51 protein-coding genes (1 of these 51 running past the window's edge) are annotated in these 56,555 nt (G+C 66.1%); 30 read left to right on the top strand and 21 right to left on the bottom strand.

What is annotated here, in order from left to right:
- The coding region (locus ACFQNJ_RS08520) for an FAD-dependent monooxygenase (RefSeq protein ID WP_382256053.1) at window positions 1–1,315 on the bottom strand (1,315 nt) is incomplete at its 3' end.
- Window positions 1,316–1,444: 129 nt separating this feature from the next.
- Between ACFQNJ_RS08520 and ACFQNJ_RS08525 the strand changes: the two genes are divergently transcribed.
- Window positions 1,445–1,915, top strand: a complete 471-nt coding sequence (locus ACFQNJ_RS08525; protein WP_382256056.1) for a MarR family winged helix-turn-helix transcriptional regulator — start codon at window positions 1,445–1,447, stop codon at window positions 1,913–1,915.
- 16 nt (window positions 1,916–1,931) lie between these two features.
- Here the strand turns inward: ACFQNJ_RS08525 and ACFQNJ_RS08530 are convergent, their stop codons facing one another.
- From ACFQNJ_RS08530 to ACFQNJ_RS08555, 6 genes are all read right to left on the bottom strand, one after another.
- Complete coding sequence (locus ACFQNJ_RS08530; protein WP_382256059.1) at window positions 1,932–2,351, bottom strand: DUF2894 domain-containing protein; 420 nt, start codon at window positions 2,349–2,351, stop codon at window positions 1,932–1,934.
- Window positions 2,348–3,070, bottom strand: a complete 723-nt coding sequence (locus ACFQNJ_RS08535) for an OmpA family protein (RefSeq protein WP_382256061.1) — start codon at window positions 3,068–3,070, stop codon at window positions 2,348–2,350. Before ACFQNJ_RS08535 ends, ACFQNJ_RS08530 begins: the two co-directional genes overlap by 4 nt.
- Window positions 3,070–5,343: a DUF802 domain-containing protein gene (locus ACFQNJ_RS08540; RefSeq protein ID WP_382256063.1), complete on the bottom strand. Its 2,274-nt coding sequence runs from the start codon at window positions 5,341–5,343 to the stop codon at window positions 3,070–3,072. The genes ACFQNJ_RS08535 and ACFQNJ_RS08540 overlap by 1 nt, the downstream gene beginning before the upstream one ends.
- Window positions 5,333–6,037: a DUF3348 family protein gene (locus ACFQNJ_RS08545; RefSeq protein ID WP_382256066.1), complete on the bottom strand. Its 705-nt coding sequence runs from the start codon at window positions 6,035–6,037 to the stop codon at window positions 5,333–5,335. Before ACFQNJ_RS08545 ends, ACFQNJ_RS08540 begins: the two co-directional genes overlap by 11 nt.
- A gap of 181 nt (window positions 6,038–6,218) precedes the next feature.
- A complete protein-coding gene (locus ACFQNJ_RS08550; protein WP_382256068.1) occupies window positions 6,219–7,532 on the bottom strand; it encodes a glycerate kinase type-2 family protein in 1,314 nt (437 codons plus the stop codon).
- The gene (locus tag ACFQNJ_RS08555; protein WP_382256070.1) at window positions 7,529–8,011 is read right to left on the bottom strand and encodes an Lrp/AsnC ligand binding domain-containing protein; all 483 of its coding nucleotides are present in this window, start codon (window positions 8,009–8,011) and stop codon (window positions 7,529–7,531) included. Before ACFQNJ_RS08555 ends, ACFQNJ_RS08550 begins: the two co-directional genes overlap by 4 nt.
- A gap of 153 nt (window positions 8,012–8,164) precedes the next feature.
- Between ACFQNJ_RS08555 and putA the strand changes: the two genes are divergently transcribed.
- A complete protein-coding gene (putA, locus tag ACFQNJ_RS08560; protein ID WP_382256073.1) occupies window positions 8,165–11,890 on the top strand; it encodes a trifunctional transcriptional regulator/proline dehydrogenase/L-glutamate gamma-semialdehyde dehydrogenase in 3,726 nt (1,241 codons plus the stop codon).
- 57 nt (window positions 11,891–11,947) lie between these two features.
- Window positions 11,948–13,408, top strand: a complete 1,461-nt coding sequence (locus ACFQNJ_RS08565) for an 8-oxoguanine deaminase (RefSeq protein WP_382256076.1) — start codon at window positions 11,948–11,950, stop codon at window positions 13,406–13,408.
- Window positions 13,409–13,419: 11 nt separating this feature from the next.
- On the opposite strand, the gene ACFQNJ_RS08570 is transcribed toward ACFQNJ_RS08565, so the two are convergent.
- Both ACFQNJ_RS08570 and ACFQNJ_RS08575 read right to left on the bottom strand, forming a co-directional pair.
- The gene (locus tag ACFQNJ_RS08570) at window positions 13,420–14,172 is read right to left on the bottom strand and encodes an SDR family NAD(P)-dependent oxidoreductase (protein WP_382256078.1); all 753 of its coding nucleotides are present in this window, start codon (window positions 14,170–14,172) and stop codon (window positions 13,420–13,422) included.
- A gap of 97 nt (window positions 14,173–14,269) precedes the next feature.
- Window positions 14,270–14,983, bottom strand: coding sequence for an alpha/beta hydrolase (locus tag ACFQNJ_RS08575; protein WP_382256080.1), 714 nt, complete (start codon window positions 14,981–14,983; stop codon window positions 14,270–14,272).
- Window positions 14,984–15,146: 163 nt separating this feature from the next.
- On the opposite strand from ACFQNJ_RS08575, the gene ACFQNJ_RS08580 reads away from it, so the two are divergent.
- Window positions 15,147–16,835, top strand: coding sequence for an AMP-binding protein (locus tag ACFQNJ_RS08580; protein WP_382256082.1), 1,689 nt, complete (start codon window positions 15,147–15,149; stop codon window positions 16,833–16,835).
- Between the two features lie 6 nt (window positions 16,836–16,841).
- Here ACFQNJ_RS08580 and fghA read toward each other — a convergent pair whose 3' ends face one another.
- From fghA to xdhC, 4 genes are all read right to left on the bottom strand, one after another.
- Window positions 16,842–17,708, bottom strand: a complete 867-nt coding sequence (fghA, locus tag ACFQNJ_RS08585) for an S-formylglutathione hydrolase (protein WP_374643472.1) — start codon at window positions 17,706–17,708, stop codon at window positions 16,842–16,844.
- A gap of 2 nt (window positions 17,709–17,710) precedes the next feature.
- The gene (locus ACFQNJ_RS08590) at window positions 17,711–18,817 is read right to left on the bottom strand and encodes an S-(hydroxymethyl)glutathione dehydrogenase/class III alcohol dehydrogenase (protein ID WP_382256085.1); all 1,107 of its coding nucleotides are present in this window, start codon (window positions 18,815–18,817) and stop codon (window positions 17,711–17,713) included.
- A 48-nt stretch (window positions 18,818–18,865) separates the two neighbouring features.
- The gene (locus tag ACFQNJ_RS08595; protein ID WP_382256087.1) at window positions 18,866–20,062 is read right to left on the bottom strand and encodes a urate hydroxylase PuuD; all 1,197 of its coding nucleotides are present in this window, start codon (window positions 20,060–20,062) and stop codon (window positions 18,866–18,868) included.
- Window positions 20,063–20,233: 171 nt separating this feature from the next.
- Complete coding sequence (xdhC, locus tag ACFQNJ_RS08600; protein WP_382256089.1) at window positions 20,234–21,094, bottom strand: xanthine dehydrogenase accessory protein XdhC; 861 nt, start codon at window positions 21,092–21,094, stop codon at window positions 20,234–20,236.
- Window positions 21,095–21,280: 186 nt separating this feature from the next.
- Here xdhC and ACFQNJ_RS08605 point away from each other — a divergent pair, with 186 nt between their 5' ends.
- Window positions 21,281–21,787: a hypothetical protein gene (locus tag ACFQNJ_RS08605; protein ID WP_382256092.1), complete on the top strand. Its 507-nt coding sequence runs from the start codon at window positions 21,281–21,283 to the stop codon at window positions 21,785–21,787.
- A gap of 66 nt (window positions 21,788–21,853) precedes the next feature.
- Here the strand turns inward: ACFQNJ_RS08605 and uraH are convergent, their stop codons facing one another.
- Window positions 21,854–22,207, bottom strand: a complete 354-nt coding sequence (gene uraH / locus ACFQNJ_RS08610; RefSeq protein ID WP_374643409.1) for a hydroxyisourate hydrolase — start codon at window positions 22,205–22,207, stop codon at window positions 21,854–21,856.
- A gap of 60 nt (window positions 22,208–22,267) precedes the next feature.
- Between uraH and ACFQNJ_RS08615 the strand changes: the two genes are divergently transcribed.
- From ACFQNJ_RS08615 to ACFQNJ_RS08660, 10 genes are all read left to right on the top strand, one after another.
- A complete protein-coding gene (locus tag ACFQNJ_RS08615) occupies window positions 22,268–22,945 on the top strand; it encodes a GntR family transcriptional regulator (protein ID WP_382256095.1) in 678 nt (225 codons plus the stop codon).
- A 10-nt stretch (window positions 22,946–22,955) separates the two neighbouring features.
- Window positions 22,956–23,906, top strand: coding sequence for an allantoinase PuuE (puuE, locus tag ACFQNJ_RS08620; RefSeq protein WP_382256097.1), 951 nt, complete (start codon window positions 22,956–22,958; stop codon window positions 23,904–23,906).
- A gap of 10 nt (window positions 23,907–23,916) precedes the next feature.
- Window positions 23,917–25,692, top strand: a complete 1,776-nt coding sequence (gene uraD, locus ACFQNJ_RS08625; protein WP_382256100.1) for a 2-oxo-4-hydroxy-4-carboxy-5-ureidoimidazoline decarboxylase — start codon at window positions 23,917–23,919, stop codon at window positions 25,690–25,692.
- A gap of 8 nt (window positions 25,693–25,700) precedes the next feature.
- On the top strand, window positions 25,701–26,954 hold the full coding sequence (locus tag ACFQNJ_RS08630; protein WP_382256103.1) for a M20 family metallopeptidase: 1,254 nt from the start codon (window positions 25,701–25,703) through the stop codon (window positions 26,952–26,954).
- A 105-nt stretch (window positions 26,955–27,059) separates the two neighbouring features.
- Window positions 27,060–29,357: an NADP-dependent malic enzyme gene (locus tag ACFQNJ_RS08635; RefSeq protein ID WP_382256105.1), complete on the top strand. Its 2,298-nt coding sequence runs from the start codon at window positions 27,060–27,062 to the stop codon at window positions 29,355–29,357.
- A gap of 165 nt (window positions 29,358–29,522) precedes the next feature.
- Entirely contained in the window at window positions 29,523–31,004 is a 1,482-nt protein-coding gene (locus tag ACFQNJ_RS08640; protein WP_382256108.1) for a nucleobase:cation symporter-2 family protein, read from the top strand.
- A 271-nt stretch (window positions 31,005–31,275) separates the two neighbouring features.
- The gene (locus ACFQNJ_RS08645) at window positions 31,276–32,307 is read left to right on the top strand and encodes an ABC transporter substrate-binding protein (protein WP_382256110.1); all 1,032 of its coding nucleotides are present in this window, start codon (window positions 31,276–31,278) and stop codon (window positions 32,305–32,307) included.
- A gap of 70 nt (window positions 32,308–32,377) precedes the next feature.
- Window positions 32,378–33,211, top strand: coding sequence for an ABC transporter ATP-binding protein (locus ACFQNJ_RS08650; protein WP_374643421.1), 834 nt, complete (start codon window positions 32,378–32,380; stop codon window positions 33,209–33,211).
- Between the two features lie 8 nt (window positions 33,212–33,219).
- Window positions 33,220–33,987 (top strand): ABC transporter permease, encoded by a 768-nt coding sequence (locus ACFQNJ_RS08655; RefSeq protein WP_382256113.1) that lies wholly within the window; start codon window positions 33,220–33,222, stop codon window positions 33,985–33,987.
- Complete coding sequence (locus ACFQNJ_RS08660) at window positions 33,984–34,460, top strand: nucleoside deaminase (RefSeq protein WP_382256116.1); 477 nt, start codon at window positions 33,984–33,986, stop codon at window positions 34,458–34,460. Before ACFQNJ_RS08655 ends, ACFQNJ_RS08660 begins: the two co-directional genes overlap by 4 nt.
- A gap of 4 nt (window positions 34,461–34,464) precedes the next feature.
- Here ACFQNJ_RS08660 and ACFQNJ_RS08665 read toward each other — a convergent pair whose 3' ends face one another.
- A complete protein-coding gene (locus ACFQNJ_RS08665) occupies window positions 34,465–35,457 on the bottom strand; it encodes an isopenicillin N synthase family dioxygenase (protein ID WP_382256119.1) in 993 nt (330 codons plus the stop codon).
- A gap of 414 nt (window positions 35,458–35,871) precedes the next feature.
- Here ACFQNJ_RS08665 and ACFQNJ_RS08670 point away from each other — a divergent pair, with 414 nt between their 5' ends.
- The 15 genes from ACFQNJ_RS08670 to ACFQNJ_RS08740 all read left to right on the top strand — a co-directional run bounded on the left by ACFQNJ_RS08670 (window position 35,872) and on the right by ACFQNJ_RS08740 (window position 49,863).
- Window positions 35,872–36,900, top strand: a complete 1,029-nt coding sequence (locus ACFQNJ_RS08670) for an ABC transporter substrate-binding protein (protein WP_382256121.1) — start codon at window positions 35,872–35,874, stop codon at window positions 36,898–36,900.
- A 10-nt stretch (window positions 36,901–36,910) separates the two neighbouring features.
- A complete protein-coding gene (locus ACFQNJ_RS08675) occupies window positions 36,911–37,858 on the top strand; it encodes an isopenicillin N synthase family dioxygenase (RefSeq protein ID WP_382256124.1) in 948 nt (315 codons plus the stop codon).
- A gap of 19 nt (window positions 37,859–37,877) precedes the next feature.
- Complete coding sequence (locus ACFQNJ_RS08680; protein WP_382256126.1) at window positions 37,878–38,321, top strand: VOC family protein; 444 nt, start codon at window positions 37,878–37,880, stop codon at window positions 38,319–38,321.
- Window positions 38,318–38,824: a nucleoside deaminase gene (locus ACFQNJ_RS08685; RefSeq protein WP_382256129.1), complete on the top strand. Its 507-nt coding sequence runs from the start codon at window positions 38,318–38,320 to the stop codon at window positions 38,822–38,824. Before ACFQNJ_RS08680 ends, ACFQNJ_RS08685 begins: the two co-directional genes overlap by 4 nt.
- Window positions 38,825–38,887: 63 nt before the next feature.
- Complete coding sequence (locus ACFQNJ_RS08690; protein ID WP_382256132.1) at window positions 38,888–39,532, top strand: TetR/AcrR family transcriptional regulator; 645 nt, start codon at window positions 38,888–38,890, stop codon at window positions 39,530–39,532.
- A gap of 158 nt (window positions 39,533–39,690) precedes the next feature.
- Window positions 39,691–40,278, top strand: a complete 588-nt coding sequence (locus tag ACFQNJ_RS08695; RefSeq protein ID WP_382256134.1) for an NAD(P)H-dependent oxidoreductase — start codon at window positions 39,691–39,693, stop codon at window positions 40,276–40,278.
- An 8-nt stretch (window positions 40,279–40,286) separates the two neighbouring features.
- The gene (locus tag ACFQNJ_RS08700; protein WP_382256137.1) at window positions 40,287–41,597 is read left to right on the top strand and encodes an amidohydrolase family protein; all 1,311 of its coding nucleotides are present in this window, start codon (window positions 40,287–40,289) and stop codon (window positions 41,595–41,597) included.
- Window positions 41,594–42,061, top strand: coding sequence for a RidA family protein (locus ACFQNJ_RS08705; RefSeq protein ID WP_382256140.1), 468 nt, complete (start codon window positions 41,594–41,596; stop codon window positions 42,059–42,061). The genes ACFQNJ_RS08700 and ACFQNJ_RS08705 overlap by 4 nt, the downstream gene beginning before the upstream one ends.
- Before the next feature lie 21 nt (window positions 42,062–42,082).
- A complete protein-coding gene (locus ACFQNJ_RS08710; RefSeq protein WP_382256142.1) occupies window positions 42,083–42,940 on the top strand; it encodes a creatininase family protein in 858 nt (285 codons plus the stop codon).
- Between the two features lie 52 nt (window positions 42,941–42,992).
- On the top strand, window positions 42,993–43,994 hold the full coding sequence (locus ACFQNJ_RS08715; RefSeq protein ID WP_382256144.1) for an ABC transporter substrate-binding protein: 1,002 nt from the start codon (window positions 42,993–42,995) through the stop codon (window positions 43,992–43,994).
- A gap of 60 nt (window positions 43,995–44,054) precedes the next feature.
- Entirely contained in the window at window positions 44,055–44,870 is an 816-nt protein-coding gene (locus ACFQNJ_RS08720) for an ABC transporter ATP-binding protein (RefSeq protein ID WP_382256146.1), read from the top strand.
- 131 nt (window positions 44,871–45,001) lie between these two features.
- Entirely contained in the window at window positions 45,002–45,784 is a 783-nt protein-coding gene (locus ACFQNJ_RS08725; RefSeq protein WP_382256655.1) for an ABC transporter permease, read from the top strand.
- A gap of 16 nt (window positions 45,785–45,800) precedes the next feature.
- On the top strand, window positions 45,801–47,183 hold the full coding sequence (locus ACFQNJ_RS08730; protein WP_382256149.1) for an FAD-binding oxidoreductase: 1,383 nt from the start codon (window positions 45,801–45,803) through the stop codon (window positions 47,181–47,183).
- A gap of 33 nt (window positions 47,184–47,216) precedes the next feature.
- Window positions 47,217–48,056, top strand: coding sequence for an urease accessory protein UreD (locus tag ACFQNJ_RS08735; RefSeq protein WP_382256152.1), 840 nt, complete (start codon window positions 47,217–47,219; stop codon window positions 48,054–48,056).
- A gap of 115 nt (window positions 48,057–48,171) precedes the next feature.
- A complete protein-coding gene (locus ACFQNJ_RS08740) occupies window positions 48,172–49,863 on the top strand; it encodes a response regulator (RefSeq protein WP_382256155.1) in 1,692 nt (563 codons plus the stop codon).
- A gap of 23 nt (window positions 49,864–49,886) precedes the next feature.
- Here the strand turns inward: ACFQNJ_RS08740 and urtE are convergent, their stop codons facing one another.
- The 6 genes from urtE to ACFQNJ_RS08770 form a co-directional block, all read right to left on the bottom strand.
- A complete protein-coding gene (urtE, locus tag ACFQNJ_RS08745) occupies window positions 49,887–50,585 on the bottom strand; it encodes an urea ABC transporter ATP-binding subunit UrtE (protein ID WP_382256158.1) in 699 nt (232 codons plus the stop codon).
- 12 nt (window positions 50,586–50,597) lie between these two features.
- Window positions 50,598–51,473, bottom strand: a complete 876-nt coding sequence (urtD, locus tag ACFQNJ_RS08750) for an urea ABC transporter ATP-binding protein UrtD (protein ID WP_382256161.1) — start codon at window positions 51,471–51,473, stop codon at window positions 50,598–50,600.
- Window positions 51,470–52,582: an urea ABC transporter permease subunit UrtC gene (gene urtC, locus ACFQNJ_RS08755; protein ID WP_382256164.1), complete on the bottom strand. Its 1,113-nt coding sequence runs from the start codon at window positions 52,580–52,582 to the stop codon at window positions 51,470–51,472. Before urtC ends, urtD begins: the two co-directional genes overlap by 4 nt.
- The gene (gene urtB, locus ACFQNJ_RS08760) at window positions 52,579–54,165 is read right to left on the bottom strand and encodes an urea ABC transporter permease subunit UrtB (protein ID WP_382256167.1); all 1,587 of its coding nucleotides are present in this window, start codon (window positions 54,163–54,165) and stop codon (window positions 52,579–52,581) included. Before urtB ends, urtC begins: the two co-directional genes overlap by 4 nt.
- Window positions 54,166–54,177: 12 nt before the next feature.
- Window positions 54,178–55,443, bottom strand: a complete 1,266-nt coding sequence (gene urtA / locus ACFQNJ_RS08765; protein ID WP_374643379.1) for an urea ABC transporter substrate-binding protein — start codon at window positions 55,441–55,443, stop codon at window positions 54,178–54,180.
- Between the two features lie 149 nt (window positions 55,444–55,592).
- On the bottom strand, window positions 55,593–56,555 hold the 3' portion of the coding sequence (locus ACFQNJ_RS08770) for a response regulator transcription factor (RefSeq protein ID WP_382256169.1). Its footprint extends 93 nt past the window's final position; only the last 963 of its 1,056 coding nucleotides appear in the window; its start codon lies beyond the right edge, outside the window — the gene reads right to left on this strand; the stop codon is at window positions 55,593–55,595.

A 56,555-nucleotide genomic window follows, 5' to 3' on the forward strand; every position in this document is an offset into this window, starting at 1 on the left:
CGGTGAACAGCGCGTTGTCGTCGCCCCGGCTGTTGAGCATCGAATGGGTGTACTCGTGCGGACGCGAGGTGCGCCAGTGGTAGAGCGGGCGCACGAATTCGTGCTGCAGCGACAGCGACAGCACCGCATCGCGCAGCAGGCGGAAGCCCCGGGTGGGCGGCGTCATGAAGCGCACGCTCTTGCCCGACTCGGCAATGATCTCGCGCGCCGCGCCCACCCGCTCGGCGCTGTGGCTGGCCAGCAGGCGGGGGCCCGCCAGGCCTTTGACCACATACGCCAGGTGCCAGCCCAGCGACTGCGCGTCCTGGAACGCGGTGTTGGCCCCGCGCACGCCGAAGATGGGCAGCAGGTGGGCGGCGTCGCCGGTGAAGATCACGCTGCCGTGCACGAAGTCGGGCAGCGTGAGCGTGCGGGCCGAGTACACCGAGCTCCAGTCCATCTCCCAGGGCGTACCGGCATGGCCGATCATCGCCAGCTGCGCGTCGATGCGGGCCTTGAGCGACTCCGGGCGCAGGGCCTCCTCGGGCGTCTCGCCCTCGGGCAGCTGGTAGTCCACGCGCCAGATGCCGTGCGGCTCGCGGTGCATCAGGATGGTGTTGCCCGGGTTCCACTCCGGGTCGAAGAAAGCCAGGCGCTCGGTCGGCAGCGGCAGGTCGATGCGGATGTCGGCGATGACGAAGAAACCTTCGTAAGAGGCGCCTTCCATCTGCAGGTTCATGGCCGTGCGGATGGCCGAGCGGCCACCGGAGGCATCCACCACCCAGTCGCTCTCCAGCGTGTACTCACCCTCGGGCGTGTCGATCAGCACCTCAGCATAACCCTCGCGCTGGGTCACCCCCACAACCTTGTTGCCCCAGCGCATCTCGATCAGCGGACTGGCCGCACAGGCATCGTGCAGGTAATGCTCCATGTACTGCTGCTGCACGTTGAGCATGGGGAAGAACCGGTCGTCATCGTCGTGCGGCGCTTCCATGCGAAAGACGCGATGGCCCCGGTAGTACGAGTTGCCAAAGCGCCAGGGCAGGCCCCCCTCGGTCATGCGTTCGGCCACGCCCACCTGCTGCAGGATCTCCATGGAGCGGCGGGTGAACACGATGGCCCGGCTGCCCTGCGAGAACTGCAGCTCGGCGCTGAGCACCACGCTGGCCACACCGTGGCGCGCCAGCTCCAGCGCCGTGACCATGCCCGCCGGCCCGCTGCCGACGATGACCACCTTCTGGCGCGGCTGCGCCCCGTGCTGCGAGGGCAGCCAGGGCTGGAACACCTCATACGGGTAATAGATCGACGGACGCGGCTGCGTCGTGGGTTGGTGCATCTGGGTTGTCTCCGGCGCTCTGTTTTCGGTTTCCGCGAATTCTGGCGCATTTTAGTTGCGCACGCAACTATTTCCAACCACGCAGAGGGATTGGCCAAACCCGCCAATCACCTGAAGGACAATGCACCCATGAGCGAGCGCAGCCCCTCCCCACCCGCCCTGGAGCGGTTTTTCACCTACCGCCTGAACACCCTGGCCAAGCTCAACGACATGGCCACCCACGCCCTGTACACCGCCGAGCTGGGATTGGGCCTGTCGGAGGCCCGGACGCTGTCTTCCATCGGGTCTTTTCCCCAGCTCACCGTGAATCAGCTGGCTTTTGAGGCCAACCTGGACAAGGGCCAGGCCAGCCGGGCCGCCCAGTCGCTGGTGGACAAGGGATTGGTCCAGAAAGTCGCCAGTCCGCTGGATGGCCGCAGCGTCTTCCTGGCCCTCACGCCCAAGGGCAAGACACTCTGGCGCAAGGTCATGGTGCTGGTGGAACAGCGCAACGACGAGCTGACCCGGTGCCTGAGCGACGAGGAATACGACCAGCTGCTGGACATGTTCGCGCGCATGCTGGCGCAAGCCAAGGCGGGCCAGCAGACCGGCAGGACCTGAGCGTGGCGGCGCCTGGTCAGCGCCGGCGCCGCGGGTCCGATGGCACGGCCGACGACCCCGCCTTGCCGGTCTTGCCCGCCGGACGCAGGCTGGACTGAAGCTGATCCAGCCAGAGCAGGGTGTCGGCATGGGCGAGGAAGCGGCGCAGGTAGTGGGGTGACAACTCCCCCATCAGCGCCAGGTTCCCGCTCATCAATCGCTGGGGATTGAGCGGACCGGCATTCTGGGGCGCACGCTGCAGGGACTGCCGCACCTGGCCCTCGGCACTCAGACGCTCCCAGGTTTCCCGAAAGCGGGCTGCGCTGCGCAGATCCGGCCAGGGTCCCGCTCCCGGGTCCAGCGTGCCCCTCGCCTGCCTGGAGGCCTGGTCCAGATGGGCATGGAGGGCGGCCAACGGGGAACCGGCCCCGCCAGCAGAGGATGCGGGTTTGGTCATGAACGTCCCGCCGACGGCGTCGCCGCGTCGCGTTCCTGGGTGGCGTTGCTGCCGGCACCGGCGCCGGCGCTCGCACGGGGCACCGGTGCCATCTCCACCCGGCGGTTGAGCGCACGCCCCTTCTCGTCGGCGTTGCTGGCCACCGGCTGCTCGGCGCCGAAGGCCGCACTGAAGACGCGTGCACGCGGCATCCCCTGGGCAATGAGGGTGCGGGTCACCGTCAACGCCCGCTGGGCAGACAGCTCCAGGTTGTCCTTGAACCGGGTGTTGCTGGCGCTGATGGGTTTGTCGTCGGTGAAGCCGCTGACCATCAGCAGTTCATCGCGCTCACCCAGGTACACCTGCAAGGGCGGCACCAGCGCCTGCAGCAACTGCTCGCCTTCGGGACGCAACTGCGCCGAGTTGAAGTCGAACAGCACGCTGCCACTGATGCCGATGCGACCGTTGTTCAAAGTCACCCGACCACTGGCCAGCGGCACGGCCAGTGCCTTTTCCAGTGCCATGCGACGGGCTTCCTCCTGCTGGCGCTTCTCGATCTCCGCCTGCAGGCTGTTGACCAGGTCCACCTGGGTGAGCAACACGCCAATGAACACCAGCACAAATGCGCCCACCAGCCCGGCCATCAGGTCACCAAACACCGCCCAGACGGGGGCGGTGGCTTCGGGCGCCTCGTCATCGGGGCCCTCAGCCCCACCCCACGGGTCATGGAAGGCGCCCATCACGCCACTCCGGCCGTGGCCTTGACGGGTCCGCGAAGACGCCGCAGGTCTTCCACGATGCCTTGCTGGGCGCTGATGCTCAGGTCAATGACCTCGCGCGCCTGGGCCACGTAGTAGGCCAGCTGTTCATCGCTGCGCGTGAGCGACTGACCGATCGCCTCCTCCACCCGCCGGAGGCCCTGCACCAGCTGTTCGTGGCTGGCCGCCAGCTGCCCGATGCCTGCCTGGAAGGCCTCACCCAGCGCACCCAGCTGGGCGGCACTGGCGGCCGCCTGCTCGGCCATCGCCTCGGCACGTCCGGACTGCGCGCCGACCGTGTCGGCAAACTGCTGCCCCACCCGTTCGAGCACGCTGGAGGCGGATCCCACCAGGTTCTCGATGGCGGCACGCTGCTCGGCCGTGGTCTGCTGCACCTGCTGCAACAGCTGACCCATCTGCCCCACCAGGTCGGCCCGTTCGGCCAGCGTGGCGTTGTCCCGCTCGGCCAGACGGCTCATCTGCTCGCGCAACTGGGCAATCACCTCGGCCGCCGCCTTGGGGGCCTCGGATGCCGTCTGCATCAGTCGCGCCATGGGCGCTTCCAGAGCGTTCCCCAGGGTGGCCAGTTGTGTCGCCAGCGCCGCCTGCAGTTCGGCCAATCGCTGCACGGCCGCATCACCGCGCACCGCCTCGTCGTTGCGCAAGGCCTGAAGTTGCTGCCCGATGCTGGCCTGCCAGGTGCCTTGCTGCTCGACCAGCCGTTGCTGGTGCTGGACTTCGGTCTCGCGCAGGACCGAGAGCTCCTGGCGCCACAGGGCCGCCAGCTCGTCCATGCGCTGACCATGCTGCTGCACCCAGGCCGCTTCGGATGCCGCGCGGGCCTGCACCAGGGCTTCGGTCTGGGCCAGCAGGCGTGAAACGCCCTCCAGTCCCTGGTCAAGCTGCCGGGTGCTTCGTTCGGTGATGGCCCTGGCGGTCTCCTCCAGGGCCTGCATCATGGCCTGCTGCTGGGTCTGGGCCAGGCTGCCCGCCTGCTGCCAGCCGGCCTGCAGCGACTGCGTCACGCGCTCCAGCGCTGCCATGAGCGACGCCTGCTGGCTCTGGTCCATCTGGAGACGCTGTGCCTGGGCCTGCTCCTGGGCGGTCTGCACCTTGTGCAGCCATTGTTCGGCGCGAGACTCGAAGCCGGCATGCAGCTGGGTGAGGGATTGCTCCTGCAGCGCCAGCAGTTGCCGGGCATCGTCGGCGTGCTGCTTCAGTGCCTGGGTCCAGGTCTCGGTCACCGCGGTGGTGGTGACGGCAAAGCGCTCCGACAGCCCGGACAGCTGTGCCTGGACCGCAGCGCCCACGCCTTCGTGCAGGCGCATGGACTCGGCGGCCACACGGCTCATGGCCTGTTGGACCACAGGCTGCAGGCTTTCGGTGGCGGCGCGGGCACTGGCGGCCAGGCTCTCGCGCAGCGAACGCTCGACCGACTGGGCCAGGCCGGTGTAAGACGCCGCCGCCTCACGCTGGAACTCGGCCTGGCGGGCCAGCAACTGCTCGTCGAGCTGCCGGCTGCGCTGCTCCATCTGCTCGATCAGCGTCTGCAGGTGCCGGGCCGCGGCCGGCATGGCTTCGGCCTGGCGTTGCAGGGCTTCGAAACTCTGCTGTCGCTGATGCGCGGCCGAGAACGGCCGCAGTGTGGTGGCCACCAGGCCATCCAGCATCCGCAGCGCGCGGGTGCGTTCACGTCGCGCCAGGGTCGTCATGAGGCCCAGCATGGCCGAGGTGGCCACGCCAGCCACCGAGGTCCCGAACGACAGCCCCAGGCCCTTGATCGGCGCGGCCAGTGCGCTGCGGATGGCCGACAGGTCGGCCGACCCCTCCAGGGCAAACACCGCCCCCTTGAACGTCACCACCATGCCCAGAAAAGTCCCCAGCATGCCCAGCATGACCAGCAGACCAATCAGGTAGGGGGTGAGCGTGAGTGCCGGGAAGGCAACCCGATCACCCTCGACACGCTGGCGGACGGCCCCCTGCAGGGAGTCAGGCACACGGGTCAGCCAGTCGGACAAGCGCTCCAGGGGCTGTGGCACGTCGGCCATGGCCGTCTGCAGGGCTGCGGTCGCCTGTGAATAGCGGCGCAACTCCCAGACACCCCCCAGAAAGACAGCGCCAATCAGCAGCGTCATGCCCAGGGCAAACGCACTGGAGCCGACAAAACCGCTGGCCACCCAGGCCACCACCGCCAGGCCAGTCACCAAGGCGCCCGCAGACAGGACGCGATGCAAACGCAAAGAATCAGTCATCATGTTCCAGGGATTCGATCAGACCCATGACCGGTTGCAGCCGAAGGTCCAGCTCGGCCAGCAGGATCTGTTCGAACTCGTCGGCAAAGGCCTGCAGCCAGCGTGGGTCATGGGGGGTGTCAGAGGTGGCGACCGCCTGCCGCAGGGCGGCAAATCGGGCTTTCAGCAAGGCTGGCAGCTGGGACAGCAGCCGCTGCTCACGTCCGCCAAAGAGGGTCTGCATGTGGGCATCGAGCGCAGCCAGGCGCGCGTGATCCGGCGACGATTGGGCCAGGGCCTGGCGCACGTGGTCGCGCAGGGCGTCCACCGACAACTCCATGCGACGCTGCTGCTCGTGCAGGCGCTGATGGTAGAAGGCGAACTCGGTGTCGGGATCACTGGCGTCAGGGCGGTGCGTCGGATCGCGGCGACGGATCGATTGCGCCAGCACCGCTTGCACGCGCTGCAACTCGGCCTGCAGGTTGGCACGAAGCGCCTGGGTCGGTACCGTCGTGGAACGCTGCCGCCTCGACGCCGCAGCGCCGGCGGCGTCCACCGCCCCGGTCGCCGCATGCAGCGCAATGGCTTCCTTGACATTGAGCCATTGGCCAAGCCGCTCGGCCACGTCCTGCCGCGGTCCATCGACAGGCGCAGGCAACCAGCGCGCCAACTGTCGCGCCAGGGCGGAGGCAGGTACGGACGGCAAACGGTCGAGCAAAATGGTCCACGGTACCCGGGGTCGGGCACCAGCAACAGGGTTGACAGGGAGGAATCCGTCCCACGAACGTGGCCGGCGTGTTCCGCGGCCGGTGGGCCGATGGCAACCCTCTATTAGAAACGATGTCTTCGGCGGGTTTGTAACCGCCGATCCGGGGCCGCCGCGCGGGACGCGGCGGAAGTCACCTCACCAGAATCGCCCGGAAGTCGTTGACATTGGTGTGGGTTGGGCCCGTCGCGACCAGATCCCCCAGTGGTTCAAAGAAGCCGTAGGCGTCGTTGCGGGCCAGATGATCACCGACCTTCAGCCCGAGGGCGGCCGAGCGGGCCAGCGTGTCCGGCGTCACCACCGCACCCGCGTTGTCCTCCATGCCATCGATGCCGTCGGTGTCGGCGGCCAGGGCCCAGACACCGGGCTGGCCGCCCAGCGCCTGTGCCAGACCCATGCAGAACTCGCCCGCCCGTCCGCCCTTGCCCCTGGGCTGATCCGGGGCACGGGGACGCACCGTCACCGTGGTCTCCCCTCCGCTCAGGATGACGCAGGGCGCCTCGAAGCTGCTGCGCCCCAACGCCGCCGAGCGGGCGAGCGCCGCGTGCACCTTGCCGACTTCCCGCGATTCGCCCTCGATCTCATCGCTGAGGATGTAGGCACGCAGACCCAGACTGCGTGCCGCGGCGGCAGCGGCCTCCAGGCTCTGCTGCGGCGTGGCGATCAGGTGCGTTTCGCAGCGCGCCAGTCGCGGATCGCCGGGTTTGGGGGTTTCCAGCTCGGCGCGCTCGAGCCGCGCCCGGACCGCAGGCGGCACCTCTATGCCGTAGCGACGCAGGATGTCCAGGGCATCGGCGCAGGTGGTCGCATCGGCCACGGTCGGGCCACTGGCGATCACGCTCACGTCGTCACCTGGCACATCGCTGATGGTCAGCGTGACCACGCGGGCGGGTGCACAGGCTGCCGCCAGGCGCCCCCCCTTGATGCGGGAGAGATGCTTGCGCACGGTGTTCATCTCGCCGATGTGCGCGCCGCTCTCGAGCAACTGGCGGTTGATGCGCTGCTTGTCGGCCAGGGTCAGGCCCTCGCACGGCAGCGTCAGCAGGGACGATCCGCCGCCCGAGATCAGGCACAGCACCAGGTCGTCCCCGGTCAAGCCCTGCGTCAGCGCCAGGATGCGCTGAGCCGCCGCCAGACCGGCTGCGTCGGGCACCGGGTGCGCGGCTTCCACGACCTCGATCCTTTCGTGCACCCCCGACGGCCGCGGCGGTGTGTGTCCGTAGCGCGTGACCACCAGACCGGACAGCGGCGCATCCTGCGGCCACAGGGCCTCCACCGCGTGCGCCATCGCGCCACCCGCCTTGCCCGCCCCCAGCACCAGGGTGCGTCCTTTCGGGGGCTGGGGCAGATGGGCCGCGGTGTTGTGCAGCGGCAGCGCGCGCTGCACCGCCACGTCGTACAGGTGTCGCAGCAGCGCGCGGGGGTCTTCGAGGCTGGGTAGTGTCATGGGGTTGTCAGTCTAGCGGCCGCGGGCCGCACCGGCAGGCTGCGCTCATCCTTGACCACCTCCATCACCACATAGGTGTGGGTCTGCTTGACAGAGGGCAGCCCCGAAATGTGCTCGCCCATGACTTTGCGGTACTCGTTGATGTCCCGGGTGCGTACCTTGAGCAGGTAGTCGAAATCCCCCGCGATCATGTGGCAGGACTCGATCTCGGGGATGCGGCGCACCGCCTCATTGAAGCGGCGCAGGTCCTGCTCGGTGGTGCTGGAGAGCAACACCTGCACCAGCACCACATGACCGGCACCCACCGCGTCGGCGTCCAGTGCCGCGTGATAGCCCCGGATCACACCCGCCTTCTCCAGGCGACGGACCCGCTCGGCGCAAGGCGTCTTGGTCAACCCGACACGACGGGAGAGTTCCACGATGGACAGCCTGGCATCTGCCTGCAGCTCCTGGAGGATTTTCTGGTCGATGCGATCCATTTTTCAGAAGACTTTCGTCTTTAAATACGCTCTATGTCAGCCATTATGGCTTTATCAATCTCAAATTCAGAGCCAAAAACTACCGTAAATTCGGAACAATTCAGGCCATTGACGTGACTGACAAACAACCGTCATCCGCCCTGGAGACCCCGCATGAACGCACCCGACACCCACCTGATCACACAGCCCGCGCCGTCCCGCGGTGCCGCCGCCCTCCCGGCACAGCCGCGCCCGGCGCTTCGCGTGCACATCGACGACGCCTGGCGCCTGCCCGAACCGGTGTGTGTGCCGCCACTGGTGGAGGCGGCCCGGCTCGATCCGGCCCTGCAGGCACCAGTGCGCCAGCTGGCCCATGACCTGGTCACCGGCTTGCGCAGCGTACGCACCCGCTCCAGTGGCGTCGATGCCCTGATGAAGGAGTTTTCCCTCTCCAGCCAGGAGGGCGTGGCCCTGATGTGCCTGGCCGAGGCCTTGCTGCGCGTGCCTGACAAAGCCACCGCCGACCGACTGATCCGAGACAAGCTGTCCGACGGGGACTGGCGCTCGCACATCGGCAACAGCCCCTCGCTGTTCGTCAATGCGGCCACCTGGGGCCTGCTGATCACCGGCCGGCTGGTGTCCACCAGCAGCGAGGAAGGTCTGTCGTCCGCGCTCACGCGGCTCGTGGCCCGTGGCGGCGAACCCCTGATCCGCAAGGGCATGGACCTGGCCATGCGCATGCTGGGCGAGCAGTTCGTGACCGGGCGCGACATCGACGAAGCGCTGCAGCGCGGACGCGCCCATGAAGCCAGAGGCTACCGCTATTCCTTCGACATGCTGGGCGAAGCCGCCATGACCGCGCAGGACGCCGAGCGTTACTTCGGCGACTACGAGCGCGCCATCGCGGCCATCGGTGCGGACAGTCGTGGCCGTGGCGTGGTGGATGGCAATGGCATCTCGGTGAAGCTGTCCGCCCTGCACCCGCGCTACACCTGGTCGCAGCGCGAGCGTGTGCTGGCCGAGCTGCTGCCCGGACTGAAGGCGCTGTGCCTGCAGGCTCGCGGGCACGACATCGGTCTGAACATCGACGCCGAAGAAGCCGACCGTCTGGACATCTCGCTGGACCTGCTCGAAGCCCTGGCCACGGACCCGGCGCTGGGCGGGTGGAACGGCCTGGGCTTTGTGGTGCAGGCCTACCAGAAGCGTGCGCCCCGCGTGCTCGACTTCGTCATCGACCTGGCCCGGCGCAGCGGGCGGCGAATGATGGTCCGCCTGGTCAAGGGCGCCTACTGGGATGCGGAGATCAAGCGCGCCCAGATCGACGGGCTGGCGGGCTACCCCGTCTTCACGCGCAAGGTCTACACCGACGTGTCCTATCTGGCCTGCGCCCGGCAGCTGCTGGCCGCGCGCGAAGTGGTGTACCCCCAGTTTGCCACCCACAACGCCCAGACACTGGCCACCATCGTGCACCTGGCCCAGACCGATGGCCGGCCCTGGCAGCCCGGCGACTATGAGTTTCAGTGCCTGCACGGGATGGGCGAACCGCTCTACGACCAGATCGTCGGGCACCCCCAACGGCATCGGCTGGTCAGGATCTATGCCCCTGTGGGCAGTCACGAGACCCTGCTGGCCTACCTGGTGCGGCGGCTGCTGGAGAACGGTGCCAACACCAGCTTTGTCAACCGCATCGTGGACGAGCGCGTTCCCGTGGAGGAACTGATTGCCGACCCGGTCGAACAGGCCTCGGCCCTCGGGGGCGCGCCTCACCCCAGGATCCCTCTGCCCCGCGACCTGTTCGCCCCGCTTCGAGCCAATTCGGCCGGGCACGACCTGGCCAGCGAAGCTGTGCGGGAACGCATCGGTCGCGCGCTGGCGCGCTCACTGCATGAGGCATTCGAGGCGGGTCCCATCGTGGCTGGCACGCCTACCGCCGTCGGGCCGTCCGTGGCGGTGTACAACCCGGCCGATCTGGGCGAAACCGTCGGCACGGTTCGGGAAAGCACCACCGATGACATCGGGCAGGCATTGCACACCGCCACTGAGGCCGCCAATACCTGGGCCACCACACCCGCCGCAGACCGCAGCACGCTGCTGGAGAGCGCCGCCTCGCTGTTCGAGCAGAACGCCGATACGCTGCTGTCCCTGGCGGTGCGCGAAGCCGGCAAGTCATGGGCCAACGCGGTGGCTGAACTGCGCGAGGCGGTGGACTTCCTGCGCTACTACGCCCAGCAGTCGCGCGGCTTCGATACGGCCTGCCATGTGCCCCTGGGTCCGGTGCTGTGCATCAGCCCCTGGAACTTCCCTCTGGCCATCTTCACCGGGCAGGTGGCGGCGGCCCTGGCCGCCGGTAACCCGGTGCTGGCCAAGCCGGCCGAGCAGACGCCCCTGATCGCGGCCTTTGCGGTTCGGCTCCTGCATCAGGCGGGCATCCCCCCGGCCGTGCTGCAGCTGCTGCCCGGTCAGGGCGAAACCGTGGGCGCGGCCCTGGTGGCGGATGCACGGGTGCGTGGCGTCATGTTCACCGGCTCCACCGAGGTGGCCGCCATCATCCACCGCACACTGGCCTCGCGCGGCGGCCAGGTGCCGCTGATTGCCGAGACGGGCGGGCAGAACGCCATGATCGTGGACTCGACCGCCCTGCCCGAGCAGGTCGTCACCGATGTGCTGGCGTCGGCCTTTGACTCCGCGGGCCAGCGTTGCTCGGCCCTGCGCGTGCTCTGCCTGCAGGAGGAGATCGCCGATGGCGTGCTGCACATGCTGCGTGGCGCCATGAGCGAACTCAGTCTGGGCAACCCGGCCGATGTCCGGGTGGACATCGGCCCGGTGATCGATGCGCAGGCGCGTCATGGCCTGGAGAACCACGTGGCCGCCATGCAGACCCGTGGCGCCCGGGTGACGCGTTTGCCCCTGCCCCCCGCGTGTGCCCGGGGCACCTTCGTGGCCCCCACGGTGATCGAGATCGATCGCCTGGCCGATCTGGGGCGTGAGCAATTTGGCCCGATCCTGCACGTGCTGCGCTACCGGGCGGCCGATCTGGACCACCTGATCGACCAGATCAACGCCAGCGGCTATGGCCTGACCATGGGCGTGCACACCCGCATCGACGAGACGGTCGACCAGGTCGCCAGCCGCGCCCATGTCGGCAACCTGTACGTCAACCGCAACATCATTGGCGCCGTGGTGGGCGTGCAGCCCTTCGGCGGCGAGGGGCTGTCGGGGACCGGGCCCAAGGCGGGTGGCCCGCTGTACCTGCACCGCCTGCTGGCGCGGACCGGTGGTCCGGTCCTCGGGGATGGCGCATCTGCTGTCGCTGAGACCCCTGAAAGCCACAGCGCGGATGAACACCTGCAATGCCTGCAGACCTGGCTGGACAGCGCAGGACGGCAGTGGCTGGAAGGCGATGAGCTGTTGGCCCTGCGCGACCAGGCCGATGCCTACCGCACACGGCGCATCACCGGCCTGCGGCTGGCGTTGCCCGGACCCACGGGAGAAGACAACCGCCTGCGCTTCACCGCCCGGGGACTCATCGCCGGGGTGAGCCAGACAGCGGCAGACGCCCTGCACCAGGTGATGGCGGCGCTGATCAGCGGCAACCGGCTGGTGCTGGACAACACACCAGCGGCCAAGGTCGTGCATTCGGCGCTCCCCGCTTCCCTGCAAGAACGGGTGGCGGTGGATGCCGCGTGGATGGAACGGGACGTGACAGCGGTGCTGTTTGACGGTGCGGACGACGACGCCGACGCCCTGCAGGTGCGCCTGGCCGCACGCCCGGGTCCGATCCTGCCACTGCTGCGGCCCGTGCCCGGCTACGACCTCACGCGCCTGGTGCACGAACGCACCCTGTCGGTGAACACCGCCGCGGCCGGGGGCAACGCCAGCCTGATGGCCATGGGCGCCTGAGGATGTCATGATCGGGTGCGCCGGCGATGGTGGCCGGCACACGCCGCCCGACCTGACATGACCGACCAGACCCTGCTGATCCATCGCGCCGACTGCATCGCCACCTTCGACCATGCCGATGCCTCGATGGGTCGTGAACTGAGGGACGCCTCCCTGCTGGTGCGCGGCCACACCATCGAATGGATGGGGCCGGCAGCTGACGTACCCCCGGAGACATTGGCCGGCGCAGGTGAGGTGATCGATGCGCGCGGCCACCTGGTCGTGCCCGGGCTGGTGAATACCCACCACCATATGTACCAGTCGCTCACGCGGGCCATCCCCGGGGTGCAGGATGCCGAGCTCTTCAGCTGGCTGCGCGGGCTCTATCCGATCTGGGCGGGACTCACGCCCGAGATGGTGCAGGTATCCACCCAGGTCGCGATGGCCGAGCTGCTGCTCAGTGGCTGCACCACCAGCAGTGACCATCTCTACATCTACCCCAACGGTATTCGCCTGGAAGACGCCATTGAGGGCGCCCAGCACATCGGCATGCGCTTCGTGGCCACGCGCGGCAGCATGAGCGTGGGCCAGTCACTGGGCGGCCTGCCACCCGACCGGGTGGTGGAAAAAGAGGACGCCATCCTCAAGGACAGCCAGCGCCTCATCGAGACCTGGCACGACGCGTCTCACGGTGCCATGGTTCAGGTAGCGCTCGCGCCCTGTTCGCCCTTCTCGGTCAGCCCGGCGTTGATGAAGGCCAGTGCCGATCTGGCCCGCAGCTTCAAAGGCCTGGGCGTGCGCCTGCACACCCACCTGGCCGAGAACGACCACGACATCGCCTACAGCCGCGAGAAGTTCAACATGACGCCGGCGCAGTATGCACAGGAACTGGGCTGGCTGGGCGACGACGTCTGGCACGCCCACTGCGTCAAGCTCGACGACGAAGGCATCTCACTGTTCGCCGCCAGTCGCACCGGCGTGGCGCACTGCCCCTGCAGCAACATGCGCCTGGCCAGCGGCATTGCGCCCATCCGGCGCATGGTGGATGCCGGCGTGCCGGTGGGGCTGGGAGTGGACGGCAGCGCCAGCAACGACGGGGCGCACATGGTCAACGAGGCGCGGCAGGCCCTGCTGCTGGCGCGCGTCGGTCGCGCCCTGTCAGCCCCCGAAATCCGGGACGGCAGGACCTTCTTCGGCTGTGACCTGGGCCCGGCCGAGATGACGGCGCGCGACGCGCTGCACATCGCCACCCGCGGCGGTGCGGCGGTACTGGGCCGGCGCGACATCGGCCACCTGGCCGTGGGCATGTGCGCCGATCTGGCGCTGTTTGACCTGCGCACCCTGGGGTTTGCCGGCGGGGCCGTGCACGACCCCGTGGCCAGCCTGCTGCTCTGCGCCAGTCCGCAGGCTGTCTGGACCGTGGTCAACGGGCGGGTGGTGGTGCGCGAAGGCCAGCTGGCTTCGATCGATCTGGGACCCCTGATCGAACGGCACAACCGGCTGGCCCGTCGACTGGCCGAATCAGCCCGCAGCGCCTGACGCGCACAGGCTCAGGACTTGCCGGCCGTGAAACCGCCGTCCACCAGCAGGTTCGCGCCGGTGATGAAGCTGGCCTCATCACTGAGAAGAAACAGCGCCGCGTTGGCCACCTCTTCGGGCCGCCCCAGGCGCCCGATGGGGTGAAGCCCGATCAGGAACTGCTTCGTCGCCGCATCCAGCAGGGACAGCAGGGGCGTGTCGATGTAGCCGGGGCCGATCGAATTCACACGCACCCCCTTGGCGGCGCCTTCCAGGGCCAGGGTCCGCGTCATGTTGACCACCCCGCCCTTGGCGGCGGTGTAGGCCGCGGTGTTGCTCTGGCCGAACACACCCAGGATCGAGGCACAGTTGACGACACTGCCACTGCCCTGGGCGTACATGACCTTGATCGACGCCCGTGCGACCCGGAACACGCCCATCAGATTGATGTCCAGTATGCGCAGGAAGTCCTCATCGGTGTAGTCCTGCGCGGGGCTCAGTCCGCCGATCCCGGCGTTGTTGAACACGCCATCCAGCCGCCCGAAGCGCTGGACGGTGTCGGCCACCATGCGGTCCACCTGCTCGGTCGAGGACACATCGACCGGAATGAATGCACAACGGCCGGCGTACCGCTGGTCAAGTTCCGCCGCCCGGGCCTGGCCCTGGGAATCCGCCATGTCGGCCAGTGCCACGCGGGCGCCTTCGGCAAGACAGCGTTCCACGGTGGACAAACCGATACCACTCGCGCCGCCAGTGATCAGCACCACCTTGTCTTTCAAACGCATCACCATACCTCCTTGATTCGATGTCACCAAGGCATGGCCGCATGCCATGCCCTGCGATCATTGTGAAGGCAGTTGATGACGTCCGATACCGATCAGGTCAAGTTCTGGGAACTTGCAGCCGCTCAAGCAACCAGTCGCGGATCACAGACACTTCCTCCATGCAAAGCTCATGCCCCATCGCAAAGGTAGCCCACTGCACGTTGTAGCCCAGATCCTTGAGCACATCCCGCGCCGCCTCGCCCCGGGACGGCACCACCACCTCGTCGTGCAGGCCATGGATCATGAGCACCGGCACCTCGCGGCTGACCGGGCTTGCCTCAGCCGCCGTGATCGACGCCAGCGGAAGGTAACCCGACAGCGCCACCAGACCGGCCAGGCGATGGGGCGAGCGCAAGCCCGCCAGCAAGGTCATGGCGCAGCCCTGGGAAAAGCCCATCAGCACGATGCGCTCGGCGGGCACGCCACGCTGGCGCTCGCGCTCGATCAGCTGCTCCACGATGGCCTGGGATTCGCGCAGACCAAGCTCGTCTTCCTGGCGCACACCACCCGGTTCGTCGGCAGGCGGATGGATGTCGTACCAGGCGCGCATCGCGTACCCGCCATTGATGGTCACCGGACGAACAGGCGCACTGGGAAACACATAGCGCACGGGCCCCACCGGTGACAGGTCCATGGCCTGTGCCACGGGCAGGAAGTCGCTGCCGTCGGCCCCGAGGCCGTGCAGCACGATGATGCTGGCGCCTGGTTCCTGATCTTGCGAAGTGGCGCCGGTGACAAGTTCCAGGAGATCGACATGAGGAGGGGTATACATGCGATCAGCATACCGGACCAGGTGCTGCAAGCTTGAGCAGGATCAAACCGCCCGGCGGCGATGGAGTGCATCCTCTATTTTTTGGCAGGGAAAACCCATTTATGCGTCTGCACGCTTGTGTGTAGATTGCGGTGGGGAACAAGCACAGGCAGGAGACACGTTCATGAGTCCGGTAGCAAGCGATCTGCTGGCGCTGCAGCGCCTTTATCACTGGGAAAGCAAAGACCCCGGCCGCATCGCGCTGACGCAGCCCATGGGTGGCGGCGTGGTCAAGGACTACAGCTGGGCCGAGGTCGCCGATCAGGCGCGACGGATGGCAGCCCACCTCAAGGCACAGGGATGGGAGCCGGGTTCGCGGGTGGCTATCCTGTCCAAGAATTGCGCCTGGTGGATGATGAGCGATCTGGCCATCTGGATGGCTGGCCACGTATCGGTCCCCCTATACCCGACCCTGGCGCCCGACACGATTGCCCAGATCCTTGAGCACAGCGGGGCACGCGCCTGTTTTGTGGGCAAGCTGGACGGCTGGGAGCACATGAAACCCGGCATCCCCAGCGGCTTGCCGTGCATCAGCTATCCGCTGTCACCGCCGGACGCGATACGGCAATACACCGGTTGGGACGAGATCTGCCAGAAGACCTCCCCCCTGAACGGGCAGGTTCTGCGTGCAGCCGACGAGCTCGCCACAATCATTTACACCTCGGGCACGACGGGCATGCCCAAGGGCGTCATGCACAGCTTTGGCAACTTTGCCTGGGCGCTGGACAAGGGTCTGGCACGCATCCCCCTGAGCGGGGATGACCGCATGCTGTCCTACCTGCCACTGGCCCATGTGGTCGAACGCATGCTGGTCGAGCACGGCTGGCTGCGCACCGGTATGCATGTGTACTTTGCAGAATCGCTGGACACCTTCACCGCCGATCTGCAGCGCGCACGTCCGACGGTGTTCTTCTCGGTGCCGCGCCTGTGGGTGAAGTTCCAGCACGGCATTCACCAGAAGATGCCCGAAGCCAAGTTGCAGCGCCTGCTGCGGATCCCGTTGCTGGGTGGACTGATCCGGCGCAAGATCCGCAAGGCGCTGGGTCTGGACCAGTGCCAGTTTGCCGCCGGCGGCGCCGCGCCGATGCCCCTGGCCCTGCTGCAGTGGTACGAGCGGCTGGGCCTGCCCATCAACGAAGGTTACGGCATGACCGAGAACCTGGCGCTGTCACACATCACCGAGGCCGGCAAGAACCAGCAAGGCACGGTGGGACCGACCTACCCGGGCGTGGAGCACCGCATCGCCCCCGAATCGGGCGAGATCCAGATGCGAAGCGAGGCCCTCATGCTGGGCTATTACCGGGAGCCCGAGAAAACCAGAGAGGTTTTCACCAGCGACGGCTGGCTGCGCACCGGCGACAAGGGCCACATCGACAGCTACGGCTTGCTGCGAATCACCGGTCGCGTCAAGGACCTGTTCAAGACCAGCAAGGGCAAGTACGTGGCCCCTGCGCCGATCGAGGACAAGCTGATGATGCACGACGCTGTCGAGGCCTGCGTGGTGACCGGCGCCAACCTGGGGCAACCGCTGGGGATCGTCATGCTCAACGCCGAAGCGGCGGCCCAGTCCGCCGAAGTGGGAGGGCGTCAGGCGCTGGAGCAGTCGCTGACCGAGCACCTGCACCAGATCAACGCCTCGCTGGACCCGCACGAGCAGCTGCAATGCCTGGTGGTCACCACCACCGCCTGGACGGTGGACAACGACATGATCACGCCCACTTTCAAGGTCAAGCGCAACCGCATCGAGGACCTCTATGCCCGGCACTACGAGACCTGGGAGGCCTCGCAGCGCAAGATCATCTGGCAGAAATGAGCCCGCTCAGGCCCCCAGGGCCTGGGCGTGATGCCGGAGATGATCGTCGATGAAACTGGCCACGAAGTAGTAGCCATGGTCGTACCCGGCGTGTCGGCGCAGCGCCAGGGGCTGACCGACCTGCGCGCAGGCCGCCTCCAGCGCCTCGGGGTACAGCTGTTCCGCCAGGAATTTGTCGGCCAAGCCCTGGTCGACGAGGATCCCGCCGGGATACGGTGCGGAAGATTGCCCGGCCATCAGCAGGCTGGCGTCGTGTGAGGTCCAGGCGGTTTCGTCCTGCCCCAGATAGCCCAGAAAGGCTTTCCGGCCCCAGGGGCAGCGGGTCGGCGCGCAGATCGGTGCGAAGGCCGACAGGCTGCGGAACATCCCGGGGTGTCGCAGTGCCAGGGTCAGCGCACCATGCCCCCCCATGGAATGGCCGGTGATGCCCAGGCGCTGACCATCCAGACCGAACTCGCTCACCACCCCGGGGATCAGGTCCTGCAGCAGGTAGCTCTCCATCTGCCAGTGGCCCGCCCACGGGTGCTCGGTGGCATCCAGATAGAAGCCGGCCCCCACCCCGAAATCCCAGTGATGGTCCTCACCGTCAATGCCGCTGTTGCGCGGACTGGTGTCCGGAAACAGCAGCGCCAGGCCGAGCTGCGCGGCCAGTCGCTGGGCACCGGCCTTCATGGCGGCCGTCTCCTCGGTGCAAGTCAGGCCGGCCAGGTAGGTCAGCAGCGGCACTGGCTGTCCGGCCAGCGCTTGCGGCGGCAGGAACAGCGCGAAGCGCATGGGCAGGCCAATCTGGTTGACGTTGAAGTGCTTGTAGAAGCGCTGCACGCCGCCAAAGCAGCCGTGCTCGCTGATCAGTTCCAGGCGTTCCAATGCCATGCTCAGAACTCCACCACGCTGCGAATGGACTCGCCGCGCTTCATCAGCGCGAAGCCCTCGTTGATGTCGTCGAGCTTGAGCTTGTGCGTGATCAGGCTGTCGATGTCGATCTTGCCGTCCATGTACCAGTCCACGATCTTCGGCACGTCGGTGCGGCCGCGCGCGCCGCCGAAGGCCGAGCCCTCCCACTTGCGGCCGGTGACCAACTGGAACGGGCGGGTGCTGATCTCGGCGCCGGCTTCGGCCACACCGATGATGATGCTGCGGCCCCAGCCCTTGTGGGTGCACTCCAGCGCCTGGCGCATCACCTTGGTGTTGCCGATGCACTCGAAGGAGTAGTCGGCGCCGCCGTCGGTGAGCTGGACGACGGCGTCCACGATGTTTTCATGATCCTTCGGGTTGAGGAAGTGCGTCATGCCGAACTTGCGCGCCATGGCCTCGCGTTCGGGGTTGAGGTCGATGCCGATGATCTTGTCGGCCCCCACCATTCGTGCGCCCTGGATCACGTTCAGGCCGATGCCGCCCAGGCCGAACACCACCACGTTGGCGCCCGCCTCCACCTTGGCGGTGAACAGCACCGCGCCGATGCCGGTGGTGACGCCGCAGCCGATGTAGCAGACCTTGTCAAACGGCGCGTCCTCGCGGATCTTGGCCAGCGCGATCTCCGGCACCACCGTGTAGTTGCTGAAGGTGGACGTACCCATGTAGTGCAGGATGGGCTGGCCGTCGATGGAGAAGCGGCTGGTGGCGTCGGGCATCAGCCCCTTGCCCTGCGTGCCGCGGATGAGCTGACACAGGTTGGTCTTGCGGCTCAGGCAAAACTTGCACTGTCGGCACTCGGGCGTGTAGAGCGGAATGACGTGATCACCCTTCTTGAGCGAGGTCACGCCGGGTCCGACGTCCACCACGATGCCCGCGCCCTCATGGCCCAGGATGGCGGGAAACAGCCCTTCAGGATCGGCGCCGGAGAGGGTGTAGTAGTCGGTGTGGCAGATGCCGGTGGCCTTGATCTCGACCAGCACCTCACCCAATTTCGGGCCCTGCAGATCGACGGTTTCGATGGTCAGGGGTTCACCAGCCTTCCAGGCCACGGCTGCGCGGGTTTTCATCGGGGTTCTCCTGTGCGTTGTCAAACCCCGAGAGTAGCGCAGGAAGGTTCAGTCCACCCGCGCACCGGTCTTGAACCACTGCGCGAACAACGCCCTTTCGTCTTCGGTCAGGCCGGTGGCGTTGTTCAGTGGCATGAGCTTGCTCACCACAACCTGCTGGTACACCGTCTGTGCATGCTTCTTCAGCTCATCGGGCGAGTCCAGGCGCACGCCCTTGCTCTGCAGCGCTTCGCCGTGGCACATCACGCAGCGCTGCTCGACCACCGGTTTGAGCTGGGCATAACCCATGTTCTCGGGCACGGCCGCCGTGGCCACGGGCGCGGGCTTGAGCCAGACGATCAGGCCCAGCAGCACCACCACGCCGACGGCGGCGTACTTCCAGGGATGCGGGTTGCGGCCGAGCTTGTGGCCATGTCGCATCACAAAGAACTGGCGGATGGCCGCACCCGCGAACATGATGGCGATCAGGAACACCCAGTTGTATTCGTGCGCGTAGGTGAAGCTGTAATGGTTGCTGAGCATGGCAAACAGCACCGGCAGCGTGAAGTAGGTGTTGTGCACGCTGCGCTGCTTGCCGCGCTTGCCGTGGATCGGATCGACCGGACGGCCAGCCTTGAGGTCGGCCACCACGGTGCGCTGGCCGGGAATGATCCAGAAGAACACGTTGGCGCTCATGGCGGTGGCCAGCATGGCACCCACCAGCAGGAAGGCCGCGCGACCGGCGAACATCTGCGTGGCGGCGTAGGCTGCGATGCAGACCAGCACCAGCACCGCGGCGCCCACCTTGGCATCGCCGTTCTCGGTCTGGCCCAGGGTTCGGCAGATGCCGTCGTAGAGCAGCCAGAAAACCACCAGGAAGGCCAGTGCCGCTGCGATGGCGCCAGCGGGCGACCAGGACATCACATTGGGGTCGATCAGGTAGACACTCGGGCTCCAGAGGTAGGACACCAGGAACAGCGCAAATCCCGACAGCCAGGTGGAATAGCTTTCCCAGTAGAACCAGTGCAGATGCTCAGGCAGCTTGGGCGGCGAGACGTTGAACTTGACCGGGTGGTAGAAGCCCCCGCCATGCACGGCCCAGAGCTCGCCGGAGACACCATCTTTCTTCAACTGCTCGTCCACCGGCGGGGTGAGGCTGCTGTCGAGGAAGACGAAGTAGAAGGAAGAACCGATCCAGGCAATGGCCACAATGACGTGAAGCCAGCGCAGCAGCAGATTGGCCCAATCGAGCAGGTAGGTTTCCATGGCACCTCAAGACGTGGACGGAAGAACCGTCGATGTTGCCGGCTCACCACCGCGGGCGCTCTGAGCCGATTGAGGGCCGCGTTCGAGCACCTGTCCGATGGACACGACGCTGCACCGCTGCGACCTGATGACGCAAAGTGTATACAGTTTTTGGCGACAACCGGATGGTGGTTAACCCTCAGGCCGAACACCGCACGACGGACCAGGCATGCTGTCGACAAGCAACAATTGCGCCACCACCGAGGCCGCAATCACGGCAGGCGCCTTGCCATGAATGCCCGGGACCCCGATCGGACAGGTCACGCGGGACAGCTCCTGTTCAGAGAAGCCCATGGCCTGGAGCCGGTGCCCGAATCGCGCCCATTTGGTGCGGCTGCCGATCAGCCCGATGAACCCCAGATCGGCCCGGTGACGCTGTCGCCGCAGGCAAGCCGCCACGATGTCCAGGTCCTCGGCATGGGAAAAACTCATCACCAGCACATGGCTGCCCGCATCGAGCTTGTCCACCGCCGCGTGCACCGGATCGGAGTGCTCGGCACGCACGAGAGCGGACAGCGCCGGGGGAAACACACCATCCCGGCTGTCGATCCAGTGCACCGCGTAAGGCAGCGGCCCCAACGCCTGGACCAGCGCCTGCCCCACATGACCGCCGCCAAACAGGGCCAACGGCTGCAGCGGCGAGGCCAGTTGCCGGCCCAGTCTCGCGGCATCCGCCGCACCGACCGCCTCCCAGATGAGTTCAACCCGCCCGCCGCAGCACTGTCCCAGCGAGGGCCCAAGGGCAATCTGGCGGACCACGGGCGACGACGCGCCGCTGGCGAGGGTTTCGCGGGCCAGGCGGATCGCATCCCACTCCAGATGCCCGCCGCCAATGGTGCCGATGACTTCCCGGTCGGTCACCGCCATCCAGGTACCCGCTTCCCTGGGGACCGATCCCCAGGTGCGTCCGACCGTCACCAGTATGGCGGGGTCCAGTGGGAGGGTGTCCAGCAGATGGCCGAGCAAGAGGTCCGGGTGTGGTGTTTTGGCCATGCCAGATGTATGCATGCGTAACCGTTCAGCCATGTGAGGCAGTATCTTCGTCCGCACGATTGCGGGAGCATCGGGTTACGCCATAAACTTTATAAGAGATTTCCCATGCCCCAGGCCTGTTGGGTACAGGCGTTACCATTCACGCCACGTCCTGATCCCGCCCGGACTCACGGAGACCGCAGCACCATGACCACCCTTCGCCTCTTTTCCGGATGGCGTGCCATTCTTGGCGCGGCCACCGCCGTTCTGCTTGCTTCTTGCGCATCTCCCCCGCCGCCGCCAGCTCCGGTGGTCGATGTGGCGCCCCCGCCGCCGGTGGCGAAGGCACCGGAACCGGAGCCGGAGATCGTTTCTCATGCCGTCAGCCCCCGCGACTACCGTCAGGACGGCGCACGCCACATCTACAGCAAGAACAGCCACCGGATTTTCAAGGGCCGGATGCCACCCCTGCTTCAGGGCGTGGGCACCATGCAGTTGCACATCGGACGCCGGGGTGAAGTGCTGGCCATGAACTGGATGCGTCCGCCGAGTCACCCGGGGGCCAAGGCCGAGATCGAGCGCACGGTCATGGCCGCTGCGCCCTACCCGGCTCCGATCAGACTGGGTGGCGTGGTGTACACGGACACCTGGCTGTGGGACAAGAGCGGCCGTTTTCAGCTGGACACCCTCACCGAAGGCCAGCGCTCGCGCTGAACACGCCCGCGACCTCCGGAGAAGCCCGCCCTGTGCGGGCTTTTTCGTGGGCAATCCCGGCGGCGGTCAGCTGCCGCGGTAGGTGGAATAGCTCCAGGGGCTGACCAGCAAGGGCACGTGGTAGTGCTGGTCCGCGTGCGCCACCCCGAAGTCGATCGACACCCGGTTGAGGAAGTTGGGTTCCGGCAGACTGACACCCGTGCGCGCGAAGTAGCCCTGCACATCGAAGACCAGGCGGTAGGTGCCGACCTTGAGGCTTTCGTTGTCGTAGAGTGGTCCGTCCGGGTTGCGACCGTCGTGGTTGAGCTCAAAGCGTTTGACCAGGGTCGCCTGTGCGCCTTGGGTGGTGTAGAGCTCGACGGTCATGCCGGCGGCCGGGCAGCCGTGCATGGTGTCCAGAACGTGGGTGCTGAGGCCCATGGCTGATCCTTTCAGGTTGGTCGACCGAAAGTGTATACACTTTTTGTTTTTCTGGATATGATGACCCGCATGGAAACGTCCAGCACCAACCACATTGTTGAATCGCTGACCCGGGCCATCGTCGAGCACCGGCTGCACCCGGGCACCAAGCTGGCCGAGCAGAAGCTGGCCGACCACTTCGGCGTGTCGAGGACCCTTGTCCGCCAGGCCTTGTTCCAGCTCGCACAGAACCGGCTCATCCGTCTGGAGCCGGCGCGCGGTGCCTTTGTGGCCGCCCCGTCGGTGGACGAAGCCAAACAGGTGTTCGCTGTCCGGCGCATGCTCGAAACCGAGATGACCCGGGCATTCGTGCGTCAGGTCACCCCGGCGAAGATCAAGGCGCTGCGGGACCACGTGGCCCAGGAGAAGAAAGCGGTCGACAACCAGGACGTGCCCGGACGCACCGAGCTGCTTGGCGACTTCCACGTGCGCATGGCCGAACTCATGGGCAATCAGGTGCTGGCCGAACTGCTGCGCGAGCTGATTTCCCGTTGCGCCCTGATCACCCTGATGTACCAGAGCACCACCGCCGCCGAGCATTCGAACGAGGAGCACGCGGAGATCGTCAGGGCCCTGGCCGCGCGCGACGAGGGCCTGGCCGTGCGCCTGATGGACGAGCACCTGGCGCACGTCGAAGCCGGACTGACCTTCGACCGCAAGCTGCCCACCAACGACCTGTCGATGGCCCTGTCCTCCTGAGCGATATCCCATGATCTACGACTCGACCGCCCCCTATCCGCGCGACCTGATCGGCTACGGCCGCGACGTACCCCATGCCCGCTGGCCGGGCGGCGCCCGCATCGCGGTGCAGTTCGTCCTCAACTACGAGGAAGGCGGAGAGAACTCCGTGCTGCACGGCGACCAGGCCAGCGAGCAGTTCCTCTCGGAGATGTTCAACCCCGCCGCCTTCGAGGCCCGCCACATCAGCATGGAGGGCATCTACGAATACGGCTCACGCGCCGGCGTGTGGCGCCTGCTGCGCGAGTTCGAGCGACGCGATCTGCCGCTGACCGTGTTCGGCGTGTCGACGGCCCTGCAGAAGCACCCTGAGCTGACAGCGGCCTTCAAGGAACTCGGTCACGACATCGCCTGCCACGGGTTGAAGTGGATCCACTACCAGAACATCGACGAGGCCACCGAGCGCGCCCACATGGCCGAGGCCATGCAGATCATCCAGGACCTCACGGGCGAACGCGCGCTGGGCTGGTACACCGGCCGAGACAGCCCCAACACCCGCCGCCTGGTGGCCGACTATGGCGGTTTCGAATACGACAGCGACTACTACGGCGACGACCTGCCCTTCTGGATGAAGGTGCGCAAGACCGACGGCAGTGACACCCACCAGCTCATCGTGCCCTACACGCTGGACTGCAACGACATGCGCTTCGCGCTGCCGCAGGGCTATTCGCACGCCGATCCGTTCTTCCAGTACATGAAGGACGCCTTCGACGCGCTCTACGCCGAGGGTGACCCGAACGGACTGGACCGGCCCAAGATGATGAGCATCGGCATGCACTGTCGCCTGCTCGGCCGCCCGGGCCGCATCACCGCACTGCAACGCTTCCTCGACCACATCCAGTCGCACGACAAGGTCTGGGTGGCGCGCCGCCTGGACATCGCGCGGCACTGGAAGGCCACGCACCCGCTGAACCCTGCCTGAGGCCAACGACATGCCATTGACTTTGGACCAACTGAACGCTGCGCCCCTGCCCGAGGCGCTGCAGATGCTCGACGGCCTGTACGAGCATTCGCCCTGGATCGCCGAGCGCGCCCTCGCGCAGCGACCGTTTGCCTCGCTGGCGCAACTCAAGCATGCGATGACACTCGTGCTCGACGAGGCTGGCGTGGAGCCGCAGCTGGCGCTGATCCGCGCACACCCGGAGCTGGCCGGCAAGGCCATGGTGAGCAAGACCCTCACCGCCGAATCGACCAACGAGCAGACCAAGGCAGGCCTGACCAACTGCACACCCGAAGAGTTCGCGCACATCCAGCAATTGAATGCGGCCTACAACGCCAAGTTCGGCTTTCCCTTCATCCTGGCGGTGCGCGGCCCGCGCGGCACGGGGCTCACCAAGGCGCAGATCATCGAGGCCTTCGAGCGCCGCCTGCACGGTCACCCGGACTTCGAGCGCGCCGAATGCTTGCGCAACATCCACCGCATCGCGGAGATCCGCCTGAACGACAAGTTCGGCTTTGAGCCCGTCGATGGCCAGCGCGTGTGGGACTGGCAGGAAGCGCTGGCGCAGCACAGCGACCCGGGCTATGTGGAGAAGGGCCAGCTCACCGTCACTTACCTGACCGACGCACACCGCGCCTGCGCCCAGCGCATCAGCCACTGGATGAAGGACTGCGGCTTCGACGAGATCGAGATCGACGCCGTGGGCAACGTGGTCGGCCGCTACCACCCTGCCACACCCGGCGCCAGGTACCTGATCACCGGCAGTCACTTCGACACCGTGCGCAACGGCGGCAAGTACGACGGACGGCTGGGCATCTTCGTGCCCATGGCCTGCGTGCAGAAGCTGCACGCCGCCGGGAAGCGCCTGCCCTTCGGCATCGAGCTGGTGGCCTTTGCCGAAGAGGAAGGCCAGCGCTACAAGGCCACCTTCCTCGGCTCCGGTGCACTCACCGGCCACTTCGACCCGACTTGGCTCGACCAGAAGGACGCCGACGGCATCACCATGCGTGAGGCCATGCAGCACGCCGGCCTGTGCATCGACGACATTCCCAAACTGCAGCGCGACCCCACGCAGTACCTGGGCTTCATCGAGGTGCACATCGAGCAGGGCCCGGTGCTCAACGAGCTGAACCTGCCGCTGGGCATCGTCACCAGCATCAACGGCAGCGTTCGCTATGTGGGCGAAGTCATCGGCATGGCCAGCCACGCCGGCACCACACCCATGGACCGGCGCCGCGACGCCGCGGCCGCGGTGGCCGAGCTGATTCTGTTCGCAGAAGAGCGCGCCGCGCAGGACGGTGACTCGGTGGCCACCGTCGGCATGCTGCAGGTGCCCAGCGGCTCGATCAACGTGGTTCCCGGCGCCTGCAAGTTCAGCCTGGACATTCGCGCGCCCATCGACGAGCAGCGCGACGCGGTGGTGCGCGACGTGCTGGCAAAACTCAGCGAGATCTGCGAACGCCGCGGCGTGCGCTACACGCTTGAAGAAACCATGCGCGCCGCCGCTGCGCCCAGCGCCCCCGAATGGCAGGCGCGATGGGAAGCCGCCGCCACCGCGCTCGGTGTGCCGATCCACCGCATGCCCAGCGGTGCCGGGCACGACGCGATGAAGCTGCACGAAGTCATGCCGCAGGCCATGCTGTTCGTGCGCGGCGAGAACAGCGGCATCAGTCACAACCCTCTGGAATCGACCACCGCCGACGACATGGACTTGGCCGTCAAGGCCTTCGACCATGTGCTGCAACAACTCACACAGGCAACCGCCTGAACACCGACATGACCAACCCACATCAGCAACTCGACGCCTGGATCGACGCCCACTTTGACGAGGAAGTGCAGTTCCTGCAGGAACTCATCCGCGTGCCCACCGACACACCGCCCGGCAACAACGCGCCGCACGCAGAGCGCACCGCCGAACTGCTGGCCGCGATGGGCCTGCCCGCGGAGAAGCACGCCGTGCCGGACGCCGAGGTCAAGGCCGCCGGGCTGGAAACCATCACCAACCTGATCGTGCGCCGCCGCTATGGCGACGGTGGCAAAACCATCGCCCTCAACGCCCACGGCGATGTGGTGCCGCCCGGCGAGGGCTGGACACACGACCCCTACGGTGGCGAGGTTGCGGACGGCAGGATCTATGGCCGCGCCGCGGCGGTGAGCAAGTGCGACATCGCCAGCTTCACCTACGCCATCCGGGCCCTCGAATCGCTGGCTGCGCCGCTCAAGGGTGGCGTCGAACTGCACGTCACCTATGACGAGGAATTCGGCGGCGAGGTTGGCCCCGGCTGGCTGCTGGACAAGGGCCTGACCAAGCCCGATCTGATGATCGCCGCCGGCTTCAGCTATCAGGTGGTGGTGGCGCACAACGGCTGCCTGCAGCTGGAAGTGACGGTGCATGGCGACATGTCGCACGCCGCCATTCCCGACAGCGGCACCGACGCCCTGCAGGGAGCCACCCACATCCTCAACGCGCTCTACGCGCTCAATGCCGACTACCTGAAGGTGACCTCGAACGTAGAAGGCATTACCCATCCCTACCTGAACGTCGGTCTGATCCAGGGCGGCACCAACACCAACGTGATCCCGGGCAAGGTGGTGCTCAAGCTCGACCGACGCATGATCCCCGAGGAAGATCCGGCCGAAGTGGAGGCCTCCTTGCGCCGCACGATCGAGCAGGCCGCGGCCAGCTTCCATCCGCCGCGGGGCGGCAAGGCCATCCGTGTCGAGGTCAAGCGCATGCTGCTGGCCCGCGCCATGAAGCCGCTGGCCGGCAACGCACCCCTGGTGCAAGCCATCCAGAAGCACGGGCAGGAGCTGTTCGGCGAGCCCATCCCTGCCGTGGGTACCCCGCTCTACACCGACGTGCGCCTGTATGTCGAGCGCGGTATCCCGGGCGTGATCTATGGCGCCGGTCCGCGTACCGTGCGCGAATCGAATGCCAAGCGCGCCGACGAAAATCTGGTGCTCGAAGATCTGCGCCGCGCCACCAAGGTCGTGGCACGCACGCTGCTGGACCTGCTGGCTGCGCACTGAGCGCCGCCCCCCTGCGGTGCCGGTTATCCGGGGTACCTGACGTTCCGGTCCGCCGTGTCACAATGTTCGCCCGCCCCTGCGGGCGGACCGGACCCTGGAGACCACATGACCCCCGCTGAACAAGCCCTGCGCGACGCCGCACTCGAATACCACCGCTCGCCCGCCAAGGGCAAGATCACCGTCAACCCGACGAAGCCCCTGTCGAACCAGCGCGACCTGTCGCTGGCGTACTCGCCTGGGGTCGCCTACCCCTGCCTGGCCATCCAGGCCGACCCCACCCTGGCCGCCGAGTACACCAGCCGCGGCAACCTGGTCGGTGTCATCACCAACGGCACCGCGGTGCTGGGCCTGGGCGACATCGGCCCGCTGGCCGGCAAGCCGGTGATGGAGGGCAAGGGCTGCCTGTTCAAGAAGTTCGCCGGCATCGACGTGTTCGACATCGAACTGGCCGAGCGCGACCCCGACAAGCTGGTCGAGATCATTGCCTCGCTGGAGCCGACGCTGGGCGGCATCAACCTGGAAGACATCAAGGCGCCCGAGTGCTTCTACATCGAGAAGAAGCTGCGCGAGCGCATGAACATCCCGGTCTTCCACGATGACCAGCATGGCACCGCCATCATCTCCAGTGCGGCCCTGCTCAACGGGCTGGAGCTGGTGGGCAAGGACATCGGCCAGGTGAAGGTGGCCGTCTCGGGCGCGGGCGCAGCCGCCATCGCATGCCTGGACGTGATGGTGGGTCTGGGTGTCAATCCCGCCAACATCCTGGTCTGCGACTCCAAGGGCGTGATCCACAGCGAGCGCGAGGACGCCAAGGCCGGCAAGCTCGACGCCTCCAAACAACGCTATTGCCAGACAACGACCGCTCGCACGCTGGCCGACGCGGTCAACGGCGCCGACGTGTTCCTGGGCTGTTCGGCCCCAGGCGTGCTGACAGTGGACATGGTCAAGACCATGGCCGACAAGCCCATCATCCTGGCCCTGGCCAATCCGGAGCCCGAAATCCGCCCCGAGCTGGCCAAGGTAGCCCGGCCGGACTGCATCATCGCCACCGGCCGTTCCGACTACCCCAACCAGGTCAACAACGTCCTGTGCTTCCCGTACATCTTCCGCGGCGCGCTGGACTGCGGCGCCACCAAGATCACCGAGGAAATGAAGCTGGCCTGCGTGCGCCAGATCGCCGATCTGGCCAAGAGCGAGATCAGCGACGAGGTGGCCGCCGCCTATGTGGGCCAGGAACTGACCTTCGGCCCCGAGTACCTGATTCCCAAGCCCTTCGACACGCGCCTGATCCTCAAGATCGCGCCGGCGGTGGCACAGGCGGCAGCCGATTCCGGTGTGGCCACCCGCCCCATCACCGACATGGAGGCGTACAAGGAGTCGCTCTCGCGCTTCGTGACGCAGACCGGCATCCTGATGCGGCCGATCTTCAATGCCGCCAAGTCCATCCCCGCCGGCAAGAAGCGCGTGGCCTATGCCGATGGTGAGGACGAGCGCGCGCTGCGGGCGGCCCAGATGGCGATCGATGAAGGCATTGCCACGCCAATCCTGATCGGCCGCCCGGCGGTGATCAATGCCCGCATCCAGAAGGCCGGTCTGCGCATCCGCCTGGGCGTGGACGTGGAGAACGTCAACCCCGAGGACGACCCGCGATTCCGCCAGTACTGGGAGCACTACCACGGCCTCATGAAACGCCACGGCGCGACGCCCGAGGTGGCCAAGGCCGCCGTACGCCGCTCCAACACCATCATCGGTTCGCTGATGGTTTCGCTGGGCGATGCCGATGCGCTGATCTGCGGCCTGGTGGGCACCTACGCCACGCACCTGGAACGCATCGACAGCATCCTGGGCAAGCAGGCCGGCGTGAGCAACTACGCCGCCGTCAACGCGCTGATGACCGATCGTGGTCCCTTGTTCATTGCCGATACCTACGTCAATGAGGATCCCAGCGCCGAGCAACTGGCCGAGATCGCGTGGATGGCGGCCCAGGAAGTGCAGCGCTTCGGACTGCCGCCCAAGGTGGCGTTCCTGTCGCATTCCAGCTTCGGGTCGTCCAAGCGCGCTTCGGCGAAGAAGATGCGCGCTGCCCGCGACATCTTCGTGGCGGCCCACCCGGACATCGAATGCGACGGGGAGCTGCATGGCGATGCGGCGCTGCAGCCCGAGATCCGCAGCGCCTACCTGGGCGATTCCACCCTGAGCGGATCGGCGAATCTGCTGGTCTGTCCCAACGTGGATGCGGCCAACATCCTCTACAACGTGCTCAAGACCCTGGCCAGTGGCGGGGTGACGGTGGGGCCTGTGCTCATGGGGGTGAACCGGACCGCGTACATCCTGACGCCAGCGGCCACCGTTCGCCGCGTGTTGAACATGACGGCCCTGGCGGCCGCCAGCCAACGGGCCTGACGGGGACCAACCGTGCGGCAGCCCAGGGGCGCTTCGGCGCCCCTTTTTTGTGTCCGGCAGCCTTCGTCCTGCGGGTAAACCCCATCGCTCGTCCATTTCAATGTACACATAATCTGTATACAGTTTTGCATGCGATTGAGGGGTAAGTGCCCCCAGGAGACGACCATGAGCCCTGATGTTCACCCTGTCGACGAGCGCCTGCCCCACGGCAAGCTGGCCGCGCTGGGCCTGCAGCATGTGCTGGTGATGTATGCCGGCGCGGTGGCTGTCCCGCTCATCGTCGGCCGGGCGCTCAAGCTCAGCCCGGAGCAGGTGGCCATGCTGATTTCGGCCGACCTGTTTTGCTGCGGCATCGTCACCCTGATCCAGTCGCTGGGGGCCACCCAGTGGTTCGGCATCAGGTTGCCGGTCATGATGGGGGTGACCTTCGCTTCCGTGGCCCCCATGGTAGCCATGGCGAACAGCCATCCGGGAACAGACGGCACGGGCCTGATCTTTGGCTCCATCATCGGGGCGGGTGTGATCTCGATACTCATCGCGCCACTGGTCAGCCGCATGCTGCGCTTCTTTCCACCGGTCGTGACCGGCACCATCATTGCCGTCATCGGGATCAGCCTGATGAGGATCGGCATCAACTGGATCTTCGGCAACCCCTTCGGCCCGACCGCCCCCTCGGTACCCAACCCGGAGCACCTGGCCTGGCTGGAAGCCGCCAAGCAAGCTGCAGCCAACGGCAGTGTGCCGCCGGTGCCCCAGGGCATGGCCATCGTGGGTTCGGTGCCCAACCCCAAGTACGCTCAGCTGTCGCACATCGGCATTGCCGCCATCGTGCTGTGCTCCATCCTGCTGATCGCCAAATACGCCCGCGGCTTTGTGGGCAACATCTCGGTGCTGCTGGGCATCGTCATCGGTGGCGTCATCGCCACGGCCGCCGGCATGATGGGCTTTGAGAAAGTGGCCAAGGCCAACTGGTTTGACCTGGTGCTGCCCTTTGAAATTGCCCGCCCGATCTTCGACCCAATCTTGATCGTGACCATGACGCTGGTCATGATCGTGGTCATGATCGAATCGACCGGCATGTTCCTGGCGCTGGGCGAGATGACCGACCGCAAGGTCGACCAGAAGGCCCTGACCGCCGGCCTCCGCACCGACGGTATGGGGACGCTGATTGGCGGCATCTTCAACACCTTTCCGTACACCAGCTTTTCGCAAAACGTGGGGCTGGTGGGCGTCACCGGCGTCAAGAGCCGCTTCGTGTGTGTGGCCGGTGGCGTGATCCTGATCGTGCTGGGTCTGCTGCCCAAGATGGCGGCCCTGGTCGAATCCCTGCCCACCTTCGTGCTGGGCGGTGCAGGCCTGGTGATGTTCGGCATGGTGGCCGCCACCGGCATCCGCATCCTGGCTGGCGTGGACTATCGCCACAACCGCAACAACCTCTTCATCGTCGCGGTCTCGATCGGCATGGGCATGATTCCGCTGATCGCGCCCAACTTCAAACAGTGGATGCCCCATGCCATCCACCCGCTGATCGAGTCGGGCATCCTGCTTGCGTCGATCAGCGCGGTGCTGCTGAACCTGTATTTCAACGGCGGCAAGGCCGATGAGCAGGCGGTCATCGTGGCCGCCAGGCAAGCCGACGCGCACTGAAGCGGCGACAGTTCACCGAAAGAAGGCCCCCAGTGGGCCTTCTTTTCGTTGCGGATACCCCCGATACCCCGGGTCGCCCCCGATTGGTGCGAGCCTGGTCTGCGTGCACCATATCGATGCCCGAGCACCAAGACATTGGCCAGGAAAAGCGTCATCTTGTATACAGTTACTGTGTTCAATGTGACCCTGACCCCCGTGCTCATCTGGCACTGATCTTGCTGAACCTTCAGACACGTCTGCCACCGCAGCCTTCCACCCGCACGGAGATCACATGCACAAGCGACACTTTCTCAAGACCGCCGCCGCCCTGGCCGCGACCGCTGCCTTCGGAGCCGCGCAGGCACAGACCGCCCTGAAGTTCCAGCTGGACTGGCGCTTCGAGGGTCCCGCCGCCCTGTTCCTGCAGTCGGCGGCGAAGGGTTACTACAAAGCGGCCGGTCTGGATGTGACCATCGATGCGGGCAACGGCTCGGGCGGCACCGTCACCCGTGTCGCCTCGGGCACCTACGACATGGGCTTTGCCGACATGGCCGCGCTGATGGAGTTCCACGCCAACAACCCGGATGCGCCCAACAAGCCGGTGGCCGTGATGATGGTCTACAACAACACCCCAGCGGCGGTGCTGGCCCTCAAGAAGAGTGGCATCACCAAGGTCGGTGACCTCACGGGCAAGAAACTGGGGGCCCCCGTGTTCGATGCCGGCCGCAAGGCGTTCCCCATCTTCCAGAAAGCCAACAATGTGGGCAACGTGGCCTGGACGGCCATGGACCCGCCGCTGCGTGAAACCATGCTGGTGCGTGGCGACATCGACGCGATCACGGGTTTCTCGTTCACCTCGCTGCTGAACCTGGAAGCACGTGGGGCCAAGCCTGCGGACGTGGTCGTCTTTCCCTACGCCGAGCACGGGGTCAAACTGTATGGCAACGCCATCATCGCCAGCCCCAAGCTGATCAAGGAGAACCCGGCTGCCATCAAGGCATTCCTTGCTGCGTTCGCCAAGGGGGCCAGGGAAGTCATGGCGAACCCCGCCGCCAGCATCGAAACGGTCAAAGCGCGTGACGGCATCATCAACGTGGCGCTGGAAACCCGGCGCCTGCAGATGGCCATCGATGCCGTGGTCGCCAGCCCCGACGCCCGCAAGGAGGGCTTTGGCCAGGCCGTACCTGCCCGCCTGGCGTTGATGGCTTCCCAAGTGTCGGACGCCTTCGGCACCAAGACCCGCATTGATCCGAATGCGGTGTGGAACCCGTCCATGCTGCCGCCGGCTGCCGATCTGAACATCCTGCCGCCCGCCAGGAAGTGATCCGGCCTCGCGCCAGTTCAACTGGCCTGGGCCAGCTGCCACGGCAGCTGGCCTTTTTTCAGGACCCAACATGACCGATGCCATCTCCAACGACAAGGCCTTCGTCGACTTCGACGGCGTCTGGCTGGCCTACAACGACGACCTGCTGGCCAAGAACATCTTCGCGGTCGAGGACATCAACCTGAAGGTTCGGCAGGGCGAGTTCATTGCCATCGTCGGACCATCGGGCTGCGGCAAATCCACCTTCATGAAGCTCACCACCGGGCTGAAGATGCCCAGCATGGGCAAAATCACCATCGACGGCCAACCGGTCAACGGTCCTCTGAAGATCTCGGGCATGGCCTTTCAGGCGCCCTCCCTGCTGCCCTGGCGCACCACGCTGGACAACGTACTGTTGCCGCTGGAGATCGTGGAGCCCTTCCGCAGCCAGTTCAAGGACCGGCGCAAGGAGTTCGAGGAACGGGCAAAAAAGCTGCTGGCCAGCGTCGGACTGGGCGGCATGGAGAAGAAATACCCCTGGGAACTCTCCGGCGGCATGCAGCAGCGCGCCAGCATCTGCCGCGCGTTGATCCATGAACCCAAGATGCTGCTGCTCGACGAACCTTTCGGGGCCCTCGATGCGTTCACCCGAGAGGAGCTGTGGTGCACCTTGCGCGACCTCTGGGAGGCCCAGCGGTTCAACGTCATCCTGGTCACGCACGACCTGCGCGAGAGCGTGTTCCTGGCCGACACGGTCTACTGCATGAGCAAGAGCCCGGGCCGCTTCGTCGTCCGGCGCGAAATCCCGATCCCTCGCACCCGCGATCTGGAAGTGACCTACACCCCCGAGTTCACCGACATCGTTCATGAGTTGCGCGGCCACATCGGTGCCATGCGCAAGGCCGGCGCCGTCATCCAACAGTGAGGTTCACCATGAAACGAAAACAGCTGGAACGCTGGTCTCCCTTGCTGCTGCTGCTCGCGATCGTCGTCGTCTGGGAGGTGATCACCAGCGGCTTCGGCGTGTCCGAATTCATCTTCCCCAGCCCCTCGCGGATCTGGGAACAGACCATGGAGCACAAGATGGTGATCCTGGGGCACGCCTGGCGCACTTTCTGGGTGACCATGGCGGGCTTTGGTGTTGCGATCGTGGTGGGCGTGCTGCTGGGCTTCCTGATCGGCTCCTCGCGCATTGCCTATGCGGCCATCTACCCGTTGATGACGGCCTTCAACGCCCTGCCCAAGGCGGCCTTCGTGCCCATCCTGGTGGTGTGGTTCGGCATTGGCGTCGGCCCGGCCATCCTGACCGCCTTCCTGATCAGCTTTTTCCCGATCATGGTCAACATCGCCACCGGCCTGGCCACGCTCGAGCCCGAACTGGAAGATGTGCTGCGCGTGCTCGGTGCCAAGCGCTGGGATGTGCTGGTCAAGGTCGGTCTGCCGCGCTCCCTCCCCTACTTCTACGGATCATTGAAAGTGGCCATCACGCTGGCTTTCGTGGGCACCACGGTCTCGGAGATGACGGCCGCCAACGAGGGCATCGGTTATCTGCTGATCTCCGCCGGCAGCTCCATGCAGATGGGGCTGGCCTTCAGCGGGCTGCTGGTGGTGGGGATCATGGCCATGGTCATGTACGAACTGTTCAGCTGGATCGAGAAGCACACCACCGGCTGGGCGCACCGCGGATCGCAAGGCTCATGACCGACGACCAGATCGCGCGCCACTTGCGCCGTGCCAACGCCGTGGCCCTGCGCGCGATGCGCATGGGACGGCATCCGTTCGGTGCGCTGCTGGTGGCGCCCGATGGGGAGACGGTGCTGGCCGAGCAGGGCAACATCGACACTGTGCACCATGCCGAGGCCACGCTGGCGCGCACGGCAGCACTCAACTACCCGGCCGACTTCCTGTGGGGCTGCACCCTGGTCACCACCTTCGAGCCCTGCGCCATGTGCGCCGGCACGGTGTACTGGGCCAATATCGGCCGCATCGTCTACGGGGCCAGCGAAGAGGCCTTGCTGGCCCTCACCGGCAACCACGCCGAGAACCCCACACTCGCTTTGCCCTGCCGTGAATTGCTCGCACGCGGTCAGAAAGCCATCGAGGTGATCGGCCCCATCCCGGCGCTGGAGGCCGAGATGGTGGCACCGCACAAAGACTTCTGGTCGCGGCGCTGACGGGTCAGTACTTCTTCTGGTAGTTGGCTTTCATGCGCTCGGCCAGGTAGTCGCCCGCGGTGATGGGCGGGTACTTGCCACTGGGCGAAGCAATCACCGCATCGGTGTTGGCCTGGCAGAAAAACGCGATGCTGTAGCGCCCGCCCATGTACTCGCCCGGCAGCGGGTTGCGCACGCGGTGGAAGTTGGACAGCAGCCGGTCGTCGCTCCAGCGCATGAGCATGTCGCCGATGTTGCAGGTGATCAGCGCTTCATCGGGTGGCACCGGGGTCCATGCCCGCGCTTCGAACTCCTTGCCCGGGCACACCTGCAGACCACCCTGCCCCTCGCGCTGGTAGAGCAGGGTCAGGCAGTTGAAATCGGTGTGGGCGCCGCCGCGCACGTAGTCCAGCTTGTCCTGCACATCCGTCGGGATGGGGTAGTAGTGCAGCAGACGCAGGGTGCTCTGGTAGGTGTCCCGGCCCATGTCGTGCGCGCGGGTGAAGAAGTCGCGGTCGAAACCCAGCTTGTCCGCGAAGCAGGACAGCACCCGCATGCCGACCGCCCAGCTCGCGTCCTCAAACGCCTGCATGGCCGCCTTGAAGCCGGGCAGCTCGGCCTCGCTCGGGTACAGGCCCGCCATGCGCGGACGCGTCATCTGGTAACTCTCCTTCTGGTCGGGCACGCCGGTTGATGGGCGCACCTGCGACAGGCTCTCCCAGCCCGCGTTGCGAGCAATCGGCCACTGTGCCTTGGTCTCTCGTGGCAGGGCGAAGAAGCGCTCGCTCATGGCGAAAGCCTCGCGCACCTGCGCCAGCGGGATGCCGTGGTGACTGAGCTGGAAGAAGCCGACCTCGGTGGCGGCGCGCCAGAGCTGCTCGGTAATCTCGTCCCGGCGTGCGTCGAAATCGCTCAGGTCGATGACAGGCACCGGGCGGGCGGTGGTTTCCGAACCGGCAGCGCCCATCCGGGCTTCCTTGCGCAGTTCCTCGAGGACGTAGGGCGAGGCAGTGGTCATGAAAGGACTCCTGAAAGTGTGTTGAACATTTCAAGAGCAATTTCCCACCAGCGGCTGCCGGCTGAACGCTTCTACTCTCATGCCGGATTTAGCAATATCTGCACCAGCCAGGCAAGCTGGCCACGCGCCTGCCGCGGCATCTTTGGGCACACCGTGATGGTGCGACCTGCGCCACCTTGGAATGGCTGAGCACCGATCCGCGTCCACATTGGGGCAGGTCTTTATCCGGTGATGCGCGCTGCCATCACCTGACACTGGCACGCTTCCTGCTGTCCGCTCAGTCAAGAGTAGAAGCGTTCAGCCGGCAACCGCTGGTGGGAAATTGCTCTGAAACCAAGCCTGTGGCCTTGCGTGACCGACCGACATCGGTTTCGCAGCAGCCGTCCTTGCGCCTGTCATTTCGGAGCACTGATCATGAAGCGTCGTTCCCTTGTTGCCGCCGCTGGCGCCGCCTCCCTGCTTTGCGCCGCACCCCTGGTGCGGGCCCAGGGAGGTCTTCAGAAGTTCAAGTTCAACCTGGGCTGGAAGGTTGAGGCCTCCGGTGCCGGGTACCTGCTCGCGCTGCAGCGAGGCTACTACCGCGAGGCAGGTCTGGATGTGACCATCGACACCGGCAACGGTTCAGCGGCCGCCATCAGTCTGGTGGCAGGTGGCGCGTACGACGCCGCTTCGGCCGACCTGGGTACCATGATCGAATTCAACACCAAGAGCGCCGATGCCCGGCTGCAAGCGGTGGCCATCCAGTACGACCTGAATCCGAACTCGGTGATCGTCCGGCGGGATGGTCCGATCCAGAAGCCCGCGGACCTGGCTGGCAAGTCCCTGCTGGGACAACCCTTCAACGCCTCGCGCAAACTGTTCCCTGCCTTCGCGAAGGCCCAGGGATTCGACCCCAGCACCGTGAAGTGGGAAAACGTCGCGCCCGACATCGGTGACACCCGGTTTGCCAAAGGTGACTTTGACGGGGCTGCCTACTTCTTCTTCACCGGCCTGCTCAACCTCAAGGCGCGAGGCATGGGGCCGGAGTTGCTGCGGGTCTTCAAGTACGCCGATCTGGGCCTGAAATCCTACGGAAACGGCATCGTGGCCAACCCGAAAGCCATGCAACAGACCCCAGAGGCTGTGGCCGCCTTCGTGCTGGCCAGTACGCGCGGCTGGATCGAGGCCATCGCCGACCCCAGAGCCGGTGCCGCCGCCATCAAGGCGCGGGAGCCTCTGGCCAACGAGACGCTGGAGTACGAGCGCCTGCAACTCATCGTGGATGGAACCATGAAGACCAGCGGCACCCGTCAGCATGGTTGGGGAGCCGCAACCCCGGAACGCCTGCAAGCCACCCTGGAGGAAACCATCGGTGCGTTCGGCCTGGACAGCAAGCTGACCGTGGCCGACATCTGGACCGACCGGTTCCTGCCGTCGCCCGAGAAGCGGCGACTCAAAGCCTGACGGACGAGCCATGAGCATTCCGGTGATCGATCTGTCCGACGCAAGGACCCCCGGCTCAGCTGGGGCCACCACCGCCGCAGGACAACTGCGGGACGCCGCCCTGGCATCGGGCTTCTTCTATGTGACCGGTCATGGCATCCCCGCTGAAATGGTGCAAGGCCAGTTCGATCTGGCGCGGGCGCTGATGGATCTTCCCGACCAGGTCAAGGATGCCCTGTCCATTCGGCGGTCACCCATCATGAGGGGATTCGAGCGCCTGGGCGAGCAGACGCTGGATGCAACGGCGCGACCGGACCTCAAAGAGAGCTTCTACTGCGGCATGCACTATGCGCCCGACCATCCCTACGTGCTGGCGGGCTATCAGACCTACGGGCCCAACCAATGGCCCGTCGAGCTGCCCGACGCCCCCGAGCGCTGCGAAGCCTACATCCACGCCATGCTCGGCTTGTGCCGGCGCCTGATGCAGCTCATGGCCTTGTCACTGAGGCTCCCCGAGGACTTCTTTGACGCGAGCAGCCACAGCCCGATGGTCACGCTGAGGATGATCCGCTATCCCGCCCATCCGGACGACGCCGATGAGCGCACCTTCGGGGCCGGCGCGCACACCGACTGGGGCGCGCTGACGGTGCTGGCGCAGGACGACTGCGGTGGTCTGGAAGTGCAGATGCCCGACGGTCGGTGGGTCGAGGCGGCTCCGCTGCCCGGCAGCTTCGTGGTGAATCTCGGCGACATGATCCCGCGCTGGACCAACGGGCTCTACCGATCCAACCCCCACCGCGTGCGCAACCTGCACTCTGCCGGCCGTGCGCGCTATTCCATACCGTTCTTCTACGAACCCGACTACCTGGCGCGCATCGAACCCGTGCCCGGCACGCTGGCCCCGGGCGAGACGCCCCTTCTCAAACCCTGCACGGCCGGCGAACATCTGCGCGAGATGTACCTGCGCACGTACGGCTGACCGACGCACAGGAAACGCCATGAAGCTCTATCACAACCTGTTCTGCAGGGACATCGAGGCGCAGTTGCGCTTCTACAGTCACCTGCTGGGCGTTGGCGAGGCGCTGCACCTGCGCTCACCCATCTACCGCGGCATCGAAATGCCCGGCTTTCAGTTCGGCTTCCATGCCCCTGCCGCCTACCGCCTGCTTCAGCTGGAGGACAGGATCACTGAGCCCACCAGCCACCAGGCCGTGACCGGCTACCCCACCTTCATGCTTGACACTCCCGACGCCGTGACGAAAGGCGCAGGCCGCGCGAGCGAACTGGGCGGCCGCGTGATCAAGGCCCCGTACGCCACCTACTACGGCCAGTGGCAGGCCGTGCTCGGCGACCCCGAGGGCCATGTTTTCCGGCTCAGCTGCGATGCCTTGCCCGCTGGCGTGAGCGCACCCATCCTGCACCTTGAACAGACGTCAACATGAGCGCCGAGCTGCCCACCGAATCTCCTTTAAGCGAACGCGACGGTCGCTACCTGCGCCATGCCATCGCCATGTCCCGCGTGGCCCGCTCGCGTGGCAACCGTCCTTTCGGGGCCGTGATCGTCGCTACCGATGGCGCGGTGCTGGCCGAGGTCTGGAACAGCAATGTCGAAACCGGTGACTGCACCGCCCATGCCGAGGTGAATGCCATCCGCGCGGTCAGCCCCAGGTACAGCAGAGAAGCCCTGGCGTCGGCCACCCTGTACTCGTCGGCCGAGCCGTGTGTGATGTGTGCGGGTGCCATCTTCTGGAGCAACATCGGTCGCGTGGTCTTCGGTATCGATGCCCAGCGCCTGCGGGCGTTCCGGGGTGAACGCCCCGAGCAGCGCGATGCCGAACTCTCCTGCCGGGATGTGTTCGCCGCCTCACCGCACCCGATCGATTGCATCGGTCCGGCCCTGATCGAAGAGTCCAGCCGAGAGCACGAAGGCTTCTGGCAACGCTGACCCCCTGTCCTGCGAAAGGGTGCTTCTAGAATCGGGCCGTCAACATCGACGCGTCCTCCGATCATGACCCGCACCGCAGCCAGCCCGCCCGCCACACGCTCGCGCCGCGGGCGTCCACAGATGATGGCCGACATCCGGGCGGCGGCCATCACGGAGTTCGGTCTGCACGGCTATGAAGGGGCTTCCACCCAGCGCATTGCCGAGCGGGCTGGGCTGACCAAGCCGCAATTGCACTATTACATCGAAGGCAAGCAGGCCCTGTATGAAGAGCTGCTGTCGTCGGTGCTGCAGGGCTGGTCGCAGGCCTTCCGGTTTGATGCTGCGTGCGATGACCCGCGGGAAGTGCTGTCCTCCTACGTGCAGCGCAAACTCGATTACGCCATCGACCACCCGGGGCTCTCGCGCGTGTTCACCTCGGAATTGCTCTCGGGTGGCAAACACCTGGGCAAGTACTGGCCGGTGGCCCGGCGGTCCACGCAACAGAAGGTGCAGGTGATCGAACGGTGGATTGCGCAGGGGCGATTGCGTCCCATGGATGCGCGCCTGCTGCTGATGCACATCTGGGGCATGACGCAACACTACGCGGACTACGCGGTACAGGTGCGGGTGATGCTCGGCGTGGGGCCCGAGGCGCCCATCGACCGCGCACCGATAGCGCGCGAACTCACCACCTTCGTGCTGCTCGGCTGCGGGCTTGCACCAGACTGAATCGCCCCGCAGCCGATCAGGGGCACACACACCCGGATCCGCCCGCTCCTGAGGCTGGCACACCCCTTGCTCTGACTTCACCATAAATTTGATCGATTGGTCAAATTTGGAGCCAACGGATTCCGGTGGCTCCACGAACCCTTAGCAAGGAGCTGTTGATGCGTGTGCTCGTCATCTATTGCCACCCGGTGGACACCAGCTACAACGCGGCGCTGCACCGGCAGGTGCTGGACGGACTGCGTCAGGCCGGACACGAGGTGGACGACTGCGACCTGTATGCCGAGGGCTTCAACCCGGTGATGTCGAAGGAGGAGCGCCTGGGTTACCACGAGGTGCCTACCAACCAGGCCCCGGTCCAGGGCTATGTGGACCGCCTGCGCTGGGCCGAAGCCCTGGTGTTCTGCTTTCCCACCTGGTGCTTTGGCATGCCCGCCATGCTCAAGGGCTTTTTCGACCGGGTGCTGATGCCGGGCGTGGCTTTCGACATCAGCAACCCGCAGCGGGTTCGGCCATCACTCACCCACATACGGCGCATCACCGCGGTGGTCACCTATGGCCGCCCGCGCTGGACCGCCATGCTGATGGGTGATCCGCCGCGCAAGGCCATCACACGCTACCTGCGCCTGCTCACCGGCGGCAGCGCCCGCACCGACTACCACGCCTGCTACCACATGAACGTGGCCACACCCGACCGACTGCAGACCTTCAAGGACCGCGTCGGACTGGCGATGGCCCGACTCGCCTGAGGCCCATGATGAGCACCAACCCCGACCCGGTTCGGATGCTGCGCGGGCTTCGGCTGCCGCAGTGGCTGCTGCCAGTGCACTGGCCACAAACGGATAGCGGCCCGGCCTGGGCTGACCTGCTCATCGACTCCGAGGGGCAGGTCGTGCGGTTGCAACCCCACGGATCGCCATCCGGGGCACCAGACATGGGCCGATGCTGGGATGTTCAGGGCGCCCTCGCCCTGCCCGGGTTGGTTGACGCCCACACCCACATCGACAAGACCTTCACGCTGCCCCGAATGCGGAACGTGACACCAGGGCTGCTGGGGGCGATCGAGGCCATGATGGTCGATCGCGCGCAATGGACGCCCAACGACATCCACCAACGCGCCTCCCGGGCAATGGAGTGGAGCTACCGATCCGGCGTGACGCGGCTGCGTACCCACTGTGACTGGTGGGAGCCCGACCAGGTGCCGGTGGCCTGGCAGGTTCTGCGGGACCTGGCCGAGGCGTGGCGGGGGCGCATGCGCCTGGAGCGGGTGAGCCTGATACCGCTGCCGCTGTTTGCCGATCGCCACGCAGCACACGAGCTGGCGCGGACCGTGGCCCGCTCGGGGCCGGATACCCTGCTGGGTGGCTTCGTGCACTCCACCCACTGGAACCCCGGCGCGCTGCGTCACCTGCTGGAGGCGGCGGCGCAACATGGCCTCGACGTGGATCTGCATGTGGACGAAGAACTGCAGGTGGAGGCACAGGGGCTGTTGACCACCGCCCGACTGGCACAGGAGATGGGCTTTGCCGGCCGCATCGTCTGCGGCCACACCTGCGCCCTGTCGGTGCAGGACGAACGCACGGCACAAGCCACCCTGGATGCTGTCGCCCAGGCACCAATCACCCTGGTCACCTTGCCAGTGACCAACCTGCTGCTGCAGGACGCCCAGACGGCGCGAACGCCACGCACACGGGGCATCACCCTGGTCAAGGAGGCGCGCAGCCGAGGCATCCCGGTGCTCATGGCCAGCGACAACGTGCAGGACCCGTTCTGCCCCATGGGCAGCTACGACCCGCTGGAAGCCATGACCATCGGCCTGCCGGCCGCCCAGCTGACACAGGCCTTCGATCGGTGGACCGACTCGCTCTGCCGCGCCGACTGGCTGGACCGGGCACCCAGTCCGCCCCTCGCACCCGGTGAACCCGCCGACCTGGTGATTTTTGTCGACGCAGACCACTGGGGCTTTCCGTCCAGAACCCAGCAGCGCGTGGTCCTGCGCCGCGGGCGCCTGTGCCACGGCAGCCCGCCCGCACCCTGGTACCAGCCATCCGGCGCCCTGGCGCCATGACGCCCATGAACCAGCCGTCCACCATCGCGCAGCCCCTGGCCCGATACGCCGCCTGGCGCCGGGCGGGCGACTTCATCTTCCTGTCGGGCGTGATCGCTGTCGACCCCGCGGCCGCGCGCATCGTGCGCGGCTATGAAGACATACCACCCGAAGCGGCAACGCTGCTCGGCCGGACCGGCGAGTTCTCGACCGACGTCAAGGAAGGACCGATCCTGGCCCAGAGCTGGTATGTGCTCGACCGCATCCGCCAGACCGTGGAAGCGGCCGGTGGCCAGATGAGCGACGTGTTCAAGCTGGTGCAGTACTTCCGCTGCCTGGACCACTTCCCGCACTACAGCCGCGTGCGCAAGCACTTCTTCCCGGGCGAGCCACCGGTCTCCACCGTGGTGGAGGTCAGCGCGATGCTGCCCACCGACGACATCCTCATCGAGGTGGAAGCCACCGCCTGGGTGCCGCTTCGCTGAACTTCACCAACAGGACCCGCCATGCTGCACGGCTACAACCCGCCCAAACGCTACCTGCCCTACCTGAGCTGGACCGAGATCGCCGATCTGCCCGACAAGGCCAACACGGTGATCGTCCTGCCCACAGGCGCCACCGAGCAACACGGCCCGCACCTGCCGTGTGCCGTGGACACGGTGATCGCCGCGGGCGTGATCGGTCACGCCCTGCAGCGCCTGCCGGACGAGGTGCCAGCGTATGCCATGGCGCCCATCACCTACGGCAAGTCCGAGGAGCACCTGCATTTCCCCGGGACGGTCACGCTCAGTGGCGAGACCCTGCTGGCCACGATGAACGAAGTGGGCGAATCGGTGTACCGGGCCGGCTTTCGCAAGCTGCTCATCGTCAACGGCCACGGCGGGCAGCCCCAGGTGATGGAGATGGCGGCCCGCGAGTTGCGACTGCGGCACGGCGACTTCATCGTGGTGCCCAGCTTCACCTGGCGCGTGCCCCACGCGGCAGGCCGGTTTCTGTCCGACCAGGAGAAAAAGCTGGCGATGCACGCAGGCCATGCCGAGACCGCACTGATGCTGGCGCTGGCCCCCGAGACCGTCCGCATGGACCGCGCCGTGGCCAACTACCCACCGGTGTTCCCCTCGGCCTTGCTGTCGCCCGACGGCCGTCCGGCCTGCGCCTGGAGCGCGCGGGACTTCGGGCCGAGCGGCGTGATCGGCGACCCCTTGCCAGCCACGCCCGAGCACGGGCAGGCCATTCTGAACTCCCTGGCCCACAGCTGGGCGCAGGCCATCACCGAGCTGCACGCGCTGCAATGGTTGACACGTCCCGAAGCTACCTGGGGCCGCTCTCACCATGGCGGCCATGTCGAAGCAAGCGCTATCTAGTTCCTGTCACCGTCACTGTCCGTTTCCTTTGTCCTACCCACCGGAGAATGCCATGAGCGACACCACATACCGCCCATCCCGCCTGCTGCGCACCCTGGCCACCAGCCTGCTGGGTCTGGCCGCTGTTTCAGCCGGTCATGCCCAGGAAAAGTTCACCTACATGACCAACTGGTATGCACAGGCAGAACACGGAGGGTTCTACCAGGCGGTCGCTACCGGGCTGTACAAGAAGTACGGACTGGACGTCAGCATCCGCATGGGAGGCCCCCAGGTCAACGTGGTGCAGCTGATGGCCGCCGGCCAGGCCGACTGTGTCATGGGCTCCAGCGACTTGCAGATGGTGCAGGTGCGTGAGGGCGGTGTGCCTGTGGTGACCATGGCCGCGGTGTTCCAGAAGGATCCGCAGGTGCTGATTGCCCATGAAGATGTGAAGTCGTTCGAAGACCTCAAGGGCAAGACCATCCTGATTGCGTCGTCGGCCCACCGTGGCTACTGGCCCTGGCTCAAGGCCAAGTTCGGATTCACGGATGCCCAGACCCGTCCGTACACCTTCAACATCCAGCCCTTTGTGGCCGACAAGAACGTGGCCCAGCAGGGGTATCTGACCTCGGAGCCGTTCGCCATCCAGAAGGCGGGTGTCAAGGCCAACACCCTGATGTTCAGCGACTTTGGCTTCCCTGCCTACGCCACCACGATTTCCTGCCTGGACAAGACGGTGAAGGACCGTTCCGCGGTGGTGGAAAACTTTGTGCGCGCCTCCATGGAAGGCTGGAAAAGCTATCTGGCCGATCCGGCGCCTGCCAACGCCCTGATCAAGAAGGACAACCCGAACATGACCGACGAGCAGCTGGCCTACAGCGTGTCCAAGCTCAAGGAACTGTCCATGGTCACGGGCGGTGACGCGGTCAAGGCGGGCATCGGCATCATCACGCCGCAACGGGCCAAGGCCAGCTACGACTTTCTGGTGTCGGCCAAACTGATCGACCCGGCCAAGGTCAAGCTGGAAGACGCCTACAAGCTCGATTTCATCCAGACCCTCAAGGTGCTCCCCTGAGGTCCTCGCGGGCAGGCCCTGCCTGCCCGCACCTGCTTCCACCCGCCCAGGAGTCGCACCATGAGTCCCTCTGATCCCGCCTGGTCAGCCGACCCGCCGGCCGCCATTGACATCCTGTCGGCCGAGAAAACCTACCCCGACGGCACCCAGGCGCTGCTGCCGGTGGATCTGCAGATCCGGGAAGGCGAGTTCGTCACGCTGCTCGGGCCGTCCGGCTGTGGAAAAAGTACCTTGCTCAAGATGGTGGCGGGGCTGCTGGAACCCAGCGATGGACGGCTGCTGCTGTGGCGCAAACCGGTCGCCGACCTCGCCCGCGCCGGCAAGCGCATGTCGTTCGTGTTCCAGTCCCCCACCCTGATGCCCTGGGCCAGCGTACAGGCCAATGTGCGCTTGCCGCTGGACCTGGCCGGCGTGCCTCGGAGCACCGCCGACGCCCAGGTGGCCGAGGCCCTGGCACTGGTGGGCCTGTCGGGCTTTGCGCGTGCCCTGCCCCGCGCGCTGTCCGGGGGCATGCAGATGCGGGTCTCGATTGCCCGGGGACTGGTCACCCAGCCCGACCTGCTGCTGATGGACGAGCCCTTCGGCGCCCTGGACGAGATCACACGGCACAAACTCGATGCCGATCTGCTGGCGCTGTGGCACGCCAAGAAGCTGACCGTGGTGTTCGTCACCCACTCCATCCACGAGGCGGTGTTCCTGTCGACCCGGGTGGTCATGATGGCGGCCCGTCCCGGTCGGGTGGTGGAGCAGTTCACGATCGACGCACCGTGGCCCCGGACCGCGGATTTCATGGTTTCGCCCGAGTTCACCCGCTATGCGCGGCGCCTGCACGAGAGCCTGCAGCTGGCCAGCCACACCGAGGAAGTCACGCCATGAACACCCTCACCGCCCATCCCGCACAGCCCCCGGCCATGACCGCCAACGAGCCGGTATCGCGAGCGGCAAGGACAGCCGGCTCCGCCCGTCCACCAGAGCAGATCAATACGCCACGACCGGTACCCTGGCTCATGCGCCGCAAGGTCCAGCGGGTGGTCTACCCGCTGATGGTGGGTCTCGTCCTGCTGGGCATCTGGCAGGGGCTGGTGACCGGCCTGCAACTTCCCGCCTATCTGGTGCCCTCACCGACCCTGGTGATGCAGACGCTGGTGACCGACTGGAGTGCGCTTGGCATGGCCCTGTGGGTGACCCTGAAGATCACTCTGCTGGCCTTCGCCTTGGCAACCCTCACCGGCGTGCTGATCTCCTTCCTGTTCGTGCAGAGCAAACTCATCGAGACCGCCCTGTTTCCCTATGCGGTGCTCTTGCAGGTCACGCCCATCGTGGCGGTGGCGCCCCTGATCATCATCTGGGTCAAGGACCCTACCCTGGCCATGGTGATCTGCGCCACGCTGGTGGCGTTGTTCCCCATCATCAGCAACACCACACTGGGCCTGCGCAGCATCGACCCTGACCTGCAGTCCTATTTCAAGCTGCAGCGGGCCAGCCGGCTGCAAGTGCTGTGGCGGCTGCGTATCCCCAGCGCCCTGCCCTACTTCTTTGGCGGGCTGCGCATCTCCAGCGGTCTGTCGCTGATCGGTGCCGTGGTGGCCGAGTTCGTGGCCGGCACCGGAGGTACCGGCGCCGGGCTGGCCTACCAGATCCTGCAAGCAGGCTTCCAGCTCAACATCGCACGCATGTTTGCCGCCTTGCTGCTGATTTCGCTGACCGGTGTGGCGCTGTTCGTGCTCATGGCGTGGCTCTCCCGCCTGGCACTGGGCGGCTGGCACGCCAGTGAGCTATCCCATGACTGAACCCGGAGGACACCCCATGAACATGCCCACCGACGCCCAAGCGCTGGCCCAGGCCATGCCCGATCTCGACTGGATCACCGATGCCGGCCGCGTCGCCCGGCTCTCGCAGGACTTCGCCTGGTTCAGTCCGGTGCTCAAGCAGGCCCTGACCGGGCTGAGCGGCGACGCGGTGGTGCGACCCCGCACCGAAGAAGAAATCGCCCGCGTCGTCAGTGCCTGTGCCCGACAGCGCATTCCCATCACCCTGCGTGGCAGCGGCACCGGCAACTACGGGCAATGCACACCCCTGCAGGGCGGCATCATTCTGGACATGAGCGGCTACAACGCGTTTTGCTGGCAACGCGCGGGCGTGGCCCGCGCACAGGCCGGCATCCGGCTGGCCGAGATGGACCAACAACTCAGGCCCCATGGACACGAGCTGCGCTGGCTGCCGTCCACCTTCCGCAGCGCCACCCTCGGTGGCCTGTTCGGCGGCGGTTTCGGGGGAGCAGGGTCCATCAACTGGGGCCCTCTGGCGGCCCCGGGCAACGTGCTGGCCGCCAAGGTCATGACGGTCGAGGAGACGCCCCGGCTGCTGGAATTGCGCGGGGCCGAGGCCATGCTTCTGCATCACACCTACGGCACCAACGGCATTGTGCTGGAGCTTGAGGTGGCACTGGCGCCGGCGGTGGCCTGGTCCGAGTGCCTGGTGGTGTTCGAGAGCTTCGAGAATGCCCTGGACTTTGCCAGCCGCCTGGGCATGGCACCGGGGCTGGAGAAAAAGGAGGTCTGCTTTCTGGGCGCCCCCATTCCGGACCACCTCGCGAGCCTTGCACCGCACCTGCCTCCGGGATGCCATGCGGTCATCGCCATCGTGGCACCCCACAGCGAAGCCGGTCTGCACCAGCTCGCCGAGCCACTGGGCGGAACCGTGACCTACCGAAAAAGCGAAGACGAGGTGCGCGCGGGCGGCCGCACCCTGCTGGAATACACCTGGAACCACACCACGCTGCACGCGATGAAGGTGGACAAGTCGCTCACCTACATCCAGAGCGGCTTCAATCCCATCTGCTTCCGGGAACAGGTACTGGCACTGGAGAAGGCACTGGCCGGTGAAGTGATGATGCACCTGGAGTTTCTGCGCACCAAGGAAGGTGCCTTCAACTGCAGCGGCCTGCAACTGATCCGCTACACCTCGGAGGACCGACTCAACGAGATCATGCAGATCTACCGCGACCACGGCGTCCAGATCAACAACCCGCATGTCTACATCGTGGAAGACGGCAAACAGAACCACCTGGACCCGGGTGTGCTGGCGATGAAGCACCAACTGGACCCCCTGGGCCTGCTCAACCCCGGCAAGCTGCGCAGCTGGGAGACCCCGGCAGCACGCCTGCCCAGCGAAGCGCAACCAGCCTGAAGACAGGCCTGTCAGGGCACTACACTTGGACCCATGCCCTGGCACGCCCGACTCTCGCTCAACTACCGCCTGCAGGAAGACAAAACGGTTCTGCAGCACGCACATGACGGTCCGCTGCGCATCTTCAAGAGCCTCTACCCGGAGGGCGAGTCGGTCTGCCACAACGTGATCGTCCATCCACCGGGTGGCATCGTCGGTGGTGACACGCTGGACATTCGGGTGAATGTGGGGGCCGGTGCACACGCGCTGATCAGCACGCCAGGCGCTACCCGTTTCTATCGAAGCGACGATGAGCCCGGCACCCAGGCGGTCCACCTGCAACTGGCCGACTCTGCCCGTCTGGAATGGCTGCCCCTGGAGAGCCTTGCGTATCCGGGCTGCCGGGCGGTAAACCGTCTGGAGATGGAGCTGCAAGGCGCCGCCGAGCTGATCGGATGGGACATCCTGGGCCTGGGATTGCCCAGCGCGGGCCAGCCGTTCAACGAGGGCAGCTTCCGCCAGCACATCGAGTGGCCCGGCATCTGGCGGGAACAGGCCCTCATCGACGGCCGGGATCACCGCTTGCTGGACTCGCCGGTCGGTCTGGACGGACAGCGATGCATGGGCACCCTCTGGCTGGCCAGTGGACAAGCCCTGGAGCCGGCGCGCAAGGAACGGATGCTGGAAGCGGTGAGGGCCGTGCTGGACGCGGGCGACCGCTCGGCCACCGGCGCTCGGGTGGCCGCCAGTTGCCCCAATCCGCAACTGCTGGTGGTGCGCGGGGTGGCGCCGCTGGTGGAGCCCCTGATGCAGGTGATGCAGCTGGCCTGGCGTGAGCTGAGGCGCGCAGCCTGGGGACTGAGCGGAGGTTCGCCCCGAATCTGGCAGGTCTGAGCGGAAGTACCGGGTTTTTCCGGGGTTGTTCGGCGTTTTGCGGACCCGACTCAGGTCCACAATGGTGCGGTATCAAGCAACCGCGCTCTGCGGTTGTCCGCTTCTGTCCGCTCGAATGGCCTTCGCACCCAACGCACTGCATGAATCACATGCCCTGGTGATCGAGGGCAACCCGCAGTCGCGCTCCATCCTGGTGTCACAGCTACGGGAACTGGGCTTGGGCAAGGTCTCCCAATGCTCGCGCCTGTCGGATGCCCGGCGCAAACTGGAGGCGGCGCAGTACGACGTCATCATCTGCGAGCAGACCTTCGAAAAAGAATCCGGATCGGGGCAAGACCTGCTGGACGACCTGCGCCGCAATCAGCTGCTGCCTTTCTACACCGTCTTTGTCATGGTCACGGCCGAGGCGTCGTACGCCAAGGTTGCCGAGGCCGCCGAGTCGGCCCTGGACGCCTATTTGCTCAAACCCCACACCGGCGCAAGGCTGGCCGAGCGCATCCTGCAGGCTCGCCAGCGCAAGCGGGAACTGCAGGACATCTTCGCAGCGATCGACGCGCAGGACTTCGACCGCGCCGCCACCTTGTGCCTGGGGCGATTCGAAGCACGCGCCTCCTACTGGCTGTACGCGGCACGCATCGGTGCGGAGCTGCTGCTGCGCACGGGACGCATCGCCGAGGCGCAGAAGCTGTATGAAGCCGTGATCGAGGCCAAGGCCTTGCCCTGGGCCAAGCTCGGCGTGGCGAGGACCCAGCTGAGCAGCGGACATGCATCCAAGGCCGCCACGACCCTGGAGAGCCTGCTGCAGGAAGACCCCGGCTACGCCGACGCCTACGATGTGATGGGACGCGCCCAGTTTGAACTGGGCAACTTCGAGAACGCGCTGGCGACCTTCCGCATGGCCACGCAGCTCACGCCCGGGTCCATCAGCCGCCTGCTCAAGCACGGCATGCTGGCCTACTACGCTGGCGACCGCGAGGAAGGCATCGCGTTGCTCGACAAGGCCACGCGACTGGGCATCGACTCCAAGATGTACGACCCCCAGGCGCTCGTGCTGCTGGCCTTTGCGCGCCTGGATGCGGGCGATCGCAAGGGCATGGCGCGGGTCGTCGACCAGTTGCAACGCCTGCGGGACAGATCCTTCGAGCCGGAGCGCCCTCACCGCCTGCTGGAGTTCGTCAAGACCATCGAGGCGCTGCTGCACCAGCAGGGCAACCGGGTCATCGACGATATCCGCCACCTGGTCAACCAGATTCCTGGGCCGGAGTTCGATTTCGAGATGGCGACCAACCTGCTGGGCCTGATGGGTCGCGCCTCGGCCCGAGGACTGCCGATTGCGATCGCAGAAGCCGAAGCGGCGGTCGAGCGCCTGGGCATGCGCTTTTCCACCAGCCGTGCCATGTCCGAGCTGCTGGCGGCCGCAGCGACCGGTCAGGAAGACTACGCCCGCATCGCGCACGAGTGTCACACCCGGGTGCTGAAGATCACCGAACAGGCGATGACCCTGAGCATCAAGGGCGATCCGCGCGGTACCGTGATGCGCCTGTTGCAGGAGGGTGAAGCGACCCGCAACGCCAAGCTGATTGAATCGGCCCACCAGGTGCTGCTGCGCCATGCGGCGCGCATCCCTGACTTTTCGGAGCTGGATGAACGGGTGAATGCCTTGCGTACTCTCTACCGGACCACCACCAGCATCACGCGCATGGGTGACAACACGGCAGCGGGCAGCGCTCCGGGAGGCATGGCGCTGCCCACGGGTTACAAGCCGCCCAAGCAGGAAGGCCTGCTCGACCGCATGCGCAGTGACTGAGCGCACACGCTGCCAATCGCCCGTCAGATCGCCACCAGCTGGCGGATGTTCTTCGCCTGCATCTCGCTGCCCGGTCCGCTGGCGATGACCTCACCTCGCTCCATCACCACATACTGGTCGGCCAGCTCCTCGGCAAAGTCGTAGTACTGTTCCACCAGCACGATGGCCATGTTGCCGCGGTCGGCCAGCATGCGGATCACCTTGCCGATGTCCTTGATGATGTTGGGCTGGATGCCCTCGGTGGGCTCGTCCAGGATCAGCAGCTTGGGACCGGCCGCCAGCGCTCGCGCAATGGCCAGCTGCTGTTGCTGCCCGCCGGAGAGGTCACCCCCGCGACGACCCAGCATCTGCTTCAGGACAGGAAACAGCTCGTACAGCTCGGCCGGGATGGGGGTGCTGCCGGGCTTGTAGGCCAGGCCCATCTGCAGGTTCTCCTGCACCGTCAGGCGTCCGAAGATCTCGCGTCCCTGGGGCACGAAACCGATACCGGCACGTGCCCGCTCATAGGGTGTGGCCTTGTCGATGGCCTGGCCGTCGAAGCGTATGCCGCCACTCTTGATGGGCACAAGACCCATCAGCGATTTGAGCAGCGTGGTCTTGCCCACACCGTTGCGGCCCAGGACCACTGTTACCTGGCCAAGCTCAGCGGTCAGGTTGACGTTGCGCAGGATATGGCTGCCACCGTAGTACTGGTTGACGTCCTTGACTTCGAGAAGGCTCATGTCGGGTTCTCCTCAGCGGCCCAGATAGACTTCGATGACGCGCTCATCGGCCTGCACCTCATCCAGCGTGCCTTCGGCCAGCACCGAACCATCGCAGAGCACCGTGACCTTCTCCGAAATCGCGCGGATGAAGCTCATGTCGTGCTCCACCACCATCAGCGAATGCTTGCCCTTGAGCGAGAGGAACAGCTCGGCCGTGCGCGCGGTTTCCTCGTCGGTCATGCCAGCCACCGGCTCGTCCAGCAGCAGCAGCTTGGGGTCCTGCATCAGGAGCATGCCGATCTCCAGCCACTGCTTCTGGCCGTGGCTGAGCAGACCGGCCTGGCGGCTGGCACTGTCGGCCAGATGGATCGTGGCCAGCACCTCGGCCAGTCGGTCCTTTTCTTCCCCGGTGAGCGAGAACACCATGCTGCGGCCTACGCGCTTGTCAGTGGCCAGCGCAAGTTCAAGGTTCTCGAAGACCGAGAGCTGCTCGAACACCGTGGGCTTCTGGAACTTGCGGCCGATGCCCAGCGCGGCGATCTCGGACTCGCGGTAGCGCAGCAGGTCGATGGTGCTTCCGAAGAACACGGTGCCGCTGTCGGGCCGGGTCTTGCCGGTGATGATGTCCATCATCGTCGTCTTGCCAGCGCCGTTGGGGCCGATGATGCAGCGCAACTCCCCGGGGGCGATGTCGAGGTTCAGGCCATTGATCGCCTTGAAACCGTCGAAGGACACGTGCACGTCTTCGAGGTAAAGGATGCGGCCGTGCGTGGTGTCCACCTCGCCCGCCTTCGCGACCCGGCCGTAACCGGCGCTGCGACCGCCCGATTCCGTCTGGCCCGGCAACGCGACAGCCTGCAGCTTTTCAAAGCGCTGCGCGCCCGCTTCCATCAGGTCGGGGGTCATGCCTGACCTCCCTTCTTGAACTTCTTCACCAGCCCCACCACGCCTTGCGGCATCCACAGCGTCACCGCGATGAACAGAACGCCCAGGAAGTAGAGCCAGAACTCGGGGAAGGCCACGGTCAGCCAGCTCTTCGCGCCGTTGACCAGGAAGGCGCCGACGATGGGACCGACCAGGGTGGCGCGGCCGCCGACGGCCGTCCACACCGCGATCTCGATGCTGGCCGCCGTGCTCATCTCGCCCGGGTTGATGATGCCGACCTGCGGCACGTACAGCGCCCCGGAAATGCCACACATCACGGCCGAAATGGTCCAGATGGTGAGCTTGTAGGGCAGCGGGTTGTAGCCGCAGAACATGACCCTGCTTTCGGCATCGCGGATGGCCTGCAGCACGCGGCCGAACTTGCTGGCCACCAGCCACCGCGCGAAGACATAAAAGCCCAGCAGCGTCAGGCCGGTGATCACGAACAGCGTCATGCGCATGCCCTGCGTGGCAATCGGCATGCCCAGGATGCGCTTGAAGTCGGTGAAGCCGTTGTTGCCGCCCATGCCGGTCTCATTGCGGAAGAACAGCAGCAGCGCGGCGAAGGTCAGGGCCTGCGTGATGATGGAGAAATACACGCCCTTGATGCGCGAGCGGAAGGCGAAGTAGCCGAACACGAAGGCCACCAGGCCCGGCACCAGCACAATCAGCAGCACCGTGGCGATGAAGCTGTCGGACAGCGCCCAGTGCCAGGGCAGCTCCTTCCAGTCCAGGAACACCATGAAGTCCGGCAGGTCGCTCTGGTAGTTGCCGTCCCTGCCGATCTGGCGCATCAGGTACATGCCCATGACATAGCCACCGAGCGCGAAGAACAGGCCGTGGCCCAGCGAGAGGATGCCGGTGTAGCCCCAGATCAGGTCCATGGCCAGCGCGCAGATGGCGTAGCACATGATCTTGCCCAGAAGGCCCACCATGTAGTCGGACAGGTGAAACACGCTGTCCGCCGGCACCAGCAGGTTCAGTAACGGTGCCAAGGCGCAGACCACCAGCAGCGCGACCATCACGCCGCCGAAGGCACCCCGCGTGAGCAACGGGCCGGGGGTGGGAAGAGAAATGGCGACGGTGTTCATGCCTCGCGACCCTTGAATGCAAAGATGCCTTGCGGACGTTTCTGGATGAAGACGATGATGAAGACCAGCACCGCGATCTTGGCCAGCACGGCGCCGGCCCAGCCTTCGAGGAACTTGTTGAACAGGCCCAGCCCCAGCGCAGCGTAGACCGTGCCCGCCAGTTGCCCCACGCCGCCCAGCACCACCACCATGAAGCTGTCCACGATGTAGTTCTGGCCCAGGTCGGGACCGACGTTGCCGATCTGGCTGAGCGCACAGCCGGCGAGACCCGCAATGCCCGAACCGAGCGCGAAGGCGTAGGTGTCGATGCGTGCGGTGTTCACGCCCATGCAGCTGGCAATCGGCCGGTTCTGTGTCACGCCGCGCACGAACAGGCCCAGACGGGTCTTCGAGATCAGCAGCGTCACACCGATCAGCACGGCCGCCGCGAAGGCGATGATGACGATGCGGTTCCAGGGCAGCGTGAGGCTGCCCATCAGGGTCACGCTGCCGCTCATCCAGCTGGGGTTCTCCACCCCCACGTTCTGCGCGCCGAACAGGCTGCGCACGCCCTGCATCAGCACCAGGCTGATACCCCAGGTGGCCAGCAGGGTTTCCAGCGGCCGGCCATAGAGAAAGCGGATCACGCTGCGCTCCATGGCCGCACCCACCAGGGCCGAGGCGATGAAGGCCACCGGCAGCGCGGCCAGCAGGTACCCGTCGAACCAGTCGGGCAGATAGGTCTTGAAGAAGGCCTGTACCAGCCAGGTGGCGTAGGCACCGATCATGATCAGCTCGCCGTGGGCCATGTTGATCACGCCCATCAGTCCGTAGGTGATGGCCAGACCGAGCGCCGCCAGCAGCAGGATGCTGCCCAGGCTGATGCCTGTGAAAGCCTGTGACAGGCCGCTGGCGACCGCCAGTTTGCGGTCCAGCGACGACAGCGCGGCACCCAGCGCGGCCTTCACGTCGGCGCTGGATTCGGCTTCCAGCTGCGCGGCCAGCAGCGGCCGCAGCGCGGGGTCGCCCCTGCTCCCCAGCGCCTGGGCAGCGGCCAGGCGCTGCCCCTCGTCATCACTGGCCAGCTGCATGGCGGCCTTGGCCAGCTCCAGCAGGGCACGGGCTTTCGGATCCAGCGCACCCGTGAGCGCCTTGTCCACCAGCGGCAGCTGGCTGGCATCGGGCTCGTCGAACGCAGCCCGCTGCAGCAGGGCGGCGGCGGCGCGCTGCAGGGCGGCGTCACTGCCGAACAGATCGCGCGTGGCCAGCGCCGTCTCGATGGCACTGCGCAAGCGGTTGTTGACCACGGCGTCTTCAGCGGTCTCGGAAGGCGTGACCGCCGCACCCGTCACGGCATCGACGGCGCTGCCGTCATCGGCGACGACCAGCACCTGCTCGCCCTGCACTTTCACGGCACCGTTGGACAGGGCCTGGATCAGGGCCAGCCCTTTCTCGTCACCGGCGGCAGCCAGCAGGTTGAGCGTGGCAATGCGCTCATCGCTGTCACCCGCGGCCAGGGTCAGGGCCTCGGCCGGGGTGAGGGCGTGTGCACTGGTGGCGCCGATCAGGCACAGCAGGGCAAGACAGGTTCGCAACCAGCGCATCACGGCTCCCGCTTACTTCTTTTCCGGAACGTTCTTCTTGCCCTTGTTCTCGGCGATGTAGTCGCTCCACGGGTCGGCCACGACCGGCCCCTTGGTCTTCCACACCACGTTGAACTGGCCGTCCGCCTTGACTTCACCGATGAACACCGGTTTGTGCAGGTGATGGTTTTCCTTGTCCATGGTGGCCGTGAAACCACCAGGCGCCGGGAACGTCTGACCCGCCATCGCTGCGATGACCTTGTCGGTGTCGGTGCTCTTGGCCTTCTCGACCGCCTGCTTCCACATGTGGATGCCGATGTAGGTGGCCTCCATCGGGTCATTGGTCAGCGGCTTGTCCTTGTGGCCGGCGATGTTCTTGGCCTTGGCGTAGTCGCTCCACTGCTTGATGAAGGCTGCGTTGGTCGGGTTCTTGATCGACATGAAGTAGTTCCATGCCGCCAGGTGCCCCACCAGCGGCTTGGTGTCCACGCCGCGCAGTTCTTCCTCACCCACCGAGAAGGCCACGACCGGCACATCGGTGGCCTTCAGGCCCTGGTTGCCCAGTTCCTTGTAAAAGGGCACGTTGGAGTCGCCGTTGATGGTGGAAATGACGGCGGTCTTCTTGCCCTCGGAAGAGAACTTCTTGATCTTGCCGATGATGGTCTGGTAGTCGCTGTGACCGAAGGGCGTGTACTCCTCCATGATGTCGCTCTCGGGGATGCCCTTGGACTTCAGGAAAGCGCGCAGGATCTTGTTGGTGGTGCGCGGATACACGTAATCGGTGCCCAGCAGCACGAAGCGCTTGGCCGAGCCGCCATCCTTGCTCATCAGGTATTCCACGGCAGGAATGGCCTGCTGGTTGGGCGCAGCGCCGGTGTAGAACACGTTCTTGGACAGCTCTTCGCCTTCGTACTGCACGGGGTAGAACAGCAGCGAGTTCTTTTCTTCGAACACCGGCAGCACCGACTTGCGGCTGACGGACGTCCAGCAACCGAACACCACGGCCACCTTGTCCTGGTCGATCAGCTGTTTGGCCTTTTCGGCAAACAGCGGCCAGTTGGAGGCGGGGTCCACCACCACGGGCTCCAGCTTCTTGCCCAGCACGCCGCCCTTGGCGTTGATCTCGTCGATCGTCATCAGGGCCACGTCCTTGAGCACTGTCTCGGAGATGGCCATGGTGCCCGACAGGCTGTGCAGGATGCCGACCTTGATGGTGTCGGCGGCATGGGCGGTGGTGAGACCGAAGGCGCCCAGGGCGGTGGCGACCGTCAGGGCTTTGAGGGTGAATCGACGTTGCATCATGGCGCTTCTCCAGGTTTCAGGAACATCCGTTGGTGGGTCTGACTTTCGCCACCGCAGGCCCTCAACAGGCTTTGCGGTGGGGTCAGACGGATGCTAGGGAGAACCCTGAAAAACGTCTGTACGCCGGGTGGCGTACGTCAGGCGCATCAACCCCGCTGCGACTGCAGCATCGGCACCCGGTTGATCGCCATCGCCGCTGCCGCGGTGCGTGTCTCCACCCCCAGCTTGGCGTGGATGCGTTCCAGATGCTTCTTCACCGTCGCGGGACTCGACCCGAGGATGTCGCCGATGTCGCGGTTGATCTTCCCCTTGACCACCCAGTACAGCACCTCGGCCTCGCGTGCCGTCAGGCCGAAGGCCTGGGCCAGGGCTTCGAGTACGGCCGCGTCCGAGGTCTCCTGCATCACGATCAACCAGTCACCGCCTTCCCCGTTGGGACTGGCATCGGCTGGGTCGCCCACCTGCAGATGCAGGCGAAAGGTCAGGCGCCTGGGACCATCCTCGAGCGTGAGGCGGGGGGGCTCCTGAGCCTGCCCCTCGGTGCTGACGATGGCAGGCACATGCCGGCGCAGCCATTGCAGCACCAGCGCGGGCGTCTCGGGGGCCTGCGTACCGCAGTAGCGTTGCAGGAGTTCCCGGGCCAGCGGGGTCTGCCACATCAGGCGGCCATCGTGTTCGCGCACGGTGATGGTGGCGTACCCGAACGCATCCAGTGCGTGCCTGGCCTGTTCACGCTCGACCGCACCCTCCATGGCATGGCGAGCAGTACGAAGATGCACCCCCATGCGAGCCATCACCTCGCGTGGCTTGATGGGCTTGGTCACATAGTCCACCCCGCCAGCGTCCAGCGCGGCGACCAGGTGCTCCGTCTCGGTCAGGCCGGTCATGAAAATGATCGGAATGGCCGCGGTCAACGGGTCGCTCTTCAGCCGTCTGGCCACCTCGAAACCGTCCATCCCGGGCATGACCGCATCGAGCAGGATCACATCCGGCAACGCCTGTGCAGTGCGACGCAGTGCGCTCTCGCCATCCAGGGCCACCAGCACTTCGTAGCCAGCCTCATCCAGTGCGTCGTGCAAGGGCGCCACGTTGTCGGGCACATCATCGAC

The sequence above is a fragment of the Hydrogenophaga bisanensis genome (assembly GCF_042665135.1).
GTDB lineage: Bacteria > Pseudomonadota > Gammaproteobacteria > Burkholderiales > Burkholderiaceae_C > Hydrogenophaga > Hydrogenophaga bisanensis.

What these genes read in the sequence shown, in the direction of transcription:
- ACFQNJ_RS08525 (WP_382256056.1), top strand. Translation starts at nt 1,445, where the DNA reads ATGAGCGAGCGCAGCCCCTCCCCACCCGCCCTGGAGCGGTTTTTCACC.
- ACFQNJ_RS08530 (WP_382256059.1), bottom strand. Translation starts at nt 2,351, where the DNA reads ATGACCAAACCCGCATCCTCTGCTGGCGGGGCCGGTTCCCCGTTGGCC.
- ACFQNJ_RS08535 (WP_382256061.1), bottom strand. Translation starts at nt 3,070, where the DNA reads ATGGGCGCCTTCCATGACCCGTGGGGTGGGGCTGAGGGCCCCGATGAC.
- ACFQNJ_RS08540 (WP_382256063.1), bottom strand. Translation starts at nt 5,343, where the DNA reads ATGATGACTGATTCTTTGCGTTTGCATCGCGTCCTGTCTGCGGGCGCC.
- ACFQNJ_RS08550 (WP_382256068.1), bottom strand. Translation starts at nt 7,532, where the DNA reads ATGACACTACCCAGCCTCGAAGACCCCCGCGCGCTGCTGCGACACCTG.
- ACFQNJ_RS08555 (WP_382256070.1), bottom strand. Translation starts at nt 8,011, where the DNA reads ATGGATCGCATCGACCAGAAAATCCTCCAGGAGCTGCAGGCAGATGCC.
- putA (WP_382256073.1), top strand. Translation starts at nt 8,165, where the DNA reads ATGAACGCACCCGACACCCACCTGATCACACAGCCCGCGCCGTCCCGC.
- ACFQNJ_RS08565 (WP_382256076.1), top strand. Translation starts at nt 11,948, where the DNA reads ATGACCGACCAGACCCTGCTGATCCATCGCGCCGACTGCATCGCCACC.
- ACFQNJ_RS08570 (WP_382256078.1), bottom strand. Translation starts at nt 14,172, where the DNA reads ATGCGTTTGAAAGACAAGGTGGTGCTGATCACTGGCGGCGCGAGTGGT.
- ACFQNJ_RS08575 (WP_382256080.1), bottom strand. Translation starts at nt 14,983, where the DNA reads ATGTATACCCCTCCTCATGTCGATCTCCTGGAACTTGTCACCGGCGCC.
- ACFQNJ_RS08580 (WP_382256082.1), top strand. Translation starts at nt 15,147, where the DNA reads ATGAGTCCGGTAGCAAGCGATCTGCTGGCGCTGCAGCGCCTTTATCAC.
- fghA (WP_374643472.1), bottom strand. Translation starts at nt 17,708, where the DNA reads ATGGCATTGGAACGCCTGGAACTGATCAGCGAGCACGGCTGCTTTGGC.
- ACFQNJ_RS08590 (WP_382256085.1), bottom strand. Translation starts at nt 18,817, where the DNA reads ATGAAAACCCGCGCAGCCGTGGCCTGGAAGGCTGGTGAACCCCTGACC.
- ACFQNJ_RS08595 (WP_382256087.1), bottom strand. Translation starts at nt 20,062, where the DNA reads ATGGAAACCTACCTGCTCGATTGGGCCAATCTGCTGCTGCGCTGGCTT.
- xdhC (WP_382256089.1), bottom strand. Translation starts at nt 21,094, where the DNA reads ATGGCCAAAACACCACACCCGGACCTCTTGCTCGGCCATCTGCTGGAC.
- ACFQNJ_RS08605 (WP_382256092.1), top strand. Translation starts at nt 21,281, where the DNA reads ATGACCACCCTTCGCCTCTTTTCCGGATGGCGTGCCATTCTTGGCGCG.
- uraH (WP_374643409.1), bottom strand. Translation starts at nt 22,207, where the DNA reads ATGGGCCTCAGCACCCACGTTCTGGACACCATGCACGGCTGCCCGGCC.
- ACFQNJ_RS08615 (WP_382256095.1), top strand. Translation starts at nt 22,268, where the DNA reads ATGACCCGCATGGAAACGTCCAGCACCAACCACATTGTTGAATCGCTG.
- puuE (WP_382256097.1), top strand. Translation starts at nt 22,956, where the DNA reads ATGATCTACGACTCGACCGCCCCCTATCCGCGCGACCTGATCGGCTAC.
- uraD (WP_382256100.1), top strand. Translation starts at nt 23,917, where the DNA reads ATGCCATTGACTTTGGACCAACTGAACGCTGCGCCCCTGCCCGAGGCG.
- ACFQNJ_RS08630 (WP_382256103.1), top strand. Translation starts at nt 25,701, where the DNA reads ATGACCAACCCACATCAGCAACTCGACGCCTGGATCGACGCCCACTTT.
- ACFQNJ_RS08635 (WP_382256105.1), top strand. Translation starts at nt 27,060, where the DNA reads ATGACCCCCGCTGAACAAGCCCTGCGCGACGCCGCACTCGAATACCAC.
- ACFQNJ_RS08640 (WP_382256108.1), top strand. Translation starts at nt 29,523, where the DNA reads ATGAGCCCTGATGTTCACCCTGTCGACGAGCGCCTGCCCCACGGCAAG.
- ACFQNJ_RS08645 (WP_382256110.1), top strand. Translation starts at nt 31,276, where the DNA reads ATGCACAAGCGACACTTTCTCAAGACCGCCGCCGCCCTGGCCGCGACC.
- ACFQNJ_RS08650 (WP_374643421.1), top strand. Translation starts at nt 32,378, where the DNA reads ATGACCGATGCCATCTCCAACGACAAGGCCTTCGTCGACTTCGACGGC.
- ACFQNJ_RS08655 (WP_382256113.1), top strand. Translation starts at nt 33,220, where the DNA reads ATGAAACGAAAACAGCTGGAACGCTGGTCTCCCTTGCTGCTGCTGCTC.
- ACFQNJ_RS08660 (WP_382256116.1), top strand. Translation starts at nt 33,984, where the DNA reads ATGACCGACGACCAGATCGCGCGCCACTTGCGCCGTGCCAACGCCGTG.
- ACFQNJ_RS08665 (WP_382256119.1), bottom strand. Translation starts at nt 35,457, where the DNA reads ATGACCACTGCCTCGCCCTACGTCCTCGAGGAACTGCGCAAGGAAGCC.
- ACFQNJ_RS08670 (WP_382256121.1), top strand. Translation starts at nt 35,872, where the DNA reads ATGAAGCGTCGTTCCCTTGTTGCCGCCGCTGGCGCCGCCTCCCTGCTT.
- ACFQNJ_RS08675 (WP_382256124.1), top strand. Translation starts at nt 36,911, where the DNA reads ATGAGCATTCCGGTGATCGATCTGTCCGACGCAAGGACCCCCGGCTCA.
- ACFQNJ_RS08680 (WP_382256126.1), top strand. Translation starts at nt 37,878, where the DNA reads ATGAAGCTCTATCACAACCTGTTCTGCAGGGACATCGAGGCGCAGTTG.
- ACFQNJ_RS08685 (WP_382256129.1), top strand. Translation starts at nt 38,318, where the DNA reads ATGAGCGCCGAGCTGCCCACCGAATCTCCTTTAAGCGAACGCGACGGT.
- ACFQNJ_RS08690 (WP_382256132.1), top strand. Translation starts at nt 38,888, where the DNA reads ATGACCCGCACCGCAGCCAGCCCGCCCGCCACACGCTCGCGCCGCGGG.
- ACFQNJ_RS08695 (WP_382256134.1), top strand. Translation starts at nt 39,691, where the DNA reads ATGCGTGTGCTCGTCATCTATTGCCACCCGGTGGACACCAGCTACAAC.
- ACFQNJ_RS08700 (WP_382256137.1), top strand. Translation starts at nt 40,287, where the DNA reads ATGAGCACCAACCCCGACCCGGTTCGGATGCTGCGCGGGCTTCGGCTG.
- ACFQNJ_RS08705 (WP_382256140.1), top strand. Translation starts at nt 41,594, where the DNA reads ATGACGCCCATGAACCAGCCGTCCACCATCGCGCAGCCCCTGGCCCGA.
- ACFQNJ_RS08710 (WP_382256142.1), top strand. Translation starts at nt 42,083, where the DNA reads ATGCTGCACGGCTACAACCCGCCCAAACGCTACCTGCCCTACCTGAGC.
- ACFQNJ_RS08715 (WP_382256144.1), top strand. Translation starts at nt 42,993, where the DNA reads ATGAGCGACACCACATACCGCCCATCCCGCCTGCTGCGCACCCTGGCC.
- ACFQNJ_RS08720 (WP_382256146.1), top strand. Translation starts at nt 44,055, where the DNA reads ATGAGTCCCTCTGATCCCGCCTGGTCAGCCGACCCGCCGGCCGCCATT.
- ACFQNJ_RS08725 (WP_382256655.1), top strand. Translation starts at nt 45,002, where the DNA reads ATGCGCCGCAAGGTCCAGCGGGTGGTCTACCCGCTGATGGTGGGTCTC.
- ACFQNJ_RS08730 (WP_382256149.1), top strand. Translation starts at nt 45,801, where the DNA reads ATGAACATGCCCACCGACGCCCAAGCGCTGGCCCAGGCCATGCCCGAT.
- ACFQNJ_RS08735 (WP_382256152.1), top strand. Translation starts at nt 47,217, where the DNA reads ATGCCCTGGCACGCCCGACTCTCGCTCAACTACCGCCTGCAGGAAGAC.
- ACFQNJ_RS08740 (WP_382256155.1), top strand. Translation starts at nt 48,172, where the DNA reads ATGGCCTTCGCACCCAACGCACTGCATGAATCACATGCCCTGGTGATC.
- urtE (WP_382256158.1), bottom strand. Translation starts at nt 50,585, where the DNA reads ATGAGCCTTCTCGAAGTCAAGGACGTCAACCAGTACTACGGTGGCAGC.
- urtD (WP_382256161.1), bottom strand. Translation starts at nt 51,473, where the DNA reads ATGACCCCCGACCTGATGGAAGCGGGCGCGCAGCGCTTTGAAAAGCTG.
- urtC (WP_382256164.1), bottom strand. Translation starts at nt 52,582, where the DNA reads ATGAACACCGTCGCCATTTCTCTTCCCACCCCCGGCCCGTTGCTCACG.
- urtB (WP_382256167.1), bottom strand. Translation starts at nt 54,165, where the DNA reads ATGCGCTGGTTGCGAACCTGTCTTGCCCTGCTGTGCCTGATCGGCGCC.
- urtA (WP_374643379.1), bottom strand. Translation starts at nt 55,443, where the DNA reads ATGCAACGTCGATTCACCCTCAAAGCCCTGACGGTCGCCACCGCCCTG.